At 66.8% G+C, this 41,173-nt stretch carries 36 protein-coding genes (1 of these 36 running past the window's edge); 23 read left to right on the plus strand and 13 right to left on the minus strand.

The window, feature by feature from the left end:
• The 3 genes in view from ABLE92_RS21300 to ABLE92_RS21310 are tightly spaced (at most 4 nt apart) and all read left to right on the plus strand, a layout consistent with a single transcriptional unit that may run on beyond the window.
• Window positions 1-1,078 carry the 3' portion of an AMP-binding protein gene (locus tag ABLE92_RS21300; RefSeq protein WP_348806789.1) on the plus strand. It extends 626 nt beyond the left edge of the window, so the window shows 1,078 of its 1,704 coding nt (coding positions 627-1,704); its start codon lies off the left edge, out of view; it ends in the stop codon at window positions 1,076-1,078.
• Between the two features lie 4 nt (window positions 1,079-1,082).
• Window positions 1,083-2,504 carry a wax ester/triacylglycerol synthase domain-containing protein gene (locus ABLE92_RS21305; RefSeq protein ID WP_348806790.1) on the plus strand — a complete coding sequence of 474 codons (1,422 nt, stop codon included), beginning with the start codon at window positions 1,083-1,085 and terminating at the stop codon, window positions 2,502-2,504.
• On the plus strand, window positions 2,501-3,622 hold the full coding sequence (locus tag ABLE92_RS21310) for an alpha/beta hydrolase family protein (protein ID WP_348806791.1): 1,122 nt from the start codon (window positions 2,501-2,503) through the stop codon (window positions 3,620-3,622). The genes ABLE92_RS21305 and ABLE92_RS21310 overlap by 4 nt, the downstream gene beginning before the upstream one ends.
• A gap of 313 nt (window positions 3,623-3,935) precedes the next feature.
• Here the strand turns inward: ABLE92_RS21310 and ABLE92_RS21315 are convergent, their stop codons facing one another.
• From ABLE92_RS21315 to ABLE92_RS21340, 6 genes are all read right to left on the minus strand, one after another.
• Entirely contained in the window at window positions 3,936-5,561 is a 1,626-nt protein-coding gene (locus tag ABLE92_RS21315; protein WP_348806792.1) for an HNH endonuclease signature motif containing protein, read from the minus strand.
• Window positions 5,562-6,026: 465 nt separating this feature from the next.
• Window positions 6,027-7,409, minus strand: a complete 1,383-nt coding sequence (locus ABLE92_RS21320; RefSeq protein WP_348806793.1) for an alpha/beta hydrolase domain-containing protein — start codon at window positions 7,407-7,409, stop codon at window positions 6,027-6,029.
• 17 nt (window positions 7,410-7,426) lie between these two features.
• The gene (locus ABLE92_RS21325) at window positions 7,427-7,849 is read right to left on the minus strand and encodes a carboxymuconolactone decarboxylase family protein (protein ID WP_348806794.1); all 423 of its coding nucleotides are present in this window, start codon (window positions 7,847-7,849) and stop codon (window positions 7,427-7,429) included.
• The gene (locus tag ABLE92_RS21330; protein WP_348806795.1) at window positions 7,846-8,733 is read right to left on the minus strand and encodes an NAD(P)-dependent oxidoreductase; all 888 of its coding nucleotides are present in this window, start codon (window positions 8,731-8,733) and stop codon (window positions 7,846-7,848) included. The genes ABLE92_RS21325 and ABLE92_RS21330 overlap by 4 nt, the downstream gene beginning before the upstream one ends.
• Window positions 8,730-9,467 (minus strand): SDR family oxidoreductase, encoded by a 738-nt coding sequence (locus ABLE92_RS21335; RefSeq protein ID WP_348806796.1) that lies wholly within the window; start codon window positions 9,465-9,467, stop codon window positions 8,730-8,732. Before ABLE92_RS21335 ends, ABLE92_RS21330 begins: the two co-directional genes overlap by 4 nt.
• 307 nt (window positions 9,468-9,774) lie before the next feature.
• Window positions 9,775-11,241, minus strand: a complete 1,467-nt coding sequence (locus ABLE92_RS21340; RefSeq protein ID WP_348806797.1) for an aldehyde dehydrogenase — start codon at window positions 11,239-11,241, stop codon at window positions 9,775-9,777.
• Between the two features lie 94 nt (window positions 11,242-11,335).
• On the opposite strand from ABLE92_RS21340, the gene ABLE92_RS21345 reads away from it, so the two are divergent.
• The 11 genes from ABLE92_RS21345 (at window position 11,336) to ABLE92_RS21395 (ending at window position 22,037) form a co-directional block, all read left to right on the plus strand.
• The gene (locus tag ABLE92_RS21345; RefSeq protein WP_348806798.1) at window positions 11,336-11,926 is read left to right on the plus strand and encodes a TetR/AcrR family transcriptional regulator; all 591 of its coding nucleotides are present in this window, start codon (window positions 11,336-11,338) and stop codon (window positions 11,924-11,926) included.
• Between the two features lie 13 nt (window positions 11,927-11,939).
• Entirely contained in the window at window positions 11,940-13,175 is a 1,236-nt protein-coding gene (locus tag ABLE92_RS21350; protein ID WP_348806799.1) for a cytochrome P450, read from the plus strand.
• Complete coding sequence (locus ABLE92_RS21355; protein ID WP_348806800.1) at window positions 13,175-13,987, plus strand: SDR family oxidoreductase; 813 nt, start codon at window positions 13,175-13,177, stop codon at window positions 13,985-13,987. The genes ABLE92_RS21350 and ABLE92_RS21355 overlap by 1 nt, the downstream gene beginning before the upstream one ends.
• Entirely contained in the window at window positions 13,984-15,342 is a 1,359-nt protein-coding gene (locus ABLE92_RS21360) for a cytochrome P450 (RefSeq protein WP_348806801.1), read from the plus strand. The genes ABLE92_RS21355 and ABLE92_RS21360 overlap by 4 nt, the downstream gene beginning before the upstream one ends.
• Window positions 15,343-15,344: 2 nt before the next feature.
• On the plus strand, window positions 15,345-15,539 hold the full coding sequence (locus ABLE92_RS21365) for a ferredoxin (RefSeq protein ID WP_348806829.1): 195 nt from the start codon (window positions 15,345-15,347) through the stop codon (window positions 15,537-15,539).
• Window positions 15,540-15,563: 24 nt separating this feature from the next.
• Complete coding sequence (locus ABLE92_RS21370) at window positions 15,564-16,106, plus strand: Cif family virulence factor (RefSeq protein WP_348806802.1); 543 nt, start codon at window positions 15,564-15,566, stop codon at window positions 16,104-16,106.
• Window positions 16,107-16,122: 16 nt separating this feature from the next.
• Window positions 16,123-17,388, plus strand: a complete 1,266-nt coding sequence (locus ABLE92_RS21375) for a hypothetical protein (RefSeq protein ID WP_348806803.1) — start codon at window positions 16,123-16,125, stop codon at window positions 17,386-17,388.
• A gap of 14 nt (window positions 17,389-17,402) precedes the next feature.
• Window positions 17,403-18,281, plus strand: coding sequence for an SDR family NAD(P)-dependent oxidoreductase (locus ABLE92_RS21380; RefSeq protein WP_496560835.1), 879 nt, complete (start codon window positions 17,403-17,405; stop codon window positions 18,279-18,281).
• Between the two features lie 44 nt (window positions 18,282-18,325).
• A complete protein-coding gene (locus ABLE92_RS21385) occupies window positions 18,326-20,002 on the plus strand; it encodes a phospho-sugar mutase (RefSeq protein ID WP_348806805.1) in 1,677 nt (558 codons plus the stop codon).
• Window positions 20,003-20,418: 416 nt separating this feature from the next.
• Window positions 20,419-21,099, plus strand: coding sequence for a hypothetical protein (locus tag ABLE92_RS21390; RefSeq protein ID WP_348806806.1), 681 nt, complete (start codon window positions 20,419-20,421; stop codon window positions 21,097-21,099).
• Complete coding sequence (locus ABLE92_RS21395; protein WP_348806807.1) at window positions 21,063-22,037, plus strand: HNH endonuclease signature motif containing protein; 975 nt, start codon at window positions 21,063-21,065, stop codon at window positions 22,035-22,037. Before ABLE92_RS21390 ends, ABLE92_RS21395 begins: the two co-directional genes overlap by 37 nt.
• Before the next feature lie 291 nt (window positions 22,038-22,328).
• Here the strand turns inward: ABLE92_RS21395 and ABLE92_RS21400 are convergent, their stop codons facing one another.
• From ABLE92_RS21400 to ABLE92_RS21425, 6 genes are all read right to left on the minus strand, one after another.
• Complete coding sequence (locus ABLE92_RS21400; RefSeq protein WP_496560836.1) at window positions 22,329-23,033, minus strand: DUF6319 family protein; 705 nt, start codon at window positions 23,031-23,033, stop codon at window positions 22,329-22,331.
• Between the two features lie 46 nt (window positions 23,034-23,079).
• Window positions 23,080-24,075, minus strand: a complete 996-nt coding sequence (locus ABLE92_RS21405; protein ID WP_348806809.1) for an NAD-dependent epimerase/dehydratase family protein — start codon at window positions 24,073-24,075, stop codon at window positions 23,080-23,082.
• Window positions 24,072-25,115, minus strand: a complete 1,044-nt coding sequence (locus tag ABLE92_RS21410; RefSeq protein ID WP_348806810.1) for a phosphotransferase — start codon at window positions 25,113-25,115, stop codon at window positions 24,072-24,074. The genes ABLE92_RS21405 and ABLE92_RS21410 overlap by 4 nt, the downstream gene beginning before the upstream one ends.
• Entirely contained in the window at window positions 25,112-26,203 is a 1,092-nt protein-coding gene (locus ABLE92_RS21415) for a TIGR03857 family LLM class F420-dependent oxidoreductase (RefSeq protein ID WP_348806811.1), read from the minus strand. Before ABLE92_RS21415 ends, ABLE92_RS21410 begins: the two co-directional genes overlap by 4 nt.
• A complete protein-coding gene (gene fadD1 / locus ABLE92_RS21420) occupies window positions 26,200-27,789 on the minus strand; it encodes a fatty-acid--CoA ligase FadD1 (protein WP_348806812.1) in 1,590 nt (529 codons plus the stop codon). Before fadD1 ends, ABLE92_RS21415 begins: the two co-directional genes overlap by 4 nt.
• A 141-nt stretch (window positions 27,790-27,930) precedes the next feature.
• Complete coding sequence (locus ABLE92_RS21425; protein WP_348806813.1) at window positions 27,931-28,449, minus strand: hypothetical protein; 519 nt, start codon at window positions 28,447-28,449, stop codon at window positions 27,931-27,933.
• A gap of 290 nt (window positions 28,450-28,739) precedes the next feature.
• Here ABLE92_RS21425 and ABLE92_RS21430 point away from each other — a divergent pair, with 290 nt between their 5' ends.
• The 9 genes from ABLE92_RS21430 (at window position 28,740) to ABLE92_RS21470 (ending at window position 39,739) form a co-directional block, all read left to right on the plus strand.
• Window positions 28,740-29,651: a PaaI family thioesterase gene (locus ABLE92_RS21430; RefSeq protein WP_348806814.1), complete on the plus strand. Its 912-nt coding sequence runs from the start codon at window positions 28,740-28,742 to the stop codon at window positions 29,649-29,651.
• A gap of 93 nt (window positions 29,652-29,744) precedes the next feature.
• Window positions 29,745-30,554, plus strand: coding sequence for a TIGR03084 family metal-binding protein (locus tag ABLE92_RS21435; protein ID WP_348806815.1), 810 nt, complete (start codon window positions 29,745-29,747; stop codon window positions 30,552-30,554).
• A complete protein-coding gene (locus ABLE92_RS21440) occupies window positions 30,555-32,306 on the plus strand; it encodes an acyclic terpene utilization AtuA family protein (RefSeq protein WP_348806816.1) in 1,752 nt (583 codons plus the stop codon). It abuts the gene before it with no gap.
• A gap of 4 nt (window positions 32,307-32,310) precedes the next feature.
• Window positions 32,311-33,471, plus strand: a complete 1,161-nt coding sequence (locus ABLE92_RS21445) for an acyl-CoA dehydrogenase family protein (protein ID WP_348806817.1) — start codon at window positions 32,311-32,313, stop codon at window positions 33,469-33,471.
• Window positions 33,468-35,066, plus strand: coding sequence for an acyl-CoA carboxylase subunit beta (locus tag ABLE92_RS21450; RefSeq protein ID WP_348806818.1), 1,599 nt, complete (start codon window positions 33,468-33,470; stop codon window positions 35,064-35,066). The genes ABLE92_RS21445 and ABLE92_RS21450 overlap by 4 nt, the downstream gene beginning before the upstream one ends.
• 13 nt (window positions 35,067-35,079) lie before the next feature.
• A complete protein-coding gene (locus tag ABLE92_RS21455) occupies window positions 35,080-37,107 on the plus strand; it encodes an acetyl/propionyl/methylcrotonyl-CoA carboxylase subunit alpha (RefSeq protein ID WP_348806819.1) in 2,028 nt (675 codons plus the stop codon).
• 13 nt (window positions 37,108-37,120) lie between these two features.
• Complete coding sequence (locus ABLE92_RS21460) at window positions 37,121-38,287, plus strand: acyl-CoA dehydrogenase family protein (RefSeq protein WP_348806820.1); 1,167 nt, start codon at window positions 37,121-37,123, stop codon at window positions 38,285-38,287.
• A 20-nt stretch (window positions 38,288-38,307) separates the two neighbouring features.
• Window positions 38,308-39,105, plus strand: coding sequence for an enoyl-CoA hydratase family protein (locus tag ABLE92_RS21465; RefSeq protein WP_348806821.1), 798 nt, complete (start codon window positions 38,308-38,310; stop codon window positions 39,103-39,105).
• A 13-nt stretch (window positions 39,106-39,118) separates the two neighbouring features.
• Window positions 39,119-39,739 (plus strand): TetR/AcrR family transcriptional regulator, encoded by a 621-nt coding sequence (locus tag ABLE92_RS21470; protein WP_348806822.1) that lies wholly within the window; start codon window positions 39,119-39,121, stop codon window positions 39,737-39,739.
• Window positions 39,740-40,133: 394 nt separating this feature from the next.
• Here ABLE92_RS21470 and ABLE92_RS21475 read toward each other — a convergent pair whose 3' ends face one another.
• On the minus strand, window positions 40,134-41,066 hold the full coding sequence (locus ABLE92_RS21475) for an HNH endonuclease (RefSeq protein ID WP_348806823.1): 933 nt from the start codon (window positions 41,064-41,066) through the stop codon (window positions 40,134-40,136).
• Window positions 41,067-41,173 lie beyond the last annotated feature (107 nt).

Consider the following 41,173-nt stretch of genomic DNA (forward strand, 5'->3'; position numbering starts at 1 on the left):
CGCCGGCCGCGTCGTGCTGCTTACCTCGGGAACCACGGGCACTCCCAAGGGTGCTCGACGTGGCGGCAGCACCGATGTGGCTTCGCTTGCCGCGATCCTCGACCGCATCCCTTGGCGCGCAGGCGAACCCACCGTGATCGCCGCACCCATCTTCCATGCGTGGGGATTCGGGCAGGTCGCCATCGCGGCCACGCTGAGCGCCACCATGGTGATGCGCCGCCGCTTCGACCCGGAGGCCACCCTCGACCTCGTCGACCGTCACCGCGCCACCGGACTGGCCGTGGTGCCGGTGATGCTCGAACGGATCATGGACCTGCCCGACGAGGTGCTCGACCGGTACACCGGGTCCTCCTTGCGTTTCGTCACCGCCAGCGGGTCGCGCATGCGGTCGGATGCGTTGCTGGCCTTCATGAATCGTTTCGGCGACGTCGTCTACAACAGCTACAACGCCACCGAGGCCGGCCTGATCTCCACCGCCGTACCCGCCGACCTGCGCGCTGCACCCGACACCGCCGGACGGCCCCTGGTCGGCACCGACGTCCGCATCCTCGACGACGCCGACCACGAGGTGGCGCCCGGCGAGATCGGGCGCATCGTCGTCGCCGGTGCCTCGGCCTTCGACGGATACACCACCGACGACACCAAGGATTTCGCCGGCGCGCACATGGTGTCCGGCGACCTGGGCCGGATCGACGAGAACGGTCGACTGTTCGTGGTGGGACGTGACGACGAGATGATCGTCTCCGGCGGAGAGAACGTGTACCCGCTCGAGGTCGAGCAGGTCCTCGCCGAATGTCCGGGCGTCGGTGAGGTCGCGGTGGTCGGCGTCGACGACGAACGTTTCGGACAACGCCTGGCCGCCTATGTGGTCCGCCGCGGCGGTGGTCTCGTCAGTGCCGACGCGATGGTCACCGCCGACGATCTGCGGGCTCACGTGCGTGACCGTCTGGCCGGATTCAAGGTGCCGCGCGACGTGCATTTCATCTCCGAGTTGCCGCGCAATGCCACCGGGAAAGTGGTGAAACGGACTCTCGGCGAGATGGTTTCGGATTCCGCGGGCGAACGGAAGGTGGGTTGAGACGATGGAACGCTTCAGTGGGTCCGAACGCTTCAGTGGGCCCGACGCCCTGATGTTCAACATGGAGACTCCGACCACCCCGATGCACACGCTGAAGGTGGCGATCCTGGATACGCGACGTCGTGGTCGGCCGGTGACGCTGGGCGAACTGGTCGACGTCCTGCCCGACTACCTGGGCATGTTCCCGCGCGCCACCCAACGGGTGCAATGCGCACCGGGGCGTAAGGCCCGTCCGTTCTGGGTCGCCGACGAGGACTTCGATGTGGCCGACCACCTCGACGAGATCTCCCTCCCCGCCCCGGGTGGGCGGGCGCAGCTCGACGCGGCGCTGTCGGAACTCGCTGTGCACCAGCTGGATCGATCGCGTGCACTGTGGGCGCTGACCCTGGTGCACGGTCTCGCCGGAGGTCGTCAGGCGGTGGTCGTGCGGGTCCATCACGCGGTCGCCGACGGTCTGGCCGCCCTCAACACCCTGATGGCCGCGACGTCGGAGGAGGGTGGCGTCGTCGAGGTGGCCCCGGTGCGCCGTCCGCACACCCTGCCGAGCCGAGCCGACCTCACCCGCAGTGCACGTCGGGAATCGCGGAGTCTGCTGGCCGCGATACCGCGGGTCATGTCGACATTCGCGCGAGCGGCCCGGATCGCCTCGGATACCGATGCCGCCGAACATATTCCACGTCCCCTGACCGTGCGGCGGACCAGTTTCAACACGCCGTCGGGCGGTGAACGCGTCTGTGCGAGCGGTGGAATCCCGCTGGCCGACGTCCAACGTATCGCGGTTGCGCTGGGTACCACCGTCAACGGTGCCCTGCACGGCATCATCGCCGGCGCCATGCGGTCCGAATTGGCCGATCGCGGAGATGATCTGACGCACCGGTCGGTCACTGTGTTCGGGGTGTGCCGCGATCTCGCGTCGACACGGACCCGAGGGAATGAGATCGCCACTGCCGCAGCGTATATGCGCACCGACATCGCCGATCCGGTGGAACGGATCACCGCCACCGCCGAGAGTTGCGCCGCGGCGGTCGGTCGGCGTAAGAAGGTGGGCTTCGAGATGACCGACCGGATGTCGACGTACACCGGTCGCCTGGCACCGACCTTCCGTAACCTCGCCGCGCACCGGGCGCCTCGGATCATGAACACCATCACGACCGCGAACATGGCGGGACCGCGTCAGACCCGATGGGTCGGCGGCGTCGAGGTGATCGACTGGATCTCCTTCGCCCTCGCCATCGCACCCGCCGATGTCAACCTGACCACCTACAGTTACGCCGGCACGCTGTCGATGGGGCTGATCGCAACACCGGAGTCGATGCCCGATCCACACCGGTTCCTGCGACGCGTCGCCGAGTCCCTCGACGAGGTGCACGCGGCCCTGTCCGATCGCGGTCTGCTCGGCGGCGATCTGGTTCGGGGCGATCGTTGATCGATTGGTCCACGGGGGCTGCACGTCTCGGTCTCTTCGCCGGGGTGTTGCCCCGCGCGATCGCGAGCACCCGTCACGCCGGCCGCGGTGATGTCACCGCAGGGGTGCCACCAACGTCGGCCGGGGCGCGGGCCATCGGTGAGACGGCGCTGGACGAGTTCTTCATCGCCATCAACTCCGTGATCCGCGAGATCCCGTCCACGGAAACGATCGAGAGATACGTCGAGCGGTGTGCGGCGGTTGCGCCCGAACTGGCGGGGCTGGGTGTGGAAGGTATTCATCGGCGTCCGCGCGTTCCGCGGATCGCGTCGCAGACCCGGAAGATGTTCGGGACCACCCGTTTCGATCATGTCGACTATCTGGTCGACGGTTTCCTGCCGGCCTCGGTTGCCGACGTCGATCCCTATGCGGGAACCTACAGTTCGGCGCGGGTGCTCAGCCGGAGTCGGAGTGGTGGCCGGTGGCTGATCTGGGTGCACGGAGCCGCGCAGGGTCGATCCGATGATCTCTACGCCTTCCGGGCCGCACACCTGTACGGGCAACTCGGCTACGACGTCGCCTTTCCGGTTCTCCCTGCGCACGGTGCCCGCCGACGTCGTTCCGTCGCGTATCCGGGCCTGGATCCGTTGGTCAATGTGTTGCTCACGGTGCGCGCGGTCACCGAGATCCGTGCCCTGATCGAATGGATCTCGCAGTGGGATCCGAGTGAGATCGTGCTGTCCGGAACATCATTGGGCGGACCGATCGCCGCGCTGGTGGCCTCGCTGGAGCCCCGCGTGTCGGGTGTCATCGCCGTGGTGCCGATGCTCGACGTCCACGGCACCCTGGCCCATCACATGGAACGGGCCGGTCCCCGCGGCCGCGACCTGGCGGCCCTGATGCGTTCGGACCCGGTCACCGCCGTCACCTCCGTCATCGACCCGCTGTCGGTGGACCCGTACCCCACGCCCGATCGTCGCCTGGTGATCGCGGCCCTCAACGACCGCGTCACCTCACTGGGCGCAGCACGACGCCTCCACGCGCACTGGGGCGGAAAAGTGCACTGGTACCACGGAAGTCACGTCGGCCATGCCATGTCCCGAGACATCCACCGCGCCGTCGACAGCTTCCTGACCTGAGCTCGCGGGTATTCGAAGGTTCTCGGACAGGGCGTCACGGGGCGAGCTCGTCGCGTATCCGTCGGGCCGAGCTTGTCGAGGTCGAGACCACTCCCGCAACATATCCGCCGGGCCGAGCTTGTCGAGATCGAGACCACCTTCGCAACCCGGTTCCGGAAACCGACTGCAGCGCAGCCTGACTCCCGCCGGTCGAGCCGTCATCGTCTCGCCGGTCGAGCCGCCTCGTGCGAGCTTGCGAGCCCGTGGCGTGTCGAGACCACGCAAGACGGTGCTGGAAAGCGGTTGCAGCGCAGCACCACCCGACGGCAGTGACCTACCGCGGATAGGTGGTGATGGTCTCCCCGGTGACCGGATCGCGCCAGATGACAGCCCGATCCGAAAGCATGGTGGGGATCAACAACCCCATGTGCTTGCGCTGATGGTCCGGGGTGCACAACGGCATCAGGTTGAATTCCACGGTCCAGCCACCGGTGATCGGATCCTGGTGCACGAATTTGACCAGGTGATCGATCTGGCATTCACTGGCCGGTCGCCCGCAGTGCGGGTACCGGCAGGTGCCATCCAACTCGATGATCCTCTCCCGCAACCACGCCGGTATCCGATACGTCAACGCACCCGGCGGCGGGAGGAAATGTCCGCCGTGTCCGGTGGGGTCGATCGGTGCCGCGGGGAACGGATCGTCGAGGCGGCGCCATGCCGCCGGTATCCGGTCCAGTGAGGTGGTGGTGTTGATGCTGGGGATGTCGAGGGTGGGAAACTCGGTGACGGTCACCAACTGTCCTGAACTGATCAACGCTCTGGCATGAGCGTCGTCGACAACCCCGAAGTACTCCAGCCGGGCCTCCCGCTGCCCTGACGGGTCGGTGATCAACGACAGCGACAACTGCGAATCGGTGTCGGTGTCGGTGTCCGGTTGCGCCTCGACGGTATCCGTTGCCGCACAGTCGGCGTCGTCACAGTCAGCGTCGTCGGTGATCGTCTCGGGATCGTCGGTCACGTCGGCGTCCGACTGGGGATCGTCGGTCGTCTCGGGATCGGCGTCCCCATCGTCGGCGACATCGACAGACAGATCAGTCGCGTCGTCGTCGGGGTCGATGTCGAGGTCGGTGGGTTCTTCCGGCAGCGGGATCGCCCGGGAGCAGTCACCTCGACCGCACTCGCACGACAGGTACGCGCCGGGTAGTCCTTGGATTTCGGCGAATGCCGCGACCTGCACCTGACCTTGACGACGCGGATCACGTGGGCAGATCCGTTCACTGATCATTTTCGCGATCCGCGCGGCGAGGTGGGCTCCCATTTCTCCGGGGGCGTAGACGGAGATGCTGCAGTGCCCGTTGGTGTCCCGACGCACTCGCACGTTCTGGTCGCGTGCGGCGGCTTCTTCGCGTCGGTCGGCGGCACCGTCGGGATCCAGGGCGATCACCATCTCGACGACCTGATCCCGCAATGTCTTATCAGCCTGATTACGTTCGGCCAGTTGCAGCGCGCGGGTTTCGGCGAAGGCGCGGACGTCGTCGTCGGACAGGACGGCGATCTCGTTGGCGATGATGCGGATGCGTTCCAGGGAGTGGTCACCGTCGAGGAATGCGGCGGTCACGGTCGGGAGCGTTGACAGCAGGAAGCTGAGCGTCATCCACGATGTGGCCTGCGGCACCGATACTCCGAGGGTGGTGGATACCTTGCCGGTGACGGCTTTGTCGACGGCGCCGGTGGTGTGCACGTTGGATTGATGGCCCGAGAGCAGCATCTCGTCGTACACGGTGTGCCCGATCCGCGCCGCCGACAACACTTTCCGTGCGATCACCTGTCGTTCCTGGCGTTGCAGGGATCGGGCCAGAGCGGTCGCGGCCTCTACGGGGAGGTGATCGATCATGGCGGCGTCGGCGGCGGTCATCGACAACTCTGGTGCCTTGCTGCTGCCAATCATGTTGGTGGCCATGATGTTCACCTCCTCTGCTCGGTCGGATCAACTGAACTGAGTCAAGTGTAACGAGGGGGTACGACAACTTTGTTGGCGCAGAATCGGTTGGGGGTAGACCGGTTTCGCTGTCAATTCGCGGAAGTGGTCTCGACCCCGACGAGCTCGGCCCGGCGGATACGCGACGAGCTCGCTTCGCTCGCGCGGCGCACTCGACCAGCGAGGGTTGCCCACTGCTGGCCGAGTGGGGCGGAGCTTGCGGAGCCCCGTATCCGCCGGCCGAGCCTGTCGAGGTCGAGGCCACTGTGGTGAGTGGGAGCTGTTGCTTGGGTGGAGCTTTCGGCATGCGGAAGTGGCCTCGATACACCGACTCGCAAGCTCGTCGGCACTCGGCCAGCGGGAGTTGCGTGCGCTCGGCCAGCGGGGCTGCGCGCACTCGGCCAGCCGGGGGGTTGCGTGCACTCGATCAGCGCAAGGGTCCAGCGTTCAGCGGAACGCTTCCGCGTCCACGACGAGATCGGTGCGGGCGTCGGCTAGCAGTTCATCGCGGTCCGCGGAGAGAACGAACCCCGCCTCGATCGCAGCGTCCACGGCATCGGCGTACCGCTGCACATAGTCGGTGTCACCGGTGTACAACCCGGCGATGACGGTGGGCGGCAGGGGAGTGGTGACGCCGAAGAGGACACAGATCCGCGGCACGTCGGCGGTCACGACGCCACTGAGGATCTGCGTCGGCACGTCGACGCACGGTGTTCGCACACCGTCGCGTGCGTTGCCGATGGTGTCCAGTTCAAAGCGTTTGCCGTCGCCGGAGTCGACGACGAGAAGTGGTGTGGCGACCGGAGGTTCGGTCTCCCCGTTCAGCCACTCGCGCAGATGATGCAGGGCTGCCCGCAACACGAAGCGTTGCTGCCCGCGGTTCACCGGAGCCGGGCAGCCCAGCATCGATTCGTACTCGCCGATCTGCGCGATGTCGGCATGCGAGGTGCCGGCCACCTCCCAGGCACGGAAACGCATCGAATCCGGTTGGCGTGCTTGCACATACTGGAAGTTCGTCAGGACGTCGGTCTCGGTCTGGACGACGAAGACCGGTACCTCGACATCAGCAGAGATCGGTACGGGAACACCGCGGTAGGCCTCGGTGATGTCCACCGGACCGCCCGCATCGCCCAGTGGCAACGTACCCAGCGAACGACTGTGGATCAGGATGCCGTGAAACACGTTGTGTCGACGCGCAAAGTGATTGGTGTAGGTGGTCAAGGCCATCGCCGACTGGGATTCCCCGGCGGCAAGCAGCCGACGAACCGATAACCCGGTCAACGGATGTCCCTCGACATCGGCATCGGCGAGTGCGGCGCCGATCGCGCCGAAGATGTCGTAGCTGTACCCGTCGCCCGGATGATGCAGCGCGGCATAGCGTTCAGGATGCTTGTCGGCCAGGCGTTGCGGTGCCGATCCGTCATCCATGCCCACCGATCCGGCGCCGCCCTCGACGCCGGCGTACTGCGCCGACACCCCCACCCAGGCATAGCCGGAACGGATGATCTCCGGTGCCAGGTAGGTGTATTCGGGTGCGGAGTCGGTTCCGCTGGACACGTTGAACCATTCGACGACGACGTGCCCGTTGAAGTCGGCGTCGTCCTCCGGGCGACGCACCAACACTCGCGTGGCGAACTCTGCGGTGTCCACCTCGCGGAGGTCACCGTCGTCGGCGGCGAACCGTCGGGCCAGACCCGATGCGGAGTACTCGGTTTCGGTGTATCCCGCCGCCGACAGATCCGGTCCGGGATTGGCCGACAGGATGTTGTGGCCATCTCCCCCGGTGAGCTCGGTGAAGGTGATCTGCGTCGGTGCGGACGTGGCAGTCATGTACTCGATCGTATCCGTCAGCCCTGCTGGTCGGCCGCGGCTTTCGCGGTGGCCTTGCGGTGCCGCTTGATCACCTCGCCGAACATCATGTTCATCTTGGTGCCGATCGGCCAACCGACGTAGTAGCAGAGGAACAGGGCGATCTCCTCGAGCTGTTCCGGGGTGAGTTCGTCGTTGCCGAGAGCGGCACCCGCCTGGATCTCCGCGACGTCGACCTGCCCGCCGGCCGCGAGCGCACCGAGCAGGATCAGCCGACGGTCGCGGATGGACAGGCCCTCACGCGTCCACACCTCGGCGAACAGTTGATCGGCGGTATGCGCGAAATGCAGTCCCGGACCGTCGGACATCTCCCAGCCGTACACCTGGGTCATCATGTCCAGGCCACGACGTCGCCGTTCGGTCTGTGTCGCTGCTGCCTGCGGGCTGTCGGTGCTGGTCATGACTCTCCTTCGTGATGCGGCACGCCGAGACCGCGTGCCAGATCCTCATAGGCCTGCGTTCCGAGGGGTAGCTCGACACCGAGTTCTGCGCCGAGGGCCAATGCCAGGGACAGGTCCTTCTCTCCCAACGTTCGCACGTGAATGAAGACGCCGTACCAGAAATCGTCGGGTTCGATCTCGGCGGTCGTGTCGCGCAACATGATCGCGCCGGCCGCTCCGGTGATGGCGTCGGTGTGGCGCACCACCTTTCCGAGTTTGGCGATGTCGATGCCCGCGGCCTCGGCCAACCGGGATGCCTCGGTGGTCGCGGTGAACGAGATGAAGTGCAACAGATTCCGGGCCAGCTTCATCTTCGTGCCGGCGCCGACCTGCTCACCGGCGTGCACGATCATGTCCGCGGTGAGGGAGAACGGTTCCTTGATCGCGGTGTAGGCGTCGCGTGGTCCGCCCACCATGATGGCGAGGCGTCCCTGTTCGGCGCCGGGCGCGCCACCGGAGATCGGGGCGTCGAGAAGTGTGACCCCCTGGGCGGCGCACACCTCGGCCAGCTCCACAGCGGTATCCGGGCCGATCGTCGAATGAACGGTGATGACGGTGCCGGGAGCCGCCGCCGACAGCAGGCCGCCGTCGCCGGCCACCACCGTGCGTACCTGGTCGTCGGTGACCACGCAGATGCCGATGATGTCGGAGGTCTCGGCCAGTGCGGCAAGCGAATCCGCCGCCTGCGCACCCTGATCGACCAGCTTGCCGACCGCCTCCGCGGAGAGATCGAAAACCGTCAGGCCCCCCGGAGCCTTCGCCAGACGAGCGGCCATCGGAGCACCGATATTGCCCAGTCCCACATAGCCGATGCGCGGTGCATCGGCGCGTTGTGCAGCGCTCACGACCGGATGACCTGTCCGCCGTCGACATTGAAGATCTGGCCGGTGATCCAGCTCGCCTCGTCGCTCAACAGGAACAAGCACATTCCCACAAGGTCTTCGGGCGTGCCGAACCGCTTGAGCGGCAGCCGGTTCACGATGTCGTCGACCATCTCCTTGGGAGTGGTGGTCCGCGTGGCCTCGGTGTCGATCGGTCCGGGTGCGATGGCGTTGACGCGGATGTTCTGCCCGCCGAGTTCGGTGGCCAGTTGCTGCGTCAGACCGTTGACGCCGACCTTCGCCAGTCCGTAGAAGCCGCTGTAGAGCCATGCGGCGGTGGAGGATTGGTTGACGATGGCGCCGCCGTTCGTCATGTGCGGGTACACCTCGCGGGTGACGTTCAGTGCGCCGTCGAGATTGACGCTCATGAACTTCTTGTAATAGTCCCACGGCACGGTGATGAGGAAGTCGAGCTTCATGCCGCCGTAGATGGCGGCGTTGTTGACCAGACCGTCGATACTGCCGTAGGCGTCGACGGTGCTCTGCGCCAGCGCTTTCGCCGACTCCGGGTCGGAGACGTCGGTGTGCACGTAGCGGCCACCGATGTCGGCGGCCACCTTCTCACCGGCCTCGTCATTGAGGTCGGCGACGACGACGTTGGCGCCCTCGCCGGCCAAGGCGCGGGCGTAGGCTTCGCCGATGCCGCCGGCCGCGCCGGTCACGATCATGGTCTTGTCGGTGAAACGGGAGGAGGTCATGGGGTTCTCTTTCTGTGATCTCGATACACCGACTCGTTTCGACAAGCTCAACGCAAGGCGCTCGTCGGCACTCGATCAACGGGGGATGGGGGTTTCGATACGCGTCGGGCTCGCTTCGCTCGCGCGTCGCTACTCAACCGGCGGGGGAGGGTGATCTCGTTTAGCGGGTAAGCGGCACTCGATCAACGGGGGATGGGGGTTTCGATACGCGTCGGGCTCGCTTCGCTCGCGCGTCGCTACTCAACCGGCGGGGGAGGGTGATCTCGTTTAGCGGGTAAGCGGCACTCGATCAGCGAGGCGGGTGGACTCACGCCGGCCGGGCGACGGCCTTCGTCTCGAGGTACTCCTCGAAGCCGGCGACACCCATCTCCCGGCCGATGCCGGAGGCCTTGTAGCCACCGAAGGGGACGTCGGCGGAATACCAGATACCGCCGTTGACGCCCATGGTTCCGGTACGAACTCCGTTGACCACCTTGTTGATCCGGTCCTCGTCGGTGCCGTACACCATGCCGGAGAGGCCGTAGGGCGAGTCGTTGGCGATGCGGATCGCGTCGTCGTCATCGTCGAACGGGATGATCACCAGCACCGGGCCGAAGATCTCCTCCTGCGCGACGCGTGCGGAGTTGTCCAGGCCGGAGATGAGGGTGGGTTCGACGAAGAATCCCTTCTCCTTGTCGGCCGGGCGTCCACCGCCGATCTCGATGGTGCCGCCCTCCTCGCGGGCCAGCGCGATGTAGGACTCGACGCGCTCGCGTTGCCGCGCGGAAATCAGCGGGCCACAGATGGTTCCGGGATCGGACGGGTCGGCGGCGGGCAGACCGGCCATCGCGTCGCGGGTGGCGGCGATCGCCTCGTCGAGTTGCGCGCGGGGTACCAGTAGGCGGGTGGTGATCGCGCAGCCCTGACCGGCGTGGGTGACGACGGCGAAAGCAGCCATCGCGCAGGCACTCTTGAGGTCGGCGTCGTCAAGAACGATGAACGCCGACTTGCCGCCGAGTTCGAGGAACACCTTCTTCAGCGTCGCCGACGCCGCCTCCATCACCTTCTTGCCGGTCGCGGTGGAGCCGGTGAAGGACACGAGGTCGACCCGCGGATCGGTGGACAGTTGCGCTCCCCCAGCATGATCCGACGACGTCACGATGTTGATGACGCCGGGCGGGAAATCGGTCTCCTCGGCGATCACCTTGCCGACCAACGCCGCCGCCCACGGGGTGTCGGGTGCGGGTTTGAGCACGACGGTGCAGCCGGCGGCCAGTGCCGGCCCGATCTTGGCGAAGTTGATCTGGTGCGGGAAGTTCCACGGGGTGATCGCCCCGACGACGCCGACCGCCTCGCTGCGCACCTCCCGGTGATTCTTCAGGCCCATCGGCGTGGCCTCACCGAGGTCGCGGGTCCACTGATAGTTCTCCGCGAGATCGGCGAAGTAGCCGAGGTCGGTGGCCGGTCCCTCGAACTGGGGGCCGCCGGTGAGGAAGGCGGGGGCACCGACCTCCTCGGTGGTCAGCGCCTTGAACTCGTCACCGTGGGCGAGCAGGGCGTCGCGCAGTTGTCGGAGGCACCGCGCGCGGAAGGCGTGATCGCGCGACCAGTCGGTGGTGTCGAAGGCGCGGCGCGCGGCGGCGATGGCCGTGTCCATGTCGTCGGCGGTGCCGTCGGCGGCCTTGCCGATCACCTCCTCGGTGGCCGGGTTGACGACGTCGAACACGCCTCCGCCGCCGGGGATGAGTTTGCCGTCGACGAGGAGGTCGGACGCGGACTCGGGTCTGAGAGTCATGAACTGGGCTCCAATGACTGGAAGGGCATCTGACTGGAAGGGCATCTGGACAGGTGTCTGGACTCACGTTCAAACCTAGTGTAGCGTCGGTCACATGTCCAGCCCCGTGTCTCAGGAATCCACCCGACGACGGTTGACCACCCAGCAGGCCGAGACGGTTGCCCGACTGACCGACGCGGCCGTCGAGGTGCTCAACGAGGAGGGCTTCGACGGGCTGACGGTCCGGGCGGTCGCCAAACGTGCCGGTGTTGCGCCGGCGACCGCCTACACCTACTTTTCGTCGAAGAGTCACCTGGTGGCCGAGGTGTTCTGGCGCCGCCTGGCGCAGGGAGTTGCCGAGCCGGACCTGGCCATCGCACCGAAAGACCGTGTGGCACAGGTCCTGCGCGACGTCTCACTGGTCGTCGCGGGGGAGGGGCAACTCGGCGGGGCGGTCACCGTCGCACTGCTCGGCACCGACCCCGACGTCGAGCACCTGCGGCTGCGCATCGGTGGCTTCATCCGCCAACGCCTCGCCGCCGCCCTCGAAGTCGACCCGGAGAATCCCGGGCCGGTCGTCGACGCCCTCGAAATGCTCTACGCCGGCGGCCTCGTCCACGCCGGGATGGGGCATCTCAGCTACGAACAGACCTCCGATCGCCTTGTCGCCGCAGCCCACCTACTGATGGAGAACCAGCCGCAATGATGGAGCACATCCGATGACCGACCTCGCCGTCGCCGGCATGGAGCAGCGGATCCCTTTCGATCCGTACGCCTATGACTTCCACGAAGATCCGTATCCCACCTATGCGCGGCTGCGCGCCGACGCGCCGGTGTACTACAACGAGGCCCAGGATTTCTGGGCGCTGGCCCGGCATGGCGACGTGCGCAGCGCCTTTCGTGACGCGGTGAACCTGTCCAACGCGTGGGGCGTGTCGATGGACCCCTCGTCCTACGGCCCCGACGCCCACAAGTCCATGTCCTTCCTCGCGATGGACGATCCGAAGCACATGCGGATCCGGAAGCTGGTGAGCAAGGGATTCACCCCGCGGCGCGTCAACGACCTGTCCGAACGGATCACCGCGCTGACCGACGCGCACTGGGAGAAGTGCTTGGAGAAGGGCGAATTCGACTACGTCGCCGACTTCGCCGGACTGCTCCCGATGGACGTCGTCTCCGAACTCCTCGGCGTACCCGAAAGTGACCGCGCCTTCCTGCGCCGGCAATCGGACCTGTTACTCCACCGTGAAGAGGGCGTCCTCGACATCCCCGAGGCCGCGGTCTATGCCTACATCGAACTGCACAAGTACTACACCGCGCTGATCGCCGAACGCCGTGACAACCTCGGTGACGACCTCGTGTCCGCGCTCATCACCGCCGAGATCGACGACGACGAAACCGGCGAGAAGACCAGCCTGTCCGAGGACGAGATCGTCGGATTCATGGTCCTGATGGTGGTCGCCGGCAACGAGACCACCACCAAACTCCTTGCCAACGCCCTGTATTGGGCGTGGCGGCATCCGGCCGAACTCGCCAAGGTGATCAGTGATGTCGACCTCGTCCCGGACTGGACCGAGGAGACCCTGCGGTACGACAACTCCACCCAGATGGTGCTGCGGCGGGTGGCCGCCGACGTCACCTACGGCGACCACACGATCCCCGCGGGACAACGGGTCCTGCTGCTCGTCGGCTCGGCCAATCGCGACGAGGACGTCTTCGACGACGCGGCGAGTTACCAGATCGGCCGGGACTGCAGCCAGGCTCTGATGAGTTTCGGTATGGGAACCCACTTCTGCCTCGGCGCACACCTGGCCCGGCTGGAAGCCAACATCGGACTCGCGGCAGTGGCCCGTTCGATCACCTCCGTCGACATCGACATCGACAACGCCGTCCGCGTGCACTCGGTCAACGTCCGCGGATTCGCCGAACTCCCCGTGAAAGTGACGGTGCGCTGATGGCCTTCATTCCCCATCCCGCCCGGCGTCCGGTCCTGGTGGCCGGTGCGTCCTCCGGAATCGGAGCTGCGACCGCCGAATGGCTCGCCGCCGCAGGATATCCCGTGGCCCTGGCCGCACGCCGTGTCGAGAAGCTGCAGGAACTCGCAGAGAAGATCACCGCTGCCGGCGGTGAGGCCGTCGCCGTACCGCTCGACGTCACCGACGACGGCGCTGTCCTCGACTGCATCGCCAAAGCGCAAGCAGCACTGGGGGATCTGGAGATCGCGGTGCTCGGCGCAGGTGATCTGGCCGTCGGGCTGTCACATCAGATTACCCCCGAGGACTTCGCCGATCAGATCAACATCCACCTCAACGGGGCCTACCGCGTCTTTCGGGCCGTCGTCGGCGGCATGATCGACCGCACCCGCGGCGACATCGTGTTCATCGGATCCGACGTCGCGATCCACCCGCGGCCATGGTCGTCGGCGTATGTCGCGGCCAAGTCCGGCATCGACGGCCTGGTGGCGACCATCCAACTCGAACTCGAGGGCACCGGAGTGCGGGCCGGAGTCGTCCGGCCCGGCCAGACCCTCACCGGCATGGGCATGAACCTCGACCCGAAGACCACCGAGGACATGCTCAACGACTGGATCAAGCACGGCCTCGCCCGGCACGGCAATTTCCTTTCCCCCGAGCACATCGCGCAGGCCGTCGCCGCCATGGTCACCATGCCGCGGGGGGCGCACATGCGCTCGGTGGAGGTGGAGGCCGAGGGGGCGGTGCCCAAGACCAAACTCAGCAGCCCACAATCGGAAGGACCCGACCAATGACCACGGTGACCACACCCAAGCGGGTGTCCGGTGGCGACGGTGAACACGGCCACCTCGATGAACTCGCCACCGATCCGATCGGCCTGTTCTGGCGGGTCCGTGAGGAATGCGGTGACGTCGGGCAGTTCCAGCTCGCCGACCGTGAGGTGGTCCTCGTCTCCGGCGCCGCCGCCAACGAGGAGTTCTTCCGGGCACCGGAGGAGGATCTCGATCAGGCCGCCGCCTACCCCTTCATGACGCCGGTGTTCGGTGAGGGCGTCGTCTTCGACGCCAGCCCCGAGGAACGGTCGAAGGCGATCCACAATTCGGCGCTCAAGGGCGCGCACATGAAGCAGCACGCGGTCACCATCCCCAACGAGGCGGAACGGATGATCGCGAACTGGGGCGAGGACGGCGAGATCGACCTCCTCGAGTTCTTCGGGGAACTGACGCTGTACACGTCGTCGGCCTGCCTGATCGGGCGGAAGTTTCGTGAGCAACTCACCAAACACGTGTCGGAGTTGTTCCACGACCTGGAGAAGGGCACCGACCCGATCGCCTACGTCGACATGCACGCCGACATCGAGAGCTTCCGCCGCCGCGACGCCGCGCGTGCCGAACTCGTCGAGTTCATCCAGGGCGTGATGAACGACCGGATCGCCAACCCCACCGAGAACAAAGAGGATCGGGACCTGATGGACGTGCTCGTCCAGGTGGGTTTCGACGCCAACACCATCACCGGCATGTTCATCTCGATGATGTTCGCCGGGCACCACACCACGCAGGGCACCGCCGCGTGGACGCTCATCGAACTGCTGCGCAACCCCGAGTACATGGCGCAGGTGTACGCCGAACTCGACGAGATCTACGGTGACACACCCGCCGGTGAACGCCCCGAGTACACCTTCGCCCACACCCGGCAGATGCCGAAGCTGGAGAACGCCCTCAAGGAGACGTTGCGGTTGCATCCGCCGCTCATCATCTTGATGCGGTTGGTGCAGAACGATTTTCACATCGAGGAGTTCGAGGTCACCAAGGGGCAGATGATCGCGGTCAGTCCCGCCGTCTCGAATCGGATTCCCGAGGACTTCCCGGACGCGGACTCCTTCGATCCGGACCGGTACGAGAAGCCACGTCAGGAGGATCTGGTCAACCGGTGGACCTGGATTCCGTTCGGTGCGGGCCGGCACCGTTGTGTGGGAGCACAATTCGCGATCATGCAGCTGAAGGCGATCTTCTCGGTGCTGTTCCAGAACTACGAGTTCGAGATGGCCCAGCCGCCGGAGTCCTACCACAACGACCACTCCAAGATGGTCGTGCAGTTGGCGCAACCCTGCCGGGTGCGCTACCGCAGCCGCGTCCGAACAGGTGCGTGATGATGCGCATCGAGGTGGATCTCGACCTGTGCCAGGGGCACGGGATGTGTGAGCTGGAGGCCCCGAAGGTCTTCGCGGCACAGATGGATCACGTGGAGATCCTCGATGCGCATCCCGGCGAGGATCAGCGTGCCGAGGTCGAGGCCGCCGTCATGTACTGCCCCACCCAAGCTTTGCGGATCGTCGAAGACGACTGAACGAGAGAATTGAGGACCGAGAACATGGCTTTTGATCGTGCCGAACTGGAAGAGATGAAACAACGCTGGCTCGACGCCAACATCGTGGCGGAGAAGGCCGGCGACTGGAAACCCCTCGCGGAGTTCTACACCGAGGACGCCACCTACGGATGGAACTACGGGCCGGACAAGGACTTCATGGCCGTCGGACGCGACGAGATCCGGGAGATCGCACTCGGCCAGGAGATGGAAGGTCTCGAGGGCTGGGAGTATCCCTACCAGGAGTGGGTGATCGACGATCGGACCGGATCGATGATCGGCCTGTGGAAGCAGGTGTACGAGGGCACCCGCGACGACGGTAGCCAGTACGCCCTCGAAGGGATTCAGGGCAGCTGGTTCCGCTACGCCGGGAACTTCCAATTCTCCTGGCAGCGTGACTTCTTCGACTACGGCAACGTGTCGGCGCTGTTCATCGAGATGCTGAAGAACAACGCCATGAGCGACGGCATGCTCAAGCGCATCGAGAAGGCCACCGGAGATCAGCCGGGCTGGTATCCGTTCGGCAAGGCCCCGGTCCCGTTCTGGTGAGACGAGCGCACTGAAGATGAGCGAATCAGCCCACTCGTATTCAGATCTCACCGGCGACGAGCTCGCCGGACTCGTGCCGGAACTGTTGCTGTCGGGGCAGTTGATCGACCGCAGCGGCATGGCGCACCTGATCAGTGCCTTCGGACGCGAGACGATGACGAAGGTGGCCATCGAGGAATGGATGGCGGCCAGTCCCGTCTACACCCACCGGATGCGGACCGCGCTCGGCATCGACGGTGACGGCGTCGAGGACATGTTCAAGTGCCTGCAACTCGACATCGGTGCCCCACCCCAGTTCATGGACTTCCGGTACGAGATCACCGACAAGTACCACGGATCGTTCGTCCTCGACCACTGTGGCGCACTGATGGATGTGGAACCCCTGGGCGACGAGTACGTCACCGCGATGTGCCACGACATCGAGGACCCCACCTTCGACGCCACCGCGATCGCCACCAATCGACGTGCCCGGATTCGGCCGATTCACCGGCCGCCACGCCGGCCGGTCGATCGGAATCCGCACTGCGCGTGGACCGTGACGATCGAACCCGATCGCGAGGAGTTGCCGCTTCCGGTGGACGCCGAGGCGATGTTCACCACGAACGCAGCCCAGGTCGAGTTGAGCCCCATCGATGAGACGGGCCCCGGCCACGTCGACTATCGCGGTCCCCTGGTGGAGGACCTGCAGTTCGCCGAGTGGTCGCATTCGGCGCTGGTGCGGATTGCCGAAGAGGTTGCGCTGCAACACCAACTGCTGGCGCTCGGCTTCCTGATCAGTCTGCGGCGCTACGCCGAATCGGCCGAGCAGGTCACTGAGATCTACCGCAAACAGTTCACCGGCATCGCGGGGTTGTCGGCGGACCGGTTGCGGTCGGCGTTGCGGCTGGGTTCGGATGCCCAGGCCGTCGCCGAGGTCATCCGCCTGGTGCCGGTGCTCGGTCCCCGGCAGTACACCGGTGTCACCGCGACGGTCGACGGTGACGACGTCATCGTCGACATCCCGTCGGATTCACCCGCGATGCGCGATGGCGGATGGTGCACGCTGCTCACCGTCGATCACTGTGAGCCGTTGCAGGCCATCGGTGTTGCGGTGGAACCGCACTGGACGATCAGTGCGGCGGAGACCACCGACGACGGTCTGCGGGTGCGCTACACCGTGGGTGGTGACGCGCAGAAGGAATCCGGTGAGGTGGCGATCGCGCGGTTCAGTTCCGGGGCCGACTTCTCGTTCACCGACCGGGGCCGGTCCATTCCGATCACCCCGGTCGCCAGCGGCGTCTGATGGCGGGGGTGGGCATGGCCGGACAGGTCGCCGTGATCGCCGGTGCGACACGGGGGATCGGTCTCGCGGTGGCGTATGCGCTGGCCGGTCGAGGGGTGTCGCTGGTCGTCAACGGACGTGACGAGGAGGCGGTGGCCGCCACCGTCGACGAGATCACCGGCGGTGGTGGCTATGCGGTCGGGGTGTGCGGTTCGGCGGGGCAGGCCGGTGTCGCGGAGAAGATGGTCGACGCGGCACTGTCGGGGTTCGGGGCGCTCGACATCGCCATCAATTGCGCCGGCATCGCCGAACCCGCCGGTTCGACGGTCCTCACGATCTCCGCCGACGAGTTCCGTGAGCAGGTCGACGCCCACCTGATGAGTGCCTTCCACATCTGTCAGGCCTCGGGAAAGGTGTTCGCCGAGCAACATTCGGGGTCGATCGTGCTCACCGGATCGGCCGCGTCGCTGGGGACCTTCGGTGGCAGCGGCTACCCGGCGGCCAAAGGCGGGGTGAACGCTCTGGCGCTGGCCGCCGCGGGCGACCTGCAACCGCTCGGGGTGCGGATCAATGTGGTGATGCCGGGCGCGAAGTCGCGGCTGTCCAGCGGTGATGACTACGTCCGTCACATCGAGAGTCTGCACGATCGGGGCATCCTCGACGATTTCACGCGTGATGCGGCCCTCGACCCGGCTCCGCCGGAATATGTTGCGCCGCTCTACACCTTCCTCGCCAGTCCGGCCGCCGAGGGAATCACCGGGCAGATCTTCACCGCGTCCGGCGGTTTCATCGGCCGCTACGATCCGCAGCAGCCGACCTTCATCGCCTACCGTGACCACACGGAGACCGAGCCGTACAGCATGGCCGAGTTGGCCGAGTTGCTGGCGTCGGAGGCGATCTCTCCACAGGGATGACGGCCGGATCCGAGGCGGCGCGTCACCGTGGAACAATCCATGCAATGAGCGCGCTGATCGATCGGGCCCGGGAATGGGTCGAGCACGACCCGGATGCGGCCACCCGCAAGGAACTGACCACCCTGATCACGTCCGCGCAGGCCGGCGACGATGCCGCGTTGGCAGACCTGACGTCACGTTTCGAGGGGCCATTGGAGTTCGGTACCGCCGGTCTCCGTGCTGCGGTGGGGGCCGGTGAGTCCCGGATGAACGTCGCCGTGGTGATCCGGGCGACCGCCGGGTTGGCGCGCTACCTGCTGGACACGGTGGGTGACGACATCACCGTGGTGGTGGGTTGCGATGCCCGCGACGGCTCTTCGGAGTTCATGGATGCGGCGCTGGAGGTGCTCTCGGGGGCGGGGTTGCGGGCACTTGCATTGCCGAAACGACTGCCGACCCCGGTGACGGCATTCACCGTACGCGGGGCGGGCGCCGACGCCGGGATCATGATCACCGCATCGCACAATCCACCGGGCGACAACGGTTACAAGGTGTACCTGGGAGGGCGTGCCACGGACGCCGACGGAGCCGGGGTGCAGATCGTGCCGCCCGCGGACGCGGAGATCGCCGCGCGCATCACTGTGGCACCACCCGCCGATGAGGTGCCACGCAGCACCGAGGGAATCGTTCACCTCGAAGCGAACGTGGTGGACTTCTACGTCATTGTCAACGCCATGGCCCGGCGCTCGACGGAACCGTCGTCGGTGCGCGTGGTGACGACGGCCATGCACGGTGTCGGCGGTGCCACACTGATGCGCGTCTTCGATCACGCCGGCATCACCGACGCCCATCCCGTGCCGGCGCAGTCCGAACCGGACCCGGCCTTCCCGACCGTGGCGTTCCCCAACCCGGAGGAGCCCGGTGCGCTGGACCTGGCGCTCGCGCTGGCCGTCAAGGTGGCCGCCGACGTGGTGATCGCCCTCGACCCGGACGCCGACCGATGCTCGGTGGCCATCCCGCAACGCGACGGGAGTTGGCGGCAGCTCACCGGTGATGAGCTCGGTGCGCTGCTGGGGGAGCAGGCCGCCGAGGATTCGTCGCGGTCCGGGGACGTGTTGGCCTGTTCGATCGTCTCGAGCCGGTTGCTCGGTCGTATCGCCGACGCCCATGGACTGCGGTGGGCGCAGACCCTCACCGGATTCAAGTGGATCGCGCGCACCCCCGGTCTCCGGTTCGGCTACGAGGAGGCCATCGGCTACTGCACCGACCCGAAGGCGGTTCGTGACAAGGACGGGATCGGTGCCGCCGTCCGCGTCGTGACACTCATCGAAGAGCTTGCCGCAGAAGGAAAGACACTCGAGAATCAACTCGATCACCTGGCCCGGATGTACGGGTTGCACGCCACCGGTCAGCTCAGCATCCGCGTCGCAGATGTGACGCTGATCGGCGACGCCATGACGCGACTGAGGGCGAACGGCATTGCGTCGCTGGCCGGTTCGCCCGTGGTGCAGTACACAGACCTGGCGCTGGGCGACGCGGGATTGCCGCCGACGGACGGGCTGCTGTACCGAACGGCAGCCGACGACCGCGTCATCATCCGCCCGTCGGGCACCGAACCGAAACTCAAGTGCTACGTCGAGGTGATCCTGCCCGTCGACGAGGCCGGCGACATCCCGCGCGTAGCCGCAGCACAGCGCATCGACACGATCAAGGCGGAACTCGCTGCGCTGCTGCAGCTTTAGCTAGCCCCGGTGGTGATGTAGCGTCTGTCGCCAACTCCCAGCGCAAGCTGCGGAGGTCTCGACTCGCCGCTCGCACTGGGGGGCTCGCGACGGCTCGACCGGCGGGCGGGCTGCTCGATCCGGTCCGCCCCTCCCGCTGGTCGAGCGCACGTAACCCCCGCTGGCCGATCCGTCTTTCCGTTGGTCGAGCCGCTCCTTCCCGTTGGTCGAGCCGCCTCGGGCGAGCTTGCGAGCCCGTGGCGCGTCGAGACCTCCGCAAGCCGACAGCGAAACCAGAACACCGCCAACCGAACACAGATCTCCCGACGCTGACCGCGTTCACCCCCAACCGCTTCCGCGCCGATCATTTCTGTCAGACCCCCTCGCTACACTTGACTCAGTTCAGTTGATCCGACCGAGCAGAGGAGGTGAACATCATGGCCGACAAAATCATTGGCGCCAAGACGGCCGCACCAGAGTTGTCGATGACCGCCGACGACGCGGCCATGATCGATCACCTCCCCGTCGAGGCGGCCACCGCCCTGGCCCGATCGTTGCAACGCCAGGAACGACAAGTGATCGCTCGGAAGGTGTTGTCGGCGGCGCGGATCGGGCACACCGTATACGACGAGATGCTGCTCTCGGGCCATCAGACCAATGTGCACACCACCGGTGCCGTCGACAAAGCTGCCACCGGCAAGGTATCGACCGCGCTGGGAGTATCGGTGCCGCAAGCCGCCGCGTGGATGACGCTGAGTTTCCTGCTGTCAACGCTCCCGACGGTGACCGCCGCATTTCTGGCCGGCGACCACTGCCTGGAACGTATCCGCATCATCGCCAACGAGATCGTCGTGCTGTCCGACGACGATGTGCGGGCCTTCGCCGAAACCCGTGCGCTGCAACTGGCCGAACGTAATCAGGCGGATAAGACATTGCGGGATCAGGTCGTCGAGATGGTGATCGCGCTGGATCCTGACGGTGCCGCCGACCGTCGCGAGGAAGCCGCCGCACGTGATCAGAACGTGCGGGTGCGTCGGATACCAACGGGCACTGCAGCATCTCGGTGTATGCACCGGGCGAGATGGGTGCCCATCTGGCGGCGCGGATCGCGAAGATGATCAGCGAGCGGATCTGCCCACGTGATCCGCGTCGACAGGGTCAGGTACAGGTCGCGGCATTCGCCGAAATCCAAGGACTGCCCGGTGCAGACCTGTCGTGTGAGTGCGGGCGAGCCGACTGCTCGCGGGCGATCCCGTTGCCGGAAGAACCCTGTGGTCTGACCGAACTCGACCTCGACATCGATGTTGACGACGACGCGACTGATCTATCTGGCGATGTCGATGCGGACGCCGATCATGTTGAGCCTGATGAGATCACCGATCCCGAGACGACCGACGATCCCCAGTCGGGCGCTGACGACGCAGACGTGACCGTTGATCCTGAGACCATCACCGACGACGACGAAGACTGTGACAGCGATTCGCAGTTGTCGCTGTCGTTGATCACCGATCCGTCCGGGCAGCGGGAAGCCCGGTTGGAGTACTTCGGCGTGGTGGACGACTCCCATGCCCGAGCCTTGATCAGTTCGGGACAGCTGGTCACCGTCAGCGAGTTTCCCACCCTGGACATACCCACCATCAGCACCGCCACCTCACTCGACCGAATACCCGCAGCGTGGCGACGCCTCGACGATCCGTTCCCCGCGCCACCGATCGACCCCACCGGACACGGCGGACATCTCCTCCCACCACCGGGTGCACTCACGTATCGGATCCCGGCGTGGTTGCGGGAGAAGATCATCGAGTTGGATGGCACCTGCCGGTACCCGCATTGCGGACGCCCGGCCAGTGAATGCCAGATCGATCACCTGGTGAAATTTGTGCACCAGGATCCGATCACCGGTGGCTGGACCGTGGAATTCAACCTGATGCCGTTGTGCACCCCGGACCACCAAAGGAAGCACATGGGGTTGTTGATCCCCACCATGCTGTCGGATCGGGCGGTCATCTGGCGCGACCCGGTGACCGGGGAAACCATCACCACCTATCCGCGGTAGGCGGCTACCCTCGGGTAGTGCTGCGCTGCAATCGGTTTCCAGCATCGGGTTGCGTGGTCTCGACACGACCTCCGCTGGCGCTCCGGTCGGCTCGACCGGCGGAGTGGGGCGGATCGACCGGCGGGTGGGCAGCGTGGCGGTGGGATGGGTGATATTGCGTTGCAATCGGTTTCCAGCTCCGTGTTGCGTGGTCTCGAGGCTCGTCGTTTCGACGGGGCTCAACGCAAGGCCCCGGGGCTCCTTGCTCGTCGACCGGCGGAAGGGTGAGGGTTCGGCCGGCGAAGGTGACGACTAGTCGGCCGACGGGGCCTGACCGTCGAGGTGTGCCAGCACTGCTCGTGCGGACTCGAGTTCGCGGCTGAGGTCGTCGATGCGCTGTCGTGCCGCAGCGCGCGCCGATTCGATCACGCCGTCGACGGCGGTGATCGCCGTGGGATCTCCGAGTTCGCGCATTGCTTTCGCCACCCGCTCCGCGGGCACTTCCGTTGGCCTGCCCTGCTTCTTGCTTCCGTGAGACACCGACACCGTCCAGGTCGTGTCGCTCGCCGACGTCACGGTGACGGTGACCGCTCCGGATGGGGCCTTGGGTCGCCGCGGGGCTTTCGCCGCGGTGGGCTTCGGTGCAGGTGCAGGTGCAGGTGCAGGTGCCGGCACCGGCGCTGGTGTCTGCCGCCGGACTGTCTCCCGCGGGGCCGGTTCGGCAATAGGCTCCGGCCGGGGTGTGGATCGTCGAGGCGTTGACGTCGCCGCGCCCGCTGTGGGTCGGGTCTTGAGCAGTTCGTCGGCGTCGAACGGCAACTGATCCTCGACACCCTTCGGGCTGATGATCACGGTGGACCCATCGATGGAGATCACGCGCGCCGATACACCGGCAGCGAGATTCAGGGACGGCATGGGGTCACGAAGGTAGACGGTGACCCGCTTGCCCGCGGCGAGTCCCGCCGACAAGGATTCCAGGTCCTCGGTGCTCAGGCCGGTCTGTCGTCGTGATGCCATGACGTCCATGTTCGCACAGGCGTACGAATCGCGTCACCCTGACCCGCTATCGGGATCGTCTCCGCTGAACCCAATACCTGGCCGCGGCGCGGACGGACTCCTCGACGGGACGCGGGTGCCAGTCCAGATCGCTGGTCGTGGCCGAGTGATCCATCGGCGACATGACGTGCATCAACCGCACGGTGTCGACCGAAAGCTGTTGCTGGGCACGGGTGATCCGTGAGCGGAGGTCGCCGGCGGCGCCGAGGGCATACATCGCCGGGCGAGGGAGTGTCGGTCGCGGGGGTGCCACGCCCGCCTCGTCGGCGGCCATCGCGATGATGTCACCGAGGTCGAGGAACTCGCCGCTGACGATGTAGCGCCTGCCGATCGTGCCCTTCTGCGACGCGCGTACGAGGGCATCGGCTGCGTCGTCGACGCCGACGGTCTCCGCTCGCATCCCCCGCACGCCGAACGGGAGTTTGCCGAGTGCGGCTCCGGCGACGAAGGCACCGTGCGGCGTCGGCTTGTGATCGCCCGCGCCGTAGGTGTTCGACACGCACATCGCCACCACCGGCACGCCACGATCCGTCGCCGCCAATGCGACGCGCTCACCCGCGACCCGCGAGCGGACATAGGTATTGGCGTGTGACTCCCAGTTGAAGGCATCGTCGGGGGTGGCGCAACGCCCGCGGACCCGGCCGATCGTGCACATGCTCGAGGTGTAGACGAATCGATGCAGGTCGGCCCGGGCCGCCACGTCGAGAACGCCATCCAGTACTTCGACATTGCTGTGCCACAACGGCTTCGGATCACGAATCCACGCCCGGGTGTCCACCGCGCAGTAGATGGCGGCCTCGGCACCGGCGAGGGCACGCCCGACCGCGTCCTGGTCGCCGAGCTCACCGACGACCCGCTCGACGTCGAGGTCGTCGAGATTACGGGTGTCGGAGGTGGGCCGCACCATCACCCGGACATCTCGCCCCGAGTCGAGGAGCCGGCGGACCACGCGGGAACCCAGAAAACCGTTGGCGCCGAATACCGTCGTCACCCCGGAACTCATGGCATCAGGTCCGGCGAGTGATCGGTGATCGCCACCGTGGCGCGACGCAGCATCGTCGCGAACATGGCGTCACCGCGTTCGGTGGGCGTCGCCGCCCCGGCACCGAACACCACGATCAGCGGCGCCTGCAGGAGATCGGTGACGTAGTCATCCCAACACTGCTCCGCGGAGTACCCGTCGACGCCCGCGGCGAGCAGCGCCTGACGATAGGCCTCGACGATGCCGCGTTCATGGCGGCGTCGGTCGTCCACCTCGAGGCTCGAGGCCAGCAGGAAGGCGAGGTCGCGCATCGGCGAACCGGTGGTGATGGTCTGCCAGTCGATGACGGTGACCGCACCGTCGGAACCGAACAGGACGTTGTCGATCCGCATGTCGCCGTGGATCAGTGCGGTGTGGCTGCGCTCGGCGATCAGCCAGTCACCGGCGGTGGCGACGAGCCAGTCGAGGACCACCGATTCCGCGGCGTCCGGCGTGAACCGTTCGCGGAACACGTCGGTCATCGGGGCCAGGACTGATTCCATCAACTCCCGGTCATCGGCGGTCGGCAGCGGAAAGCGTTGCAGCAGTGCGGGATCGTCCCAGGTCGGTGCGTGCAGACCGGCCGCGGCGACGGCGACGGACCGTGCCTGTTCCGGTGTGCAGCCGGCGATCTGATCACCCTGGACGGCCTCGCCCATGTCCTGCAACAGCAGGACGAATTCGCTGCCGTCCGCCGAGATGGCCGACGCGTAGCACTCGGGTAGCGGAACATGCAGCCGCGCCGCGAAATCTGAGTAGAAGTCCACCTCGTTGCGGAATGCGCCGGAGGCGAACTGACGTTGCGGCAGGTCACCGGTCGCCAGCTTCGCGATCATCGTCGTCGGCACGTCACCGGCAGCCAGGTCCAGCCGCAGGCGATACGACCCGGCCATCTGCCCGGTACCCACCGCGGTGTAGGTCACGCCCCGCACGTCGGCGTGATGACCCGCCTCGACGAGCAGCGCGGTGAGGACATCCGGGGTGAGCTGATCCGGCGAGATGGGAATGATGGCGACGCTCACGCGGCCACCACCCGTCCCGGATTGACGGGCAACGCCGCCGACGGTCGAACCCCCAGGCCCCGGTAGGCCCCGACGATCTCGGTGACCTCCGTCGGTGCCACACCATGCAGGATCACTGAGTCCACACCCAGATCGAACTGGGCGGCGACGGTCCGCGCGCACTCGTCCGCCGAGCCGGTGGCACAGTCGGCGACCCACCCGGCCGGTATGGCTGCGGCGAGTTCGTCGAGTTCCGCCGTGGTGGCCGTCGCGTCGAGGGGACCGCGTGCTCCGCTGAACGCCGACGTGGCGCGAATCCGCGCGAGATCGTCGGTGCTCCACCGGTTCGCGGCCATCAGCACGTCGGGGTAACCCTGCAGGTAGGTGGCGAGACGCCCATACAGTCGGCGCGTGCGGTCGGTCTCCTCGAGGTGATCGGGAACCGTGGCGAGGACCGACCAGATCCGCACCGACGCCGGATCGCGCCCGGCGCGCTGCGCACTGTCGCGGACGCGGGCGACAGCAGCGCGCGTCGCCTCGGCGTCGAGAAAGGTGTGCAGCACAACGCCATCGGCGATGCGTCCGGCGAGTTCCAGCGTTCTCGGTGACATCGTCACCACCATCACCGGAGGTGGCGGCTGGACCGAAACCCCCAGGGAGAGAAGCGGATAGGTGCCTGCCGGGCCGTCGTGCCCGATGATCATCTCGCCGTTCCACAGTCGCCGCAGGATCGAGATCATGTCCTCGATCCCGGCGCCGGTGATCACCGGCAGCCCGAGAATCTGCCACTGGGCGGTGATCCCGCGTCCGAGGCCGAGCGCGAACCGATGATCGGAGAGTTCGGCCAACGTGGCACCCATCGTCGCGGTGACGATCGGGTGCCGCGTCGTGTGATTGGTGGCGGCGGTGGCGATGCCCAATCGGATGGTGGCGGCGAGCGCGCCGGAGAGCACCGCGGCGTCCTTGACGTTGAACCGTTCGGACACGAATGCCGTTCCGAGGCCGATGGTTTCGGCGTGACGTGCCTCATCGACGAGTTCCGGCGGACGGACCGGATGCCGCGACAGTGCGTAATAGCCGAGTTCGGTCAGGGTGTCCGGAGACGTCACGCCGGGACCTGCGTGACGACGCGATAGGTCCGGGTGCGCGGCTCCCGGACCCACAGCACACCGTCGCCCGCGGTGGCGCCCTCGGCCTTGAGGGTCCGCTTGACGATCTTGTTGGTGGCGGTGGTCGGCAGGGACTCGGCGATCCGCACGAAACCGGGCCACGCCTTGGGGGAGAGGTCGGGTTGATCGGCGAGGGCGGTGGCGAACCCGTCCGGGGAGAGGGTCGCGTCGTCGTCGAGGACGATCGCAGCCATCACCGCGTCGCCCACCTGATCGTCGGGAACCGGATAGACGGCCACCTGGTTGACGCCCGGAATGCGTTGCAGGATACGTTCGATGGGGCCGGCGGTCATGTTCTCACCGTCGACCCGCATCCAGTCCCCGGAGCGTCCGGCGAGGTAGATCCAGTCGTCGGCGTCGCGGTAGGCGAGATCGCCCGACCAGTACATGCCCTCGCGCAGGCGGTCGGCCGTGGTGGCCTCGTCGTTGTAGTAGCCGCTGAAAAGCCCCGCGCCGGAGGTGTTCACGAGTTCACCGACGGCCTCGTCCGCATTGGTCAGGGCACCGTTCTCGTCGAACTCGGCGATGGCGCATTCGGTGACGGTGGCCGGGTTGTACACGGCGACACCGGGAAAGCCCTTGCCGATCGAACCGGTCGGGGTGCCGGGTTCGCGGGTGACGATGATCGCCAATTCGCTGGATCCGTAGCCGTCCCACACCTTGCAGTCGAAGCGTCGCGCGAAGTCTTCGATGTCGTGGTCGGTGGCCTCGTTGCCGAAGGCGGCACGCAGCGGGTTGTCGGTGTCATCGGGCTGTTCCGGCGTCGCGAGGATGTAGGCGAGGGGTTTGCCGACGTAGTTCATGTACGTAGCGCCGTGCCGGCGGATGTCGTCGAGGAAGGTCGACGCGGAGAATCGGGCGGGCACGATGGACGCGCCGCTCGCCGCGGCGACACAGTAACCGCCCAGCAGCGCCGCGGAATGGAACAGCGGCATCGACAGGTAGCAGACGTCGTCGGCGGTGATCCCGAACTTCTCCACCAGTGGCGGTCCGGCGAACGGGATCAGCATGTGCGCGAGCCGAACCGGCTTGGGATTGCCGCTGGTGCCGGAGGTGAAGATCAACATGAACGGGTCCATCGGCCCCGGCTCGGAATACGGAACCAGCTCGCCGGCGTCGGCGAGCAGCGATGCCCACTCGGGGCCGGACGTGTCGAACACCGTCACCCCGGGAAGCTCGAGGCCGTCGAGCAGGCCGCGGTGTTCGGCGTCGGTGAGCAGGATCTGACAATCGGCCCGGAGGATGTCGCCGGCCAGGGCCTCGCCCCGGCGGGTGTTGTTGATGCCCGCGGTCACGTACCCGCCGAGCGCGCCCGCAGCGATGGCGGTGAGCATGGTCGGGGTGTTGCCGAGCAGGGTGCCGATGTGCATGGGCCGCCGCGGGTCGGCGGCGGCGAGGACGACCGACGCCATCCGGCGTGCGTCATCGAGGTGCTCGCGCCAGGTCCGCTGTTGGCCCTGGTAGGTGATCGCGATGTGATCGTCGTCGGCGCGTTCGAGGAGAAGTTGGGTCACGGTGTCGGCCATGACCCAAATCTAGAACCTGTTCCAGAACTGCGTATACAGATTCTGAAACTGTCTACTCTGCTCGATGGCCGCACAGACGACGATCGCCGACGGCCCCCGGGTGGGGAGGCCGTCGGCGATCGGGTGGCGTGAAGGAGAAACTCAGCGGTGCAGCGTTGCGGTACCCGGCGTGAGGGTGAACGTATCGCCGCCCTTGCCGAGCACGGTGACCGTCAATTTCAATGTGCCGGAACCGGTTTCCAGCGCCGGACTCAGAGCGGGTTTGCCGTCCCGGCAGGCCGCGAAGGTGGTGTCGGCGGTCCGGTGAGTGGAGGTGTTGGTCCAGGTGACCGCGACCATCGCATCGCTCAGCGTGGTGGCGCAGGCGTCCTTGGGCATCGGCTCGAGCCAGATCACCGTGGCGTCGTCGGCGACCGCCGCGGCGGCCAACGGCGCGACGAAACCGCCGGCGATCATCGCTCCCGAGCGGCTCAGTCCGACGGTCGGGGTCTGCTGCGTCGCGTCGAGCGTCTTGGCGGCGGGGGTGGTCTGTGTGGTCTCCGGCGCGGTGGTCTCCGGCGCCGCGGATGCGACACCCGCTGCCAGCGGTGTGGCCAGTGCTCCCGCGGCCAGTCCGGCGGCCAGCATCATGCGTCGACCCGTGATTCGTTTCTGCAACATTGGTAACATCAGCCCCTTCCGTCTCACGACGCTAGCAGCCGGAGGTGCCCCGGTTCAACGTGGAGACGCTGTTCGTTATCGACGCGAAGCATGCGTCGGGAGTAAAGCTACCGCGCCCGAACGGGGTGCTCAGCGGGTCGCGACTTGAATCACAGAGTCGCGACCTGAATCACACAGGGGCGGGCGTGGTGCTGCCCGCCCCGGCGGTCGGTGATAGGACTGCACAGGTGAGTGACGTGGTGGCGCGGACGGCGACGACAGAGGATTCGGCCAGGGCAGGGGAGTTGACCATGACAGGCGACAACGCGGCCGGACGGAATCCGCTGTCGGTGTTCCACATCGGCAACCTGACGGTGTCGGGAACCGCGGCGCGTGCCCAGCAGCAGCTGTGTGCGCAGTTCGTCGACCATCGTGGCCGCATCGACATGCCGGCCTACGGTGTGCTCTTCGACGATGTCGGCGGCATTCCGTTTCATCTCGCCGGCAAGGAGTCGGGGGCGTTGTCGATGCAGGCACGCCTGACCATGTCGGCGATGGGGTACGTGGCCCCCGACGACCGCCTCACCGCCGCGGCCGACGTCGAGATGTCCGACGAGCACACCGGCGTGACACCGGTGCGGATCACCACCGGCACCGGGCATCTGTGCTGCGTCGGGACCGCGCGCAACATGCGCGTCGGACGTGCCACCGCCGACGGGACCGAAGAGTCGCAGGCGGCGGTCGAGCTGCCCGACTGTGCTGGCGCCCACGGTGTCCGGCTCCCCGAACCCATTCCCGCGGCCCTCGAGGGCCGTGACGTGGTGGCGCAGATCGCGGCGCAGGTGCGGGAGGCGGGCCCCCTCGCCGACCTCCTCAACGGGCGCATCGAGATCCCCGATGCGTCGACCGGGTTGCGGTTCGTCGTCGACACCGAACCGTGGATGGGCAACTTCTTCGGCACGATGCACGGCGGGGTGATCGCCACGATCATCGGCCAGGCGTTCTCCTTCGCCGGCCAGGCCCACGCGGGCGCGGGACGCGACTATCACCTGGCCGACATGTCGCTCGGCTTCTTCCGTTCGCCGGCGGTGCACGGCACCCAGGTGATCGTCGAGGTCGAGCCGGTCAAGGTGGGGCGGCGTATCGCGTCCTTCTCGGCGCGGATGATCGGCCACGACGGGACGCTGCTCAGCGAGGGCGTTGCCGACGTGCACTACCGGTGACGCCGCTCTGTCCGGGCAGTGACGGGCAGGCGTCCGGAACAAAAACAATCATGCGTGCTTGATTCTTTTCGACGATTGTGTGACGCTGATCGCATGCCGATCGTGCACCAGGTCGTCGCCGACCTCGCCGCCACATCCGCCGAACTCGACGACCTCGTCGCCGGCCTCGCCGACGAACAGTGGGCCACGCCCACACCCGCCGCCGGGTGGACCATCGCCCACCAGATCGCACACCTCGCGTGGACCGACGAGGTGGCGGCGATCGCGGCCACCGATCCCGAGCGATTCGCCGAGATCACCCGGGAGGCGATGACCGATCCCTCGGGGTTCGTCGACGCCGCCGCGGAGGCGGGAGCCGGGCAACCACCGCGGCAACTCCTCGATCACTGGCGGGGGGTGCGTGCATCCCTGGAACGCGCACTCCTCGACGTCCCCGACGGCGCCAAGATCCCGTGGTTCGGTCCGCCGATGTCCGCGTCGTCGATGGCCACCGCCCGGCTGATGGAGACGTGGGCCCACGGACTCGACGTCGCCGACGCGCTCGGCGTGGCACTGCCGGTCACCGACCGCATCAAGGCCGTCGTCCACATCGGGGTCCGCACACGGGATTTCGCGTACGCCGTGAACGGGAAGACGCCGCCGGGCGCGCCGTTCCGCTTCGAGATCACCGCACCGTCGGGCGAGGTGTGGACGTGGGGACCCGCCGACGCCACCGACGTGGTGGCCGGTCCGGCACTCGACTTCTGCGAACTGGTCACCCAGCGGCGCGCACTCGCCGACCTCGACCTGCGGATCGTCGGTGACGACGCACGTGAATGGGCAACGATCGCACAATGTTTCGCCGGTCCCCCGGGCTCGGGGCGAGCGCCGAGTGGAACCGAGCAGACCGGAAAGGACAGCTAGATGACCGCCACAGTGGTGCGGATCGGCAATGCGTCGGGGTTCTACGGGGATCGCTTCGCGGCGATGCGGGAGATGCTCGAGGGCGGTGAACTCGACTACCTCACCGGCGACTACCTCGCCGAACTCACCATGCTGATCCTGGGCAAGGACCGTCTGAAGGACCCGAAGACCGGATACGCCAAGACGTTCCTGCGGCAGATGGAGGAGTGCCTCGGACTCGCCGTCGACAAGGGCGTGCGCATCGTCGCCAACGCCGGCGGGCTCAATCCGCACGGACTGGCCGTCGCGCTGCGGGAACTCGCCGAGCGGGTGGGCGTCGACGTCGGTGTGGCATTCGTCGACGGAGACGATCTGCTCGACCGCGCCGACGAACTCGGACTCGGAAAACCGTTGACCGCCAACGCCTATCTCGGTGCCTTCGGCATCAAGACCGCACTCGACTCCGGGGCCGACCTCGTCGTCACCGGACGCGTCACCGATGCCTCGCTCACCGTCGGGCCCGCCGCGAGCGCCTTCGAGTGGGATTACGACGACCTCGATGCGCTGGCCGGTGCGGTGGTCGCCGGTCACGTCATCGAATGCGGTACCCAGGCCACCGGCGGCAACTACGCCTTCTTCACCGAACTCGACCTGACGAGCACGCCCGCCGCCGGACACCTCGGATTCCCGATCGCCGAGATCGCCGCCGACGGATCGTCGGTGATCACCAAACATGCCGGCACCGGCGGGGCGGTGACCGTGGGAACCGTGACCGCGCAACTGCTCTACGAGGTCGGCGGACCCCGATACCTCGGACCCGATGTGACCACCCGTCTCGACACCATCTCCCTGGCGTCGGACGGACCGGATCGTGTGTCGATCAGCGGTGTGACGGGTGAAGCGCCCCCGGAGACCACCAAGGTGTCACTGAATCACCTTGCCGGAGTGCGCAATGAGATCACCATGATCCTCACCGGACTCGACATCGAGAAGAAGGCCGAACTGTTCCGGTCACAGTTCCGCGCCGCACTGCCGAGCGAACCCGAACAACTCACCTGGGAACTGTCCCGCCTCGACCGCCCGGACGCGACCACCGAAGAGCAGGCCTCGGCACTGCTGCGGTGCGTGGCCCGCGACCCCGACGGCACCAAGGTCGGCCGCGCATTCTCCTCCACCGCAGTGGAATTGGCCCTGGCCAGCTATCCCGGCTTCAGCATGACCGCGCCCCCCGGACCGGGATCGCCCTACGGGGTCTTCGAACCCGGGTACGTCGACGCCGCGGCCGTCGAGCACCGCGTCGCGTTCGCCGACGGTGTGGTCGAACGCATCGAACCGTCGCCCCTGCGGGCACCGGTGCCCGCCGACGAGGTCGACCATCGCGCCGCGGGCGGTGCGGCCGCCGACCCCGAACCCACCGCCGTGCTGCCGCTGGGCACCATCGCCGGTGCCCGCAGCGGAGACAAGGGCGGAAGCGCGAACATCGGTGTGTGGGTGCGTGATCCGGACCATTTCGAATGGCTCGACACCACCCTGGACACCGACCTGCTGACCGAACTGCTGCCGGAGATCGACGGATTGACGGTGCGCCGCTACCGGCTTCCGAACCTGCTTGCGGTCAACTTCGTCATCGAGGGAGTGCTCGGCCGCGGCGTCGCCGACAACGTGCGCTTCGACCCGCAGGCCAAGGGTATGGGGGAGTGGCTGCGATCGCGGCCGGTACCCATCCCCATGCGTTTCATCGAGAACGTCACCGTCGCCGACGACAAGGACTGAGCCCGTGCCCATCACCAGCCCCATCTGGGACAGCCCCGAACGGCGAGCGCTCCGCGAGACCGTACGCGGATTCGTGACCCGACACATCCTGCCGCACGCGGCGGACTGGGAACGCGACGGACAGATCCCGCGCGATGTGCACCGGGAGGCCGCCGAACTCGGCCTCTTCGGACTCGGCATCCCCGAGGAGATCGGCGGATCGGGCGGCGACCTCGTCGACGCGTCGATCCTCGGCGAGGAACTGCACTACGCCGGCGCCCCGGGCGGGGTGTTCGCGTCGCTGTTCACCCACGGCATCGCGCTACCGCACCTGATCGCGGCCGGTGACCCCGCGCAGATCGACCGCTGGGTACGTCCCACCCTGGCCGGCGAGATGATCGGCAGCCTGGCCATCACCGAACCCGGCGGCGGCAGCGACGTCGGTCACCTGATGACGCGGGCCGACCGCGACGGGGACGACTTCGTCGTCAACGGCGCCAAGACCTACATCACCTCCGCGGTGCGCGCCGACTTCGTGGTGACCGCGGTGCGCACCGGCGGACCGGGTGCCTCCGGCGTGTCGCTGCTGGTGATCGAGAAGGGCACACCGGGTTTCACCGTCACCCGGAAACTCGACAAGATGGGATGGCGCAGCTCCGACACCGCCGAACTGTCCTTCGTCGACGCCCGGGTACCCGTCGCCAACCTCGTCGGCCCGGAGAACTCCGGATTCGCCCAGATCGCGGCGGCCTTCGTGACCGAACGGTCATCGCTCGCGGTCCAGGCGTACGCCAGTGCCCAGCGGTGCCTGGACCTCACCCTGGAGTGGGCGCGGCAGCGCGAGACCTTCGGCAAACCGCTCATCGCACGGCAGTCGGTGCAGGACACGCTCACCGAGATGGCACGGCGCATCGACGTCGCCCGCACCTACACCCGTGCGGTGGTCGAGCGGAAGATCACCTCCGACGACGACCTCATCGCCGAGGTGTGCTTCGCCAAGAACACCGCGGTGGAAACCGGAGAATGGGTGGCCGACAAGGCTGTTCAGCTCTTCGGCGGTCTCGGCTACATGACCGGCACCGAAGTGGAACGTCAGTACCGCGACATGCGCATCATCGGCATCGGCGGCGGAACCACCGAGATCCTCACCGGTCTCGCGGCAAAACGATTGGGGTATCAGCAGTGACGGCAATCCGTTCCACCCTCGACGCGAACGACGAGCAGTTCGTGGGCAACCGCGACCTCATGCTCGCCAAACTCGACGAACTGAACACCGAACTCGACAAGGCACTCGCCGGCGGTGGCGAGAAGTACGTTGCGCGGCACCGTAAGCGCGGCAAGATGACCGCCCGGGAACGGATCGAGCTCCTCGTCGACGAGGACTCCGCCTTCCTCGAACTGTGCCCGCTGGCCGCCTATGGTTCCGACTTCACCGTCGGGGCGTCGGTGGTGACGGGCATCGGGGTCGTCGAGGGTGTCGAATGCGTGATCGTCGCCAACGACCCCACCGTCAAAGGTGGCACCTCCAATCCGTGGACGTTGCGGAAGATCCTGCGTACCAATGACATCGCCCTGACCAATCGGCTGCCGGTGATCTCGCTGGTGGAGTCCGGTGGTGCCGACCTGCCCACCCAGAAGGAGGTCTTCATCCCGGGTGGACGGATGTTCCGGGATCTGACCCGCCTGTCCGCGGCCGGCATCCCGACCATCGCGCTGGTGTTCGGCAACTCCACCGCAGGCGGCGCCTACGTCCCGGGGATGAGCGATCACGTCGTCATGATCGAGGGCGCCTCCAAGGTGTTCCTCGGCGGGCCGCCGCTGGTGAAGATGGCCACCGGTGAGGAGAGCGACGACGAATCCCTCGGCGGCGCACAACTACACGCCCGCCAGTCGGGTCTGGCCGACTACTACGCCGCCGACGAGCAGGACGCGGTGCGCATCGGCCGGCGGATCGTCGCGCGCCTCAACTGGCGCAAGCGCGGACCGGCGCCGTCGGTTGACGTCGTCGAACCCCGCTACGACACCGAGGAATTGCTCGGCATCGTGCCCGGCGACCTGAAGATCCCGTTCGATCCGCGGGAGGTGATCGCCCGCATCGTCGACGGCAGTGACTTCGACGAGTTCAAACCCGAGTACGGCAACTCGCTGTGCACCGGGTGGGCGAGCATCCACGGCTATCCGGTCGGCATCCTCGCCAACGCGCAGGGCGTGCTGTTCAGTGCCGAGGCGCAGAAGGCGGCGCAGTTCATCCAGCTCGCCAACCGTTCGGATACGCCACTGCTGTTCCTGCACAACACCACCGGCTACATGGTCGGCAAGGAGTACGAGCGCGGTGGGATCATCAAGCACGGTTCGATGATGATCAACGCCGTCTCCAACTCGAGCGTGCCGCATATCTCGGTGCTGATGGGCGCGAGCTATGGCGCCGGTCACTACGGAATGTGCGGGCGGGCCTACGATCCCCGATTCCTGTTCGCCTGGCCCAGTGCGAAATCCGCGGTGATGGGTGCGACGCAACTCGCGGGCGTCATCTCCATCGTGTCGCGGGCGGCCACCGAGGCGCGCGGCGGGGTCGTCGACGAGGCCGCCGACGCCGCGATGCGGCAGATGATCGAAGGACAGATCGAAGCCGAGTCGGTACCGGCGTTCCTGTCCGGGATGCTCTACGACGACGGGGTGATCGATCCCCGGGACACCCGCACGATCCTGGGTCTGACGTTGTCGGCGATCCACAGTGCGCCGGTCGAGGGGACGTCGAACTTCGGCGTCTTCCGGATGTGAGGGGAACAGAGTGATGACCGATGCAGTGACCAACCTGATCACTCGAGTCCTCGTCGCCAATCGCGGCGAGATCGCCTCCCGGGTCTTCGCGACCTGCCGCCGGATGGGAATCGGCACCGTCGCAGTATATTCCGACCCCGACGCCGGATCACCGCATGTGTCCGCCGCCGACGTCGCGGTACGTCTGCCCGGTTCGACGTCCGCCGACACCTACCTGCGGGGTGAACAGATCATCGCCGCCGCGCACTCCGCGGGCGCCGATGCGATTCACCCCGGATACGGATTCCTCTCCGAGAACGCCGAATTCGCGCAGGCCGTGATCGACGCCGGACTGACCTGGGTCGGTCCGCCGCCGGCGGCGATCACCGCGATGGGCTCCAAGGTCAACGCCAAGAAGTTGATGGCCGACGCGGACGTACCGGTGTTGGGCAACATCGACCCGGCCGCGGTGACCGATGCCGATCTGCCGTTGCTGATCAAGGCGTCGGCCGGTGGCGGCGGCCGCGGTATGCGGATCGTGCGTGATCTCGCCGAACTCGCCGACCAGGTGGACGCGGCCCGGCGCGAAGCGGAGTCGGCGTTCGGCGACCCGACGGTGTTCTGCGAACCGTACGTCGAGCGCGGCCACCACATCGAGGTGCAGGTGATGGCCGACGTGCACGGAGCGATCTGGGCCGTCGGCGAACGCGAATGCTCCATCCAGCGCCGACACCAGAAGGTCGTCGAAGAGGCGCCCGCACCCCTGGTGGAACGCATCGGACAGCAGATGCGCGAAAAACTCTACGCCGCAGCACGATCGGCGGTCGAGGCGATCGGGTACACCGGCGCCGGAACGGTGGAGTTCCTGGCCGACGAGAGCGGCCGATTCTACTTCCTGGAGACGAATACCCGTCTCCAGGTGGAGCATCCGGTGACCGAACTGACCGCCGGCACCGACCTCGTCGAATGGCAGTTGCGGGTGGCGATGGGCGAGCACCTCGACGTGTCGGCACCGACGACGAACGGCGCGGCCATCGAGGTTCGGCTCTACGCCGAGGACCCGGCCGCCGACTGGCAGCCGCAGTCGGGCACCGTCCACGCCATCGACATCGCCACGGCAACACATTTCGATGGTCTGACCCGGCCCGGGGTGCGTGTCGACTCGTCGATCGCCGACGGCTCGGAGATCTCCACGTTCTACGATCCGATGCTGGCCAAGGTCATCTCGTGGGCACCCACGCGGGACCGGGCGGCGGCCATGCTCGCGCAGGCGTTGGCGGATGCGACCCTGCACGGGCCCGTCACCAACCGGGACATGCTGGTGAACATTCTGCGGGAGAGGACGTTCCGCGCGGGGGAGACCGACACCGGATACCTCGACGAGGTCGGATTGGACACCCTGGCGGCGCCACTCGCCGACGGCGAGGCGATCACCCTTGCGGGGATCGCGGCGGCGCTGTCGGATGCGGCGGTCAACCGGTCGCGCGCACGGGTGCAGTCGACCCTGGCGCCGGGCTGGCGGAACATGGTGTCGGCTGCGCAGTCCAAGGGCTATCTGCTGCCCGATGACACCGAGGTGACGGTGCGCTACCGGCATACCCGCGACGGCGTCGACCTGCCGGATTCGCCGGAGCTGTCGGTCATCTCGGCCTCCGACGGCGAGGTGGTCGTGCTCGGCGCCGACGGGGTGCGCCGACGCCTACGGGTCGCACGGTACGGCGGCGACGACATCTACGTGGACGGCCCGGGCTGGTCGGTGCATCTGCGTCGCAAGCCACGCTTCGTCGATCCGACCGCCGTCGCCCGACCGGGGTCGCTACTGGCGCCGATGCCGGGGGCGGTGATCCGGGTGGCCGTCGCCGAGGGCGACCGGGTGACCGCGGGGCAGCCGCTGATCTGGCTGGAGGCGATGAAGATGGAACACACCATCTCGGCGCCCGCCGACGGCATCGTCACCACGCTCGCCGTCGAGGCCGGCCGGCAGTTGGCGGTCGGCGACGTCCTGGCCGTCATCAGCGATCCCGATTCCGATTCCGACACATCCGACGCACGATCCGAGTGAGACAGGACATCCCATGACCGAGAATCCTTTTGTCGAGTCACCCGAACGGGCCGAACTGCGTGCCGCGGTCGCCGGTCTGGCAGCCAAGTACGGGCAGGACTACTTCCGTGAATGCGCCCGCGAGGGCCGCAAGACCGACGAATTATGGGAGGAGGCAGGCAAACTCGGCTTCATCGGGGTGAACTTGCCCGAGGAGTTCGGTGGCGGTGGCGCCGGCATGTACGAACTGTCCATCGTGATGGAGGAACTCGCCGCCGCCGGGACGAGCCTGCTGATGCTGGTCGTGTCGCCGGCGATCTGCGGAAACGTGATCGCCCGCTTCGGCACCGACGATCAGAAGCAGCGGTGGCTGCCCGGCCTGGCCGACGGGTCGATCACCATGGCGTTCGGGATCACCGAACCCGACGCGGGTTCCAACTCGCACAACATCACCACCACCGCGAAGCGTGACGGTGACGAGTGGGTGCTCAACGGTCGCAAGATCTACATCTCCGGCGTCGACCAGGCGCAGGCGGTGCTGATCGTCGCCCGCACCGAGGACGCGAAGACGGGGCGGCTCAAGCCGACGTTGTTCATCGTGCCCACCGACACACCGAATTTCGAGTACCGCCAGATCGAGATGGAACTGCAGAACCCGGAGAAGCAGTTCCTGCTGTTCTTCGACGACGTCCGGCTCCCGACCGATGCGTTGGTCGGTTCGGAGGACGCGGCGATCAGTCAGCTGTTCGCCGGCCTCAACCCGGAGCGCATCATGGGTGCGGCGTCGGCGATCGGGATGGGCCGGTTCGCGCTGTCGCGGGCCGTCGAGTACGTCAACGACCGCACTGTCTGGAAGACGCCGATCGGCGCGCATCAGGCGATCGCGCATCCGTTGGCGCAGGGCAAGATCGAACTCGAGATGGCCAAGCTGATGATGCAGAAGGCCGCCACACTGTATGACGCGGGAGACGATTGGGGTGCAGCGGAACCGGCGAATATGGCGAAGTACGCCGCTGCGGAGGCGTGCGTCAAGATCGTCGATCAGGCCGTTCACTCACTCGGCGGCAACGGGTTGACGTCCGAGTACGGTTTGGCGCCGATGCTGTCGCTGGCGCGGATCGCGCGGATCGCGCCGGTCAGTCGTGAGATGATTCTGAACTTCGTGGCTCAGACGAGTCTCGGGTTGCCCAAGTCGTACTGAGACGAGAGGTGGGGTGCATCATGGCCGACGGAACCGTTGAGGTTGTCCATTCGTCGACCGTCGACGGCATCACGACGTTGACGCTGGATTCACCGAAGAGCCGGAATGCGTTGAGCGCGAGCTTGGTTGAGCGGTTGCTCGACGGGTTGGTCTCCGCGGCAGACGATCCCGAGGTGCGGGCGGTGGTGTTGACGCATTCGGGCAACACGTTCTGTGCGGGGGCCGACCTGAGCGAGGCGTTGGCTCGTGGTGCGAGCGTCGAGGAGGCATCGGCGGCCGGGACCGAGGCCATGCTCGGACTCATTCGCGCGATCCTCGAATCGCCGAAGCCGGTGATCGCGCGGATCGACGGTCATGTGCGGGCAGGCGGACTCGGTCTGATCGGCGCGTGTGACATGGTGTTCGCCGGTCCCGCATGCACGTTCGCGCTCACCGAGGCGCGGCTGGGGTTGGCGCCGTCGGTGATCTCGGTGGTCTTATTGCCGAAGATGTCCGCACGGTCCTCGGGGCGGTATTACTTGACCGGTGAGACGTTCGACGCGGATACCGCCGAACGGGTGGGGTTGGTGACGCAATCCTGTGGCAGCGCCGCAGATCTCGAGGGTTGCCTGGCGAGCGCGTTGACGGGGATACGGAAGGCGTCGCCGCAGGGTTTGGCGGCGTCGAAGGCGCTCACCACGACGGCGGTCCTCGCAGCATTCGAGACGTATGGCCGTCGGCGCGCGGAGGAATCGGCTGCGTTGTTCGGCAGCGAAGAGGCGCGGGAGGGGATGACGGCGTTCCTGTCGAAGCGCCGGCCGTCGTGGGATCTGACATGACCTGGGATCTTTCATGACCACCGCACGATCGAGTGCCGCGCGCGAGCCGCAGCAGGAGCGATCCCGACTGACACGGGAACGGTTGCTGGGGGCGACCATCGACACTTTGGCGCGTGACGGTTGGGCCGCGGCGACGGTGTCCATCGTGGCGGAGCGGGCCGGGGTGTCGCGTGGGGCGGCGCAGCATCACTTTCCGACGCGGGAGGCCCTGATCACGGCGGCGCTCGAACAGGTCTTCGAGGACATGACGGCGTCTGCGTCGACGGTGCAGGATGAGATGCCCGACGGTGAGGATCGGGTGGCCGCAGCGATCGACCGGGCTGTCGCCCTCTACACGGGGGTGACGTTCAAGGCGGCACTGCAGGTGTGGGCCGCCGCAGCATCCGATCCCGCACTGCGCGAGCTGATCTTGCCTCTCGAGGCGAAGTTCGCCCGCGCCGCACATCAGGTGACGGTGGCGATGCTCGATCCGTCGGGCACGAACCCGAAGGTTCACCGGATCGCGCAGATCACCCTCGACCTCGCGCGTGGACTCGGCTTGGCCGACACACTGTCCGACGATTCGCACCGACGAGAACAGGTGGTGGCGTCGTGGACGGAGATGGTGTCGGACGCGCTGCGCACCGATCTCTGACGAGACGGCCGTCGAGCGTGACGACACCGATTGCCGGCGTTCACATTTCACTGTGGAGTTGTCAAGGTACCCTCCCGCTGGTCGAATAGCCCGAGGAACGGGGTCGAGACCACGTGAGGCGAGGCTGACGGACAACCTCTCGATTCAGGAACTGTTGTTGTGTTGTCGCCGGTCACGCACGGCTGGTCGAGCCCTATCCCGCCGGACGAGCGCTTACCCCGCGGGCCGAGGCCTTATCTCGCTAATCGAGCGCTTACCTCGGGTCGACCCCTTATCCCGCTGGTCGCGTCCTGACCCCGGCGGTCGGGCCCCTTTGCCCGTCGGTCGAGCCGGTGAGGAGCGCTAGCGACGAGCCGTGTCGAGACCTCCGCAAGTCAAGGCTGGAACCCAATTGTCATGCCGCACCCGGCAATCCATCCAGCGTCATGGTCCTGCGGTGATACGACCGCAACCATCGTCGTTGTGGGTCTACCGTTTCCGGTGGGATCAACCAGGGGTGGTGGTCGGCTCCCATGACGACGTCCCATCCGTTATGGTGGACGTCGTCATGACAGGCTGTGCAGAGCAAAGCGCCGTTCTCCACACAGGTTTCGCCACCGTAGATCCAGTGGGCGATGTGGTGCGCCTGGGTCCGTGAGGGCGGCGCTCCACACTTGATATATCCTTTGTCGCGGTGTGTTAGGGCGCGTCGTTGGGCCCGGTTGAACAGGCGGATGGTCCGTCCGAGTGACAGGGGTACTTCGTCTTGGCTGACGATCATGACGCCGACGGTGGCGTCGCAGCACAGTTTGCGGGCGGTGGCTTCGGTGACCGATCCCATGAACTGCAGTGACGCCAGTGAGGGTGTTCCGGTGGGGATGGTGAGGTTGACCAGTTCGGTGGGCATGCGTGGCCCCTCGTCATCGCGATGCTCACCTCTGGCGGCGCGGGCGGCGGTGTCGAGGATGATCTCCAATGCGTCGGCACGCATTTGTCCTGCCGAGCGTGGATCGCGGGACCCGTCGGGTTGGGGTCGTGGCGCCGACAACACTTCGATCGCGGTCTTCAACTTCTCCCCGAGCACGGCGTGGAGGTCGCCGGTGACGGTGAGTCGTCCGTCGTCGGAATCGCGGAAGTCCAGGGTATTGATGGAACGATTCTCGCCCGCCGGTAAACCGTCGGTGTCGTCGGCCTGCTGATTGCCGCGGCTTTTGGCGTAGTCACGGATTTCGGCCGGAGTGAACCCGGCGGTGGCGTGCCCCAACAAGGCAATGATGTGAGCGTCGCGTTCTTCGGCGGTGACAGGCTCACCGGAACGCTTCTCGATGTGTGACCTGACTTGGCTCAATTTAGTGTCCACCTCGGATCGCGATGATCGCTTCGCGGAGGCCGTCGGGTAGTGGATCGGCGGCGGTGAGGGTCTGTTCGCCGGCTTGGATGGTGACGGTGCGGTAG

Origin of the sequence: Gordonia oleivorans (assembly GCF_040044975.1) — a bacterium.
In the GTDB taxonomy this organism is placed as follows: Bacteria; Actinomycetota; Actinomycetes; order Mycobacteriales; family Mycobacteriaceae; genus Gordonia; species Gordonia oleivorans.

Excerpts from the sequence above, each read along its gene's own strand:
- ABLE92_RS21305 (WP_348806790.1), top strand. The coding sequence starts at position 1,083 with ATGGAACGCTTCAGTGGGTCCGAACGCTTCAGTGGGCCCGACGCCCTG.
- ABLE92_RS21315 (WP_348806792.1), bottom strand. The coding sequence starts at position 5,561 with ATGGCCACCAACATGATTGGCAGCAGCAAGGCACCAGAGTTGTCGATG.
- ABLE92_RS21320 (WP_348806793.1), bottom strand. The coding sequence starts at position 7,409 with ATGACTGCCACGTCCGCACCGACGCAGATCACCTTCACCGAGCTCACC.
- ABLE92_RS21325 (WP_348806794.1), bottom strand. The coding sequence starts at position 7,849 with ATGACCAGCACCGACAGCCCGCAGGCAGCAGCGACACAGACCGAACGG.
- ABLE92_RS21335 (WP_348806796.1), bottom strand. The coding sequence starts at position 9,467 with ATGACCTCCTCCCGTTTCACCGACAAGACCATGATCGTGACCGGCGCG.
- ABLE92_RS21340 (WP_348806797.1), bottom strand. The coding sequence starts at position 11,241 with ATGACTCTCAGACCCGAGTCCGCGTCCGACCTCCTCGTCGACGGCAAA.
- ABLE92_RS21345 (WP_348806798.1), top strand. The coding sequence starts at position 11,336 with ATGTCCAGCCCCGTGTCTCAGGAATCCACCCGACGACGGTTGACCACC.
- ABLE92_RS21350 (WP_348806799.1), top strand. The coding sequence starts at position 11,940 with ATGACCGACCTCGCCGTCGCCGGCATGGAGCAGCGGATCCCTTTCGAT.
- ABLE92_RS21355 (WP_348806800.1), top strand. The coding sequence starts at position 13,175 with ATGGCCTTCATTCCCCATCCCGCCCGGCGTCCGGTCCTGGTGGCCGGT.
- ABLE92_RS21360 (WP_348806801.1), top strand. The coding sequence starts at position 13,984 with ATGACCACGGTGACCACACCCAAGCGGGTGTCCGGTGGCGACGGTGAA.
- ABLE92_RS21365 (WP_348806829.1), top strand. The coding sequence starts at position 15,345 with ATGCGCATCGAGGTGGATCTCGACCTGTGCCAGGGGCACGGGATGTGT.
- ABLE92_RS21370 (WP_348806802.1), top strand. The coding sequence starts at position 15,564 with ATGGCTTTTGATCGTGCCGAACTGGAAGAGATGAAACAACGCTGGCTC.
- ABLE92_RS21375 (WP_348806803.1), top strand. The coding sequence starts at position 16,123 with ATGAGCGAATCAGCCCACTCGTATTCAGATCTCACCGGCGACGAGCTC.
- ABLE92_RS21380 (WP_496560835.1), top strand. The coding sequence starts at position 17,403 with ATGGCCGGACAGGTCGCCGTGATCGCCGGTGCGACACGGGGGATCGGT.
- ABLE92_RS21385 (WP_348806805.1), top strand. The coding sequence starts at position 18,326 with ATGAGCGCGCTGATCGATCGGGCCCGGGAATGGGTCGAGCACGACCCG.
- ABLE92_RS21390 (WP_348806806.1), top strand. The coding sequence starts at position 20,419 with ATGGCCGACAAAATCATTGGCGCCAAGACGGCCGCACCAGAGTTGTCG.
- ABLE92_RS21395 (WP_348806807.1), top strand. The coding sequence starts at position 21,063 with ATGGGTGCCCATCTGGCGGCGCGGATCGCGAAGATGATCAGCGAGCGG.
- ABLE92_RS21400 (WP_496560836.1), bottom strand. The coding sequence starts at position 23,033 with ATGGCATCACGACGACAGACCGGCCTGAGCACCGAGGACCTGGAATCC.
- ABLE92_RS21405 (WP_348806809.1), bottom strand. The coding sequence starts at position 24,075 with ATGAGTTCCGGGGTGACGACGGTATTCGGCGCCAACGGTTTTCTGGGT.
- fadD1 (WP_348806812.1), bottom strand. The coding sequence starts at position 27,789 with ATGGCCGACACCGTGACCCAACTTCTCCTCGAACGCGCCGACGACGAT.
- ABLE92_RS21425 (WP_348806813.1), bottom strand. The coding sequence starts at position 28,449 with ATGTTGCAGAAACGAATCACGGGTCGACGCATGATGCTGGCCGCCGGA.
- ABLE92_RS21430 (WP_348806814.1), top strand. The coding sequence starts at position 28,740 with ATGACAGGCGACAACGCGGCCGGACGGAATCCGCTGTCGGTGTTCCAC.
- ABLE92_RS21435 (WP_348806815.1), top strand. The coding sequence starts at position 29,745 with ATGCCGATCGTGCACCAGGTCGTCGCCGACCTCGCCGCCACATCCGCC.
- ABLE92_RS21440 (WP_348806816.1), top strand. The coding sequence starts at position 30,555 with ATGACCGCCACAGTGGTGCGGATCGGCAATGCGTCGGGGTTCTACGGG.
- ABLE92_RS21455 (WP_348806819.1), top strand. The coding sequence starts at position 35,080 with ATGACCGATGCAGTGACCAACCTGATCACTCGAGTCCTCGTCGCCAAT.
- ABLE92_RS21460 (WP_348806820.1), top strand. The coding sequence starts at position 37,121 with ATGACCGAGAATCCTTTTGTCGAGTCACCCGAACGGGCCGAACTGCGT.
- ABLE92_RS21465 (WP_348806821.1), top strand. The coding sequence starts at position 38,308 with ATGGCCGACGGAACCGTTGAGGTTGTCCATTCGTCGACCGTCGACGGC.
- ABLE92_RS21470 (WP_348806822.1), top strand. The coding sequence starts at position 39,119 with ATGACCACCGCACGATCGAGTGCCGCGCGCGAGCCGCAGCAGGAGCGA.